The following is a 56027-nucleotide window of genomic DNA, read 5'->3' as shown; positions in this document are numbered from 1 at the left end:
ATGCCGTCGCTCAACGAGGGGACCCTTCTTTACATGCCTACCACGCTGCCGGGAATCTCGGTCACGAAGGCCGCCGAACTGATGCAGATGCAGGATCGGATCATAAAGTCGTTCCCGGAAGTCGCGTCCGTCTACGGCAAGGCGGGAAGGGCGGCCACAGCGACGGACCCGGCGCCGACCGAGATGTTCGAAACGGTCGTGAATCTCAAACCAAAGGAACAGTGGCGGCCCGGGATGACCGTCGACGGCCTGATTGCGGAAATGGACAAGGCATTGCAATTCCCGGGCGTCTCCAACGCCTGGACCATGCCGATCAAGGCGCGCATCGACATGCTGTCGACAGGCATCCGCACTCCGATCGGAGTCAAGGTGATGGGCACCGACCTGGTCGAGATCGATCGGCTCGCCAAACAGATCGAACGCGTGATCAAAGCCGTGCCCGGCACTTCGTCGGCGTACGCCGAGCGGGGCATCGGCGGTTACTATCTGGAGATCGTTCCGGATCGCGAGGCGCTGGCTCGCTACGGGATCCTGATCCAAGACTTGCAGGACACCATCGCGGCCGCGTTGGGAGGTCAGACCGTCACCACCACGGTGGAGGGCAGGCAGCGCTTCACGGTGAACATGCGCTACCCGCGCGATCTCCGCGACAATCCGAAGGCCATTGCCAATGACATCCTGGTTCCGATGCCGGCGGGCGGCGCCGTGCCGCTGGGCGAAGTCGCCAAAGTCGAACCGGCCCGCGGGCCGACGTCGATCCGGACGGAGAACGGGCAGCTTGCGACCTACATCTACGTGGACATTCGGGATCGCGACATCGGAAGCTACGTGACGGACGCGCAGCGCGCCGTCACCGACAGTATCCAATTCCCAGCCGGCTATTATGTGGTCTGGAGCGGTCAATACGAATACATGCAGCGCGCGGCTGCCCGTTTAAGGATCGTGGTTCCGGTGACGCTCACGATCATCTTCCTGCTGCTATATTTGAACTTCAAGGCATTGACTGAAACCCTGATCGTGATGCTCTCGCTGCCGTTCGCGCTGGTGGGCGGAATCTGGATGATGTGGTGGCTCGGCTTCAATCTCTCCGTCGCCGTCGCCGTCGGGTTCATCGCACTGGCGGGAGTCGCCGCAGAGACGGGCGTGGTGATGCTGATCTATCTGGATCATGCACTGGCCGAGATGAAGGCCAGGCGCAGCGCGGAGGGCCGAGCCTTCAGCCGACGTGATGTCCATGCTGCCATCATGGAGGGGGCGGTCGAGCGCGTCCGCCCCAAGATGATGACCGTAGTGGCAATCATGGCGGGACTACTGCCCATCATGTGGAGCACGGGAACGGGATCGGAGATCATGCAGCGCATTGCCGTGCCGATGATCGGCGGGATGACGTCCTCCACGTTGCTGACGTTGATCGTGATTCCGGCGATCTTCGGCCTGGTGAAGGGACGCGGGCTTCCGGAGGGCGACGCAACGACCGGGCTTGCTACTGACGACCCGCAGGATGTGCCAAGGGCTGCGTGAATCGGGAATTTGGACAGAACGGCATCGCGAGGGCACATGAATGGGCTTGCAACGATCGAGGCGGACGGCGGCGTATGCGTTCGCCCGAGCGCACGATCATGGTCCGAACCGGCTTTGGCAGAAGAGTGGCAAAACAAAACGGAGCGAAACGTGAAAGAACGAACCTCTATTATGACCCGGCGATCGCTTGTGACACTGTTGGCCGCGGCGGCCCTGATCAAGCCCGCCGAGGCGATCGCACAAGGAACCGCAATCACGGTGCACAAGGACCCGAACTGTGGATGCTGTACTTTTTGGGTGCAGCATATGCGCGACGCCGGATTCTCCGTTCGGGTCGAGGAAACCGCGGATATTGCGTCGGTTCGGGCTCGTCTCGGCATTCCGCCGAGGTTGGCTGGGTGTCACACGGCGGAGGTCGGTGGCTATCTCGTTGAGGGCCATGTGCCGGCGGATGCCATTCGGCGCCTCCTCTCGGAGACTCCCGATGCGAAGGGCATCGCCGTGCCGGGCATGCCGGTGGGATCGCCCGGTATGGAAAGTGGACATCCGCCGCAACCCTATACGGTCATACTGTTCGGGGCGGATGGCCAAAAGCCTTTCATGCGCTTCGTCGGCAAGCAGGTGATTGACTGATCGCGAACGAAGCGACGCCCTGGATGAACTCGCCACGACTTCACTTCTATCGCATGCGAAAGCGATGTCAGGTGTACGTTACGAAGACCCAGGATGGCGCCAGTCGGCAAGACCGAGCAGTTGACTCCGCCCGGGGAGGGAAAAATATCGCGCTCTCCTTTACCGAGCCGATCGTCCCCGCCGAGCAACGCGCTCGACGGACTTAGAGATTTGCGTGAGCGAGGTCGTAAAATCGGGGATATCGACCATAGCCAGTAGCAGCCCAGCAATCCAGAACAGGTTCTCGTGGGTGAACATCCCTAAAAGCCCCAGGGTGGCGACAATCTGATATTGCACCTTCTGTTCCGTGTGAGCGATGTGCTCCGGTAGATGGTGCAGACGTAACATCAAGACGCCGAACATGAAGACGAACAGCACCAGGAATATTCCCATGGCGATCATCAACGGATCCCGCTGCTCGGCCCCAGCAACGAACCAAGGCAGATGAACGCCGGGAAATTGCGCTTGTTGCTCCGTCATTGGCGGCCCCTTACTGTCCCGGGACATAGGGACCTGCCCCGATCGATCATTGATCCAAGTCAATTACCGGCTTCGCTGAGCCGCTGTGCCTTCCGCTTGACCTATAGAGATGACCTGACGCGAGTGAATTGCGACCTCTCACAGGTAAGACCCGGAACGCCGAGACCGCACGAAAGCAATTTCGACCAGACTTCCTCCGCTGTTTCCGCGAACTTGAAAAGGTCGCAGTCGGATCTGTCGATCGTGCCGCTTTCGATCAGCGCCTCGAAGTTGACGGCGGACCGCCAGTAGTGCTCGTCGAACAGCACGATGGGAATGGCGGGCGACTTCTCCGTCTGTCTCAGCGTAAGGATCTCGAACAGCTCATCGAGCGTGCCGAAACCGCCGGGGAATGCGACGAGCGCATTGGCGCGCATGGCGAGGTGCATCTTTCTCATCGCGAAGTAGTGAAATCGGAGCGTCAGGGCGGGCGTGGAGTAGGGATTGGGCTGCTGCTCCTTGGGAAGCGTGATGTTGAACCCGATGGAAGGCGCTCCCGCATCCGATGCACCGCGGTTTGCGGCTTCCATGACGCCGGGACCGCCGCCGGTCGCGATCACGTTGTCTCGGATGCCGCCGTTCGAGGTCAAGGCGCCACCACGCTCGGAAGCCAGGCGCGCGAAGGCGCGCGCTTCTCGATACCATCGCGAGTGCGGTTCAGGTCCGTCCTCTCGCACCCGCGCAGAACCAAAGACGACGATGGTGGAGCGCACCCCCCACGACCTCAGGTATTCCTCAGCCTTGGCGTACTCCAGCATGAAACGCATGCCGCGCATGGAATCGCCGAGCAGAAAATCCTGATCGAGCGCAGCCAGCGAATAGGCCGGCGAACGGATCTGCTCCGCGTTGGAAGTCGACGAGTTCTCAGTCGACCTTGTCGGCTTGTCTTCCATCGCTGCACCTATGCCACTGCTCGTTGCCTTCTATTCCGTCCTCCAATCGCAATTCTTGAGTTACGTCAACGAACTCGCGGAATCCGTTCGTATATTCCCGCAAACGCGGTCGTAGGTGTTCGAGCCGCCAAGGCACGAACGAAACTGCGGTCGAGCCCGCGAATGGGCCAAGGGCAAGGAAACGAAGGGGGGACCGAATGACTCTAAGATTGTCTTTCTTGGGTGGGGCAGGGACCGTTACAGGCTCCAAGTATCTTCTGGACTCCGGATCGCATCGCATTCTTGTCGATTGCGGCCTCTTTCAAGGAAAGCGGACTCTCCGGGAAATGAATTGGACAAGCTTCCCCGTCCACCCAGCGAGCATTTCGGCCGTCGTCCTTACTCATGCCCACCTGGATCATTCGGGCGCACTGCCGCTGCTGGTGAAGCAGGGCTTCGCGGGTCCTATCGTCTGTTCGGAGGCGACCGCCGCACTCTGCGAGGTACTGCTGCGCGATTCGGGCCACATCCAGGAGCAGGACGCACTGTTTGCCAACAAGCATGGGTTCTCGAGACACAAGCCGGCCCTTCCTCTCTACGGCGTGAAGGATGCCGAAGCTGCGCTGCGGCTACTGAGGCCGATCTCGTTTCGCCGCGAACATGCCCTGCCTGGCGGAGGACACACAGTGCTCCGACACGCTGGGCACATCCTTGGTGCAGCATCGGTCGAGCTGGAGTGGAATCTAACGTCGATCGTCTTCTCGGGGGATCTGGGGCGGCAAGACGATCCTATCATGTTGCGGCCGGAAGCCCCTACGCAGTCCGACTACCTTATCGTCGAATCGACATACGGAGACCGCTCTCATCCGACCATCGATCCGCAGCGCGAACTTGAGGAAATCGTCGCAACGACGACCAAACGAGGCGGCACGGTGGTCATTCCGGCCTTCGCGGTCGGTCGGGTCCAGGTGCTCCTCCACTACTTCGAACGCATCAAATCGGCCGGAGGGCTTACCAACGTGCCGATCTTCCTGGATAGTCCGATGGCGGTCGACGCCAGCGATATCTTCTGCAGGTTCAAATCGGATCACAAGCTCACGCATGAGGAATGCCGCAGGACATGCGCCGTCGCGACCTATATCCGCTCGGTCGAGGATTCGAAGCGTCTTGGCGGCAGCCCGATTCCCAAGGTCATCATTTCCGCGAGCGGAATGGCTACCGGCGGCCGGGTGCTTCATCACTTGAAGCGTTTCGCGCCGTATCAGAAAAATACGATCCTCTTCGTAGGCTACCAGGCCGAGGGCACTCGGGGGGCCGCGATGACGTCGGGAGCGAAGTCAGTCCGTATTCATGGCGAGGATGTACCTGTCGCTGCGGAGGTCCGGAACATAGAAGCTCTGTCAGCGCACGCCGACGCCAATGAGATCCTGACGTGGCTAAAGAGCATCGGAGGCGCTCCAAAGACGACGTTCATCACTCACGGTGAGCTGCGAGCCTCGAAGGCGCTACAGGCGCGAGTTTCGGCCGAACTCGGTTGGACCAGTCTCGTTCCGGAGCAGGGTCAGGAAGCTCTGTTGGCTTGAACCAATCCCGACCGACGGCAGTGATCCGACGCGTTCGGACCGAAGGATCACTGCCCTGCGATCACTGATCCTTCTTGGGGCCCATGTGATGCGGCACATCCGTCTTGGGACCTCCGCCGTAGTGATGGCTGCCGCCCGATCCGCTCTTCGACCCCGTGCTTTTCTTCTTGCCCATGTGATGCGATTCCGTCTTCGGCCCGCCCGAATAGTGGTGACCACCATCGTTCGATGGAGTCGTTTGTGCCATGGCGGGGGCGATGGCGAAGGACAAAACGGTGGTGGCCACGAGCAACTTGCGCGCGTTCATATGATTCTCCTGTTCGGTCTTGATGATGATCGCAAGCGATCAAACCAGATGTCTGAAGCGGAGACAATGCAGCGCGAACATCGGTCGGAGTAGTTGAGCGAGATCAATAATCGTCGTGTGGATGATGTAGTCGATGCACAAATTGAAGGCGCGGAGACGCGACGCAAGAGACGATGTATTCTTACAGAGTTCGTTCAAATTCTTTTTCACTCAGCTCAGCATCGTTTGCGACGAACGACGTGTCGATTCATTACGCCGATCTGAGCAAAAAGTTTTTCTTGGCGATTGGCTGCGCATCTGAGAGTGGTCAAGACCGTTCACAAAGCGGTCTGTCGGCATTGCGATCGGCCATCGATATTTCGAGGATAGGAAAGGCGCAATGGCCGCAACGCTGAATTGGATCATCGTACGCCCGCAGCGTGACGACGATCCGGACCGCTGCACTCGCTCGCCCGGCAGCTCAAGATAAGCCCCGGACTGTCGGGCATACTCTGTCGTCGCAGCGGGGATAACACTCGCGCGACGACAGAGTTCGAGCATTAAGATGGTGCATGATGTGGCTAGTCGAAAATTGATCCATATTGGGCGCTGCCGAATCAACATCGTCGGTTCGCGTCACCAGCTCACGTTCCGGCAGCCGAGACATCCTGGATCCGTATGAGCCTCTCATCGACCATCTACTCCCGCGCCGATAGCACGCGCCGTATAGCGGAGGCGAGGGCGGGAATCGCTTCCAAACGTCCTGAGCGAATCCGCTTCGCAAAGGTTCGCTCACCGGAGGGAAGATGATCGTTCACGCGACGACGCATAAGGTTGTCGCTATGGTGCTCGCCCGAGCCGAGCGCAGGTCGTTCGTTCCGTTGGTCGGGCTGACGGCATTTATCTCCGCGTTGTCGATGAGCGTGCCCGTGGAGTGGCTGGTCGTCGCTGCTTCATTGGCCAACCGACGCAGATGGATGTTGATCGCTTCGATTGCCGCGATGGGAAGCGCGATCGCTTCGCTCGGCCTGTATCTCGCGTTTCACCACTTCGGCTGGAATCTCTTGCTCGCCCGTTTTCCGGACCTCGCAGGCTCGCAAGCCTGGCTACAAGCTACCGATTGGCTATCAAAATACGGTCTAATGGCGATATTCGGACTGATGGCTTTGCCGTTGCCTTTCCCCAAGTTGCCCATGCTTGCGGTAGCGGGGATCTATCGGCTGCCGATCGCGGACGTCTTCGTCGCTATCCTTGTCGGCAAGGTTATCAAATATTTGGTCTACGCGTATTTGGCTACGCGGTTCCCATTGGCGCTGCGCTTTTTCACCGAACACCGCTGGATCGCTGCCAGCCTGACGGCGAGCCGCGAAGGGAGAACGCCGATCGTCTCTCCGTCGGTGCGCGGGGCCGGCAGCGAAAGAAGTGAGGAAGCTAGGATTGGCTGACGAAAAGACTGGAGGCTGGACGCTACAGATTGCCATCTTCATACAGGAGCGCTTCCGGGAGGCGACGACCCTAAGGTTCGGGCTGCCGAAACCGCAGAGAGATCTCCGACTGGACCTGTTTCGGGGTCTCGCGAATTGGTTGATCTTCCTGGGCCACATTCCCGATTCGGTCCTGGCGTGGTTTACGACGCGAAACTACGGCTTCAGCGACGGCGCCGATTTGTTCGTGCTGATCTCCGGCTACACCGCGACGTTCGTGTTCGGGAGGATCATGATGGAGCATGGCTTCGTGATAGGTGCGACCAGGCTCCTTCGTCGGGTGTGGCAGCTCTACGTCGCTCATCTCCTGCTGTTCTTCGTGTATCTGACGTCAGTGCACTATTTCGCGCACAAGTTCGATACGCCGCACTTGATGGACCAGTTCAATGTCAAACTGCTGATGGATTTCCCGGTCGAAACCCTCACGCAAGGCTTTATGCTGAAATTCAAGCCGCTCAACCTGGACGTCTTGCCACTCTATATCGTGCTGATGGCGGCATTCCCGATTGTGCTGTGGTTCATGCTCAGATGGCGCAACGCTGTTATGATCGGTTCGATCGCGCTGTACCTCGCTGCGCGTCACTACGACTGGAATTTTGCGTCTTATCCCTCGGGGGTCTGGTACTTCAACCCGCTCACATGGCAGTTGCTTTTCGTCGCCGGTGCGTGGCTTGCTCTTGGAGGAGCCGCCGCGTGCAGTGCCCTACTTCGGTCGCCCTTCATCCTGGCTCTGAGCGTCGCGTTTCTTCTGTTTGCCCTGATGGTCTCGCTGGCCGAGCGAATCCCGGAACTGCAACGTTACATTCCCGAGGTCGCCGCCGGAATGTTCATTCCAAACGACAAGACCAATCTTGCTCCCTACCGAGTCGCGCATTTGGCCAGCCTGGTATTCACCGGCATATCGCTGATTCCCGTCGATTGGCCCGGCCTTCAATGGCCCATCCTTCAGCCGCTGATCAGGTGCGGGCAGCAATCTCTGCCCGTGTTCTGCGTAGGGCTGTTCCTGTCCTTCATCGCCCATTTCGTTCTGGACTTCGGTTCGGAAGGCTTGTTGGCCCAGCTCCTGGTCGGAGGCGTGGGCCTGTGGATCCTGACGATGATTGCGTACTATCGAACCTGGTCAAAGCAGGTCGACAAGAGCTTGTCGTCCGGCCAAAGATCGAATTCATCGGGCGGCAATGTCGAATCGTGACGTTCGGTTTGCTTTGAGGTCGGCATGATAACTTCCGAGCGAATCTTCGCCGACCAGACGCAGGGCGCGATCCTGCACGGCCTTCATTGGACCGCATCCGCAATCGAACTGCTTGGAGTGCTGGTAATCGTGGGCGGCGTCGTGACTGCGACGGCGTTTGCGCTTCGCGAAATGGGGCAGGGAGCATTTGTCGATGCATTTCGGTCGTACCGGGCGAACCTTGGTCGAGGCATTTTGCTCGGGTTGGAGTTCCTGATCGCCGCAGATATCATCGGAATGGTCGCGATCGTACCGTCGTTCGATCGACTCGGAATTCTCGCGGTAATCATCGCGATCCGTACGTTCTTAAGCTTCTCCCTTCAGATCGAGATCGAAGGTCGGCTGCCTTGGCAGCGGCGCAAGCCAGCCGCCGATGAGGCGGATGGGGCGGAGCTCTAGGGCGACGATCCGGTGTCGCGGGAGGTTGGTATCCCATACAGGACCTGGAACATGCGCTCCAAAGAGGCGTCCCGATTCGATCGGGCCGTCTGGATCAGCGTGGTGACGAGATCGAAGAGGGTGCGCTCGCTCTTGAGGTAGGGATTGTCGTCTGAAAGGGGCGAGCGGTCGTCACGGATCGCCTTCGCAAGGCTTGGCAGGCCGTAAAGCCAAGGCGAAAAGGACGCCGAAAAGACATATCGACTCATCCGCATCGGGTGAAGCCATTTGGCGGTTTCCGCCAAGAAGGGATTGGAGCTCGCCCGAACGAGAGGGCTGAAGAAGGCGCTATAGATGCTTTCAGTCATCGCGGAGAAGTCCGCGATGCGCGCGAAGGCGGGATCCGGACGAGGAAACTTGAGATCTTCGACCTTCCGGGATTCGAACCGCACTGCAAAAGGTAGATTCGACAGGCTGTCCGAGGGGGCGCGATCCTCGATCTTCATTTCATACAGACCGGGCGCCAGGCCTTCGATGTCCGGAAGGCTGGCGAGAATGGCGCGATGTTCGCGTTGGGCCACTTTGCCGGAGACGAAGATCCCAAGATGACCCACGTGCGGATTCGTCAAATAGACGATACGTTGGCCGGCCTCGATCAAATCCCCAGTCGTCGGGTACACGATGGGAATCCAGCCGAGCGCCTGATGCGGCGGCGTGATGTTGTCGCCGTAGGACGCGAACACGATCAGCGGGTTCCGTATACGGCGCAGATCGGCAACGCAATGCTCGCAGATGCGGAAGCGGCCGCCCTCGAGCTGGTTGCCTATGAAGAGGTTTTCGACGATCGCCAGAATCTCTTCCTTGCTCAGGAAGAAGAAGCTTCCCCACCAGCGTTCGAATTCGAGAAAGCGTTCGCTTTCTCGATCGATATGCGTGAACAGTTGGACGTATTTCTCCCACTGCGCCTCGGGCTTCAGGCTCTCGAAGTTCTGGGCAAGCCACGCGCCGTCGAACCTTCCATCGCTGAGATCGGCAACGAGGTGTGCGAGCCAGGCTCCGCCGTTGAATCCCGCTGCGAGCCGAATCGGATTCACGCCGGCTTCGCCCGACCAATATGAGAGCGGGGAGCCGTTGAGTACCGCGGGGCCGACGAGACCGCTGCAGTCCGCGGAAAGCAGGGTCACCGCCCAACCGGCCTGGCAATTTCCGTACAGTATTGGTGGTTGCCCCGGATGCCGGGTGCTCACCGCCTCGACGAAGCGCCGAAGTGCGTGCAAGACGTCGGCGAGAGTCTGGCCGCGACACGGCTGAGGGAAGAAGGATACGAAATAGACCGGATGGCCCTCCGCCAGCGCGATGCCGACCTCGGAGTCCTGTTTGAATCCGCCGATGCCGGGTCCATGTCCTGCCCTCGGATCCAAGACCACCACAGGCGGTTTCGCCTCCGATCCGGTGTCCACATTCTCATCGAGGATGCGAAGCAGCACGTAGTTGACGGGGCGTTCGAACTGGCGAGCGTCAACGATCGTCTCGAAGCGGAAGTCGAGCAGGGGCGGAGATCCTTGCCGTTCGTGTTCGATCAGGTTGTCCGCTCGTTGCCGAAGCGTGTCCCAGAACAGGATCGAGCGCTCTAGCAGATCTCGAGCGTATGCTTGCAGCGCATCGCCGCCTTCCGGCGAGCGGGCTGGGCGCGTTGGATCGTCGCCGAGCAAGTCTTTGGGTGTTGCGAGCTGCGAGTTGGTGGCGGCGTGCATCGACTGTTCCTGAAATCAGATCGCTTCGAAGGTTCGATGCTAATAGCGAAGTCGCTGTCGCGAGACGAGTGTAATTTTTTGACGGGTCGCGCGTCTATATTAGACAGTGCAGCGTAACACGCGAAGCTATCAACCGCGTTGTTGATCTACCTCAAGATTAGTCGCACTCGAGTTGGTTAGGGAGGCGGTCGACATTTGTCTGACTGAAAGTTGGAGGAGATTATGGTGACTGCGAAAAGGTTCATGGGGACTGCGGCGACGATCATCGTCATGAGTCTTGTTTCGGTTGGGCTGGCGTCGGCCGAAGTCGCTGCGAATGGACGTGAGCGGCTCGCGATGATGGACGACATGAAGATGAAGTCCGATTCGTCGAACCCTTCGAGCATGGGAAACATGTCCCAACCCGGCGCTGCGAGCGGCGGGTCGGCAGACGACAAGATGAAGATGCAGGGGCCAGGTCAGATGCCGGGCCAGCAGCAGGACTCCGGCATGATGCAGATGATGCAGATGATGGAGCGAATGCACAATCGGATGTTGCCGTCCGGCAGCGGCATGGGAGCGGGTGTCTCGGCGAGCGGTCCCATGGACGTCACCGAGCGGCTGGAAGGTCGTATCTCTTTCCTCAAAACCGAGTTGCAGATCAACGACAAGCAATTGGCCGACTGGAATCTGTTGGCCGATGCGTTGCGTTCGAGTCGGCAACACCTGCTGGAGGCGCGAAAGCAGCTTGTCATGGACGACAACATGACGGGGCCCAACCGCATCGTTCGGTATGAGCAGCACCTGAACGAGCGTTTGGAGGCGATCAAATCGGCTCGCACCGCCTTCAGTCGGCTCTACGGATCGCTCAGTGACGGGCAAAAGCAGACGGCGGATTCCATCCTGCTGCCTTTGATCGCGACGTTCTGACGAAGGCATGCTTGAAAAACGACGATCGTATCGATGCCCAAATTTGCCTCCCGACGTAGCGCTGCTTTGCGAGCGGTGATCCTTTGCGCTTCGCTTCTTGCGACGGCCGGGCTGGCGGCGTCGCCCTCACTCCCCGGGTTGGTCCCGGGGGATGCACGCCAACATGGCGAGCCTGCCGAGACACGTTCGGCATGGCGCTTGGCGGAAGGCGGGGATGGTCACTCCGCGCACCACCCGAATAGCTCCGATACGGGAAGCGCCGGTGCGCCTATGGCAAGCCCACCGTCGGGAGGCTCGGCGCCCGCAGCGGTGCCGAGCGAGTCGAATTCTGGCATGATGGGTATGATGGGCGAGATGATGGGACGCCCGCGTAAGGAATTCTATCCGTCGTTGATGGAAATGCCCGCTCTTTCCGCCGAGCGCCGGCGCGAGCTCGAATCTCAGGCTCGCGCGCGGATCGGCGCCGAAATCGATGGCATGGCCAACGCGGAAATGGCGCTGCGGCACGCCCTCGCGTCAGGCAAGGCCATCGAAGCGGATCTTGCTTCGCGCCAAATTCGGGAGGCACTCAACCAGGTGCAGAGCGGCGTGATCGTGTTGCGCTCGCTCGAGGAAGGAAAGTCTCCGCAGCAGATCGCGCAGAACTGGTTCAAGAGCCAGATGAATCTTTCGCAATCGGAGCGCCCTTCCTCCGACGGAGTGCTGGGCGTTTCGTGGTTCCACGTCATCACGATGGGCCTGCTCGCGATCGTCTCGTTCGGCATGCTGGCCGTCTATGCCGTGCGCATGCGTCGGGCCAACGCGCTTGTCGATCGGCTGACTCGGTCGCCGGTCGCCGCATCCGGATCGATGCCGGCACCCGTGATTCCGACGGCTGATGCGCCGAGAGCAAAGGCCACGGTCGCTGCAGCCCCCGCAGCAGGCGCCGCCGCCCGGATCCAGGAGACCATTGCGCCGGCCGCGGCGACTTCAGCCGGCGGCGAGCCAACGAAGGGGAGAGGGCTCTGGAAAGGCAAATTGAAGGTCTGCGCCATCTTCAACGAGACGCCGAGTTCTAGGACCTTTCGGCTCCAGAATCCGCAAGGCGGCGCCATTCCCTTCGAATTCCTGCCGGGCCAGTTTCTGACCTACTCCGCACAGATCGACGCGAAGACCGTCAGACGATCCTACACGATCGCGTCCTCTGCGGCTCAGACGGCCTACGTGGAGACGACAATCAAGCGCGAAGATGGAGGCGTGTTCTCCGAGTACATGCACGACGAAATCAAGGAAGGCGATCTGTTGGACGTGATGGCGCCTTCCGGGGCCTTCACTTTCACCGGCAAGGAGGCAGACAGTGTCGTGCTTATCGGTGGAGGGGTCGGTATTACCCCATTGATGGCAGCGATTAGATATCTCTTCGATATTTCCTGGCCCGGGGAGGTCTATCTGGTCTACGGCGCGCAGACGACCGAGCAGTTCATCTTTCGTGACGAACTGGAGTATCTGCAACGCAGGATGAACAACCTCCACGTTGCCGCCACCATGGCGCGGGCGGCAGGTACGACCTGGATGGGGAGCGAGGGCCAGATCACGGCCGAGTTTCTTGCGCGCTCGGTCCCCGATCTGTCCAAGCGGCGCGTCCATCTATGCGGCCCTCCTGGAATGATGCAGGCACTCAAGAAGACGCTCGTCGAACTTGGCGTACCGCCGGAGCAAGTCAAGTCGGAGGCGTTCGGACCCGCGCTCGGCGCCGTGCCGCCTCCGGGACGGACGGTTATCGAAAGTGGGGAGTCCGAGATCAAGGGCGGGACGCCTTCGATCGGCCCGGCGACGGCCTCCATCCGGTTTGCCAAGTCCGGCAAGGCAGCTCCGTTGCCTCCGGACAAGAGCGTGCTTGAAGTCGCCGAGTCCATCGGCGTCTCGATCGACTATTCCTGCCGTGCGGGCACCTGCGGTATCTGCAAGACCCACCTCATCGAAGGCAGCGTCACGATGGAAGTCCAGGACGCCCTTACCGAGGAGGACAAGGCGGGGGGGATGATACTGGCCTGCCAGGCGAAGTCGGTTGGGAATCTGGTCGTCGAGGCTTGAGATGGGCGGCAGGGAGCGATTGATCGTCGATATCGTCTTCGCGAGCCTCTTGCTGCTGGCTCCGGCGTTTCTTCTCCACTCCGATCCGAGATTTGCGGGAAGCCTGGCCGGCTTCGCTTTGGGAGCATCAGCAGCCGGCTTGATGGTGCTCCTTCTCATCTACCCCCTTGCGAAGTACGTGCGCGGCTTCAAGCCTCTTCTCGGCCGTATCGTCTCCATGCGCACGCTGTTGGAATTTCACGTCTACGCCGGGATAGTCGCGGCCTTCCTCGCGCTCCTCCATACGGGACACAAGTTTCAAAGCCCGCTGGGAATCGCGCTCATCGTCAGCATGCTCGTCGTGGTCGTGACCGGCTTCGTGGGGCGGTACTACCTGCCGCAGACTGCCGCCGAGATCCGCGAACAACAATCCCGCCTCGCTACGCTACGGGCCACCTACGATCGGACCGCGCTTGCCCTTGCGGAGAGTGAGATCGGTGATCCCGGCGTTGCGCCTCCGGCAAGCGCATCGGCTGTGCAGGAGGTCCCGATACTGCAGGTCGTCGAGGGCATTTCGGACATCGAATATTCGATCGGATCCCAGGAGGCCATCAAGAAGGTCTTCATGCAGTGGATCGGTGTTCACGTAATCGCTGCGATCGCGATGTACGCGATGCTGGCGCTGCATATTGCCGGAGAGGTCTACTACGGACTTCGGTGGCTCGCGTGAGCTTCAGAGCTATCGTCTACAGCGTGTGCATCACGCTCGCCGTCGCCGGCGTGGCAGCGGTATCCGCGGCGCTGTACAAAGGCGGGTCGTCGTCCGTTGTGGGGTGGAGGGATGCAGTAGTTCCCGGACCTCTCTCGGAAAAACACGCGTTCCTGGCCGACAAATGCGAAACTTGTCACACGCCGGTGAGGGGCGTCGAGACTTCCGCCTGCATCGCCTGCCATACGACGGCCGCTGCGGACCTGGGAAAGCAGGCGACGGCGTTCCACGCGACGAGCAAAGAGTGCCGAGGGTGTCATCTCGAACATGCGGGTGGCGCCCGTCCGACCAAGATGGATCACGCAATGCTCCTGCGGATCGGCGGCTTTTCCCGAGAGCGCGGCGCTTCGGCGAACTCGATCACCGGTCAGATGATCTCGGACCTTAAGGATTTCCTGAAAGTCCCGAAGTCTGACGAAGCGGAAAAGACCGATCTCGATTGTGCGAGTTGCCATAGCAACCGAGACCCACACCGCGGATTGCTTGGACGCGAATGCGGCGGCTGCCACGCGCTGGCTTCGTGGAGTATTCCGCAGTTTCTCCATCCGTCTCCTACCTCCAAGGAATGTGCGCAATGCCATCAGGCTCCGCCAAGCCATTACATGCATCACTTCGTCATGATGGACCGATCGATCACGGGACAGGAACATGCCAGCGTCGAGCAATGCTTCCTTTGCCACCGCACCGACTCGTTCAACGACATCAAAGGTGTTGGATGGTTCAAGCACCATTGATTCAAGTTGCCCGACGCCTTTCAAGCCGATTCTTGATCTGGATCAACTTTGTGCGGCGTATGTGCCGCTATCATAAAGTTGAGATCATGGCTCCGAGCGCCAGTGTGCCCGACGCCAATGAAGCGATGCCGATTGGGCAGGGGCGACTTTGGTGTCTTTCGTTGCTGCTGATCGTGTCCATGGCTGCGGTCGATGCTCACGCCGGTGTGACCATCTCGGACCGACGCTACTGGCCCAGCGAGGCGCGGACCAGCCCGGGACGATTGATCGACATTCTTCCTCAGCCCTATGTCTACCCTGAAGCCGGTGTCGCAGCGGGGTCCCGGATCACGCCCCGTAAGAAACCGAGGAGGAACCGGTGACTGCGGAACATCACGCTTGGCCGATCGCCGGCAATGACGTTCCGCTATTGGCGCGGTGCGTAATAGGAGCTATATTTCGCGCGTTCGACCGACGGAAATGGGATGATTAGACTAACGAGGCCAGCGCGCAGGTGGTGGGGGTGGTTTGTCGCCATCACGTATCTGCTTGGCTCGCTGACCCCCTCTCTGGCGGTCCCGCTTCCCGCCGATCTCGCCCAACTGTTGGTTCAGCGATCTCAGGTCGCCGATCACGCGCACGATCATCAGCATGGCCATAGCCACCAGCACGGTCATGATCACCAGCATGCCCTCAGCGACCATCAGCATGGTGCGTCCGGACAGCAGCGCAGCCATGGTGGTGATAAGGTAGCCAGCCATTCACACCAGGAGGTTGCGCCGGCGTCCGATCCCGTCGATCGCGATTCTGACGACCAGCATGGCAATTGCTGCGGCTCCGTATTGTGTCTTAGCGCGGTCTCTCCTAAATCGCCTTCACTCCTCCAGTTCGCGCCTCTGCAATCCCGGTGCGAACTCAAGCCGGACTCCGTTTGCGCCGGCGAAGCGCTCGGTCCGCTTTATCGGCCGCCAATAGCCTGAAAGCACGCAATTGATGGGCAGTCGCGCTCCTTTTCGGGGCGCGAGTAGTCGTACGTCCGTGCTTATCAGGGGAAATCTATGTTGGCGCAAATGGTGGCGAATGACGCCGCCGCATCGAATGCATTCTCGCGAATGAAATCTAGGCGCGCGATCGCAAAGCGCGCGATTCTGATCGGTCTGCTCTGCCCGCTTCTCGCCGGCTGTGCAGTCACGACGCCCGTCAAAAATCCGGATCCAGCAGACCCGACGGCCAAGGTGGCCCGCGTCGGATATGCACCCACGACCAGGCCCTACGTCAGTCTCCGGCCAGCGGCGCCGGTCGGATGGCGGGAGCAGAACCAGCGCGTGGCACCTGCGCCGAAGAACGAAAAGTAGGGGAAGGCATGCAGCTTGCCACTTCAAACCGTACCTCGCTCATTTCCACATCGAGGCCAGGAATCGTTGCGCTGTCGTTCGCGCTGCTGCTTTCGGGCTGCGCCGCATTCTCTCCGGATGCGGGCATGTCCGGCGTCGCCGACGTCGTGTCCAATACGATCAGGAAGGATGTGATTGCCGTTCGATCCGTCGAAGACGGCGAACGAGCCGATGCCCTGGTGACGCAGCTCCTACGCCGGACCTTGTCGGTGGAGTCCGCGGTCCAGATCGCGTTGCTGAACAATCGGGGCCTCCAGGCCGCCTACAACGAGCTCGCCCTGGCCGAAGCCGACGCGATCGAGCAAAGCCTGCCGCCTAATCCCACCTTTTCCCTTTCCCGCATATCGGGGGACGGCGGATTCGAGTTCGAGCGTCAAGTCGTCGGGGACATCCTCGCGTTGGCGACGCTGCCGTTCCGCTCGGAAATCGCCCGACGACGATTCCATGAAGCGCAACTGCGTGCAGCGTTGGAGACACTGCGTCTGGCTGCCGACGTGAGACGGGCATACTACCAGGCAGCCGGGTCCAGCGAGCTGGCAGCTCTCCTGTCCGACACGAAGACGACGGCCGAGACCATCGCCCAGCTCGCGGAGAAGCTCGGGCAAACCGGTGGTCTGAACAAGTTGGATCAGGCTCGCGAACAGGTCTTCTACGCGGAAATCACCGCCGATCTCGCTACCGCCCGGCAACAAGCCACGTCCGCACGGGAACGGCTGGCACGACTGCTCGGCGTCTGGGGCGGGCAGGTCGATTTCAAGCTCCCCAAGGCTTTGCCTGCACTACCACGTAGCCCGAAGTCGCTCCCGAACATCGAAGTAGAGGCTGTAGGACGTCGCGTCGACCTTCAGATGGCTCGCATCGAACTCGATCTTCTGGCGAAGGCGCTCAATCTGACGGAGGCGACGCGCTTCGTCACGTTGCTCGATCTCGCCGGCATCAGCCGGAAGACCAAGGAGCCCGAAGGAGCGCCGTTCCGACAACGCGGCTTCGATCTTCAGTTGCAGATCCCGATCTTCGATGGCGGCGAGGTGCGCGTCCGCCAGGCCGCCGAAAGTTACAACATCGCCCTCAATCGGCTGACCGAGAAGGCAGTGAACGTGCGTTCCGAAGCGCGAGACGCATACCGGGTCTACCGCTCCACCTACGATATTGCCGGCCACTACCAGCGAGAGGTGGTGCCGTTGCGAAACATCATCTCGGATGAGGCGCAACTGCGTTACGGCAGCATGCAGATCGACGTCTTTGCGTTGCTGGCGGAAGCCAAGCTGCGGATCGCCGCGCAGCGAGCTTCCATAGATGCCCGACGCGACTTCTGGCTGGCCCACTCCGACCTGCAGAGCGTGGTCGACGGCGGAGGCCGTTCCGAAAATCAACCAGAGAGCCGTCCATCGACCAATTCGTTGGCGAGCGGAGGATGAGGAGATGAGCATGATATCGAGACGAAACTTTCTCGGCACCGCAACGGCGCTTGCGAGCGCGAGCATGGTCTCCGGACGCGTGCAGGCGGCGAGCATTCCCGAGGCGCCCACGACAGACAAGGTGACGAGCCAACCGCCACTGTATCCGACGAGCGGACGAGAGTACCGACCCGTCGTGACCCTCAATGGCTGGTCGCTGCCTTGGCGGATGAACGGGGATTGGAAGGAGTTCCACCTGGTCGCCGAGCCTGTCGTTCGTGAATTCGCACCCGGCATGAAGGCTCACCTCTGGGGCTACAACGGCCAGACGCCGGGGCCGACGATCGAGGCCGTCGAAGGCGACAAGGTCCGCATCTTCGTCACGAACAAGCTGCCGGAATACACGACCGTGCATTGGCACGGCATGATCCTGCCGTGCGGCATGGACGGCGTCGGCGGTCTGACACAGCCCCACATCAATCCGGGCAAGACGTTCGTCTACGAGTTCGAGCTCAAGCACAGCGGCACCTTCATGTACCACCCGCACGCGGACGAAATGGTCCAGATGGCGATGGGCATGATGGGAATGTTCGTGGTCCACCCCAAGGACCCACGCTTCCGGCCGGTCGACCGCGACTTCGTCTTCGTCATGAGCAGCTACGACATGGACCCGGGGACCTACGTGCCGAAGGTCACCGAGATGACGAATTTCAACATGTGGTCGTGGAATGCGCGCGTCTTTCCCGGAATCGATCCCTTGCCCGTGAGGCTCGGCGATCGCGTGCGCGTTCGGATCGGCAATCTCACGATGACCAACCATCCGATCCACCTTCACGGGCACAGCTTTTCGGTAAGCGGCACGGACGGGGGCTGGGTTTCGGAGAACGCGCAGTGGCCCGAGACCACGATTGATGTCCCGGTGGGATCGATCCGGGCTTTCGAAGTTCTGGCCGACAACCCCGGCGACTGGGCGTTCCACTGTCACAAGTCGCATCACACGATGAATGCGATGGGGCACGATCTCAGAACTCTCATCGGCGTCTCGAAGAAAGATATCGCGAAAGCGGTGAAGAGGCTCGCCCCGGATTCGATGGCGATGGGGTCGACCGGCATGGCCATGGGCGAAATGGAGATGCCGCTTCCCGACAACACGCTGCCCATGATGACGGGGTCCGGACAGTTCGGCCCGATCGAAATGGGCGGCATGTTCACGGTCGTAAAGATCCGTGAAGGCATGGCGCGCGACGACTACAGCGATCCGGGTCCGTACAAGTTTCCTCAAGGAACGGTTGCCTACGAAATCGAGACGCCGGCTACGGCGCCATCGCGGCAAGACGGCCGACCGGACGGCGGCCATCGGATGCCGATGAAGGGAATGAAGGGATGAGACGCCTGAAGACACCGAGCATGAAACCCCAGCAAGGAAGACAAGCGATGAAGAACTACACCAATGTGATCGCCGCAGTCGCGATGACGATGTCCCTTTCGACCGCAACGTTGGCCGGCCCCGGTCATCACGATGGGCATCAACACGATGAACAATCGTATTCCGCAGGCGAACCTGGCGACCCCAAAAAGCCGGCCCGTATCGTGCCGATCACGATGGGCGAGCCCGGCGGCAAGATGGCTTTCGTGCCGAACAGGGTCGAGGTGAAGAAGGGCGAACAAGTGAAGTTCATGCTGCGGAACAGCGGAGAACTCGACCACGAATTCGTACTCGCGACCCCCGCGGAGAATCTCAAGCACGCCGAAGCGATGAGGAAAAATCCGGACATGGAGCATGACGACCCGAACGCGAAGCGGCTCGCGCCGAAGCTGGTCTGGAAATTCAGCAAGGACGGCGAGTTCGAATTCGCCTGTCTCATTCCGGGTCACCGCGAGGGCAACATGATCGGAAAGATCGTCGTGAAGTAAGTCGGCCATAGCAAGAAGAAGAGGAAGAGTAGGATGTTGAAGTTATCCGTGAGATCCGCACTGTTTGCCGTCGCCATCGCGGTCGCTCCCGTCGCCGCGTTCGCGCAAGCGAACCTCGTCACCGGAGAAGTGAAAAAGGTCGACGAGGGCGCCGGCAAGATCACCCTGAAGCATGGCCCGATAAAGAGCCTGAATATGGACGACGAGGAGATGACCATGGTCTTCCGGGTCTCCGATCCGTCGATGCTCAAGCAGGTCAAGGCCGGCGATAAGGTCCAGTTCGAGGTCGAACGACAGACCGGTGGCATCACGATCACCAAGCTTCAGAAGGCGAAATGACCGCGGCCGTTGGGGCGGATCGGTGAATCGGCCCCGACGGCAACCGCGGTGTGATCAGGCCTGGAGATATCGGCCGGGGACCTGCAACGAAGTTCTCCCCGATGGTGTGGACCATGGGACTGCATGAATTCAGAATTGGGACGGAACGCTCCGAAGGCGAACTTGTACCACGCGTGCCAACGACGCTTGACTGTTGGGCGGCCGAAATCGGTCTCGGCCAGACCGAGGAGTTATCATCCGCGGGACATCTCGCGTCGCGAGGCCTGGCTTCCGTCGTCTTCGACCTTTCGGCTGCAGCCGCCGTGATCGGGATTCCGCTCGCGCTATCTCTTGCGCAAGAGGCGTCTCGTCCATGCGGCGATCACAACGCGGTCGCAGGTGTCGCACCCGGGCGATCGAGATGAAATCGGCGCGCGATAACTTATTGGTCGCTGCGAACCCGCATGGGGTACGGACGCCGGCAACCGCGCGCACTGCGGTTCGGACGGCGATCGTGGACAGCTACGATCGTCTGCGGAATTATCTTCAGAGGCGCTTCAACTCGGTCGCGGATGCGGAGGAGGTGCTGCAGGTGTTCGTCTTGAAGGCGCTCGAGCGGTCCGCCGACGTCAGAGATGCGGAGTCGGTGCGCGGTTGGCTCAGCAAGGTCTTGGCGACAACCATCGCCGATTTTCACCGGCAGACATCGCGACACAAGATCAGAGAGACACCACTCTCCACCGAACTAAGCGATCGACTTGCGGCAGTTACCGAAGTCGAACTGGCGTGCGAATGCCTCTACGCGCACTTGCTATCGCTGAAGTCGGAACATGCCGAGGTCATCCGACGAGTGGATCTTGGCGGCGAGTCGAGGGAGGCGGTGGCGGCCGATCTCGGAATAACGGTGAACAATCTTACGGTGCGCCTTTATCGTGCTCGTCAGGCGTTGAAGGAGCGCCTCGAAAGCAGATGCGTGATCTGCCGTGAAGAAAGCTTTTGGGCGTGTCGCTGCGACCGGCCATAGGTCCCGTGCTGAATCCCGCTCCGCGCCGACCGCAGGACCGCGCTTCGCGCTTTACGTCCATTGCGCGGCGTCCATCGGGAGTTGCTTGCAGGTCGCCCGCGGTGACACGCGGCAGCCCATCACGCTCCTGTCGGAGAGAACGGTGGCATGAGTGCTTCCAAAGGTCTATCGCAAGTGCGGAGCCGTGGTTGACCCGATTCAGGGCCTCCAGCCGCGTTTGCGCCGACGTGAGCCATCCCGCGACGACTGCATGCGTAGAAGTGAAGGTTACAGCACCCGCTGCGCGCCGGGGAGAGCTCGCAAGACTGCCGTCGTGGCCAGGCTGAGCAAAACGGCCAGCACGAACGTGATGAGCGCTTTGGCAATTGCGTCAAGGTCCACGTCGAACAGACCGTACTGAATCCAGAGCACGATCGGGTAGTGCACCAGGAACATGCCATATGCATATGGTCGGATCGAATCCAGCAGAGGCAAGGCGGATCGGTTCAGTCTGAGAAAGTGACCGAGTAAGGCGAACATGATCGCTGCGCTAAAGACGACAAACAGAAAGCCGTAGCTCACCTCATACCAGGCGGGCAGCCACACGGGATTGCCGAGGTGCTCCCGCTTCACGTAAATCAGGACCCACAGCAGGCAATATGTAACGATGGCGGCGAGCGCCCAACTCAAGCGAGATCTCTGGAGCTGCCCATTCGTGCCGAGCAGGCCGCGGTCCAAATTGGCCGCGCCGACGGCGGCACCGAGGAAGAAGTAGCTCGGATAGAGCAAGACGCGACTCGCCTGTACGGAAAGCGGGCCGAACTCAAACCAATGACCGGCGCCGAAGTAGACGCGCAACGGGATATAGGCCGCTCCAGTGATGACCACCAGGATTGCAAAGAACTCATGCGGCCGATCGTAACTGCGTACCGATAGCAGGTTCACCGGGTCCAACAAACGGGGCGCCACTCGGCTGAGGGCGCACGCCACGACATCGCACGCCAATAGCACCCAGAGGAACCAGACCGGTCCGCTTGGCCACGGCCCAACAGTGATCGTTTTTAACCAGAATTCGCCAAAGCTGATATCCGGAGTCTGCCGCAGTTCGAGAGCATAGTAGGCGAGGGGAATGATGGTGAAGACGGCGATTACGAAGGGTAGCCCGAGCCTGACCAAGCGTTGAGACAGAAACTCCGGAGCTGCCTTGTGAGCCAGGCCCGGCCACACGAACAGCCCCGAAAGGAAGAAGAACATAGCCATGAAGAAACTGTCGTTGGCCAGCACGATCGTATCGAAGCCGATCCACTTCTCAGCGTCGGTCCCTCCAAAGTAGGTGTAGGGAATGACGGCGTGATGCAGGAGCACCAGTAGCATCAATAACGCACGGACGCGATCGATCGCAGCGTTGTGCACTGTGACCTGCCGAATGGCACGATTGTTCTCGGGTTCGGCGTGCGACCGCGGGGCTCGGAGAAGCAGGGCGATATCCATCGTGAGGGACGGGCGACGATGACGTGCGTCGACCGGAAACAAATGAGCGCGATAGATAGACGCCGTGCGAGGAAATTTCTTACAGCATTCGACTTCCGTGCGGCCAGTTACTCCGCGGTCGTTGTGCGGATGAGCCGCAGCGCGGCCGAATTCAGGAAACGAGCTTCCTGAGAGCCTCGTCGTTCAGGACTTGGATCCGGCGTCGGCTCAGCGACTTGATCAGGCCTGCGCTTTCCAATTGTCTCATCGTTCGTGAGACCGTCTCGATCGTGAGACCCAGGTGCTCGGCGACGTCCTTGCGTGGCATCGGCAGCGTGATGAATTTCTGTGTCTCGCTGCGGGCCGTCATTCGAACGAGAAACCAGGCGATGCGTTCTTCAGCCGTCTTGTTGAGCAGAAGGGTCTGATCCTGAAGACGGACGAGTTCGTCGTCCTTCACCTGAAGGAGCTGGTGCGTGACGTCCTTTCGACGGCCAGTCAATTTGGCGATCGTGTGTACATTGATGACCCTTATTTGCGTATCGCCGATCGCGTAGGCGGACAGCGAGTGCGCGCTTCCCATCTCAAGGCCGAAATAATCACCTGGCAGGTAGAAGTCTCGAATTTGCCGTCGGCCGCCGTTGGATATCCACACGGTCCTGACGGCGCCGGTCAGCACGCGATAAAGGTAGAGAGCGGGCTGGCCCTGGCCGAATATCTCGGCCCCCCGCTTGTACTGAACGATCTTCCCCATATGCGCGATCGGTTCGTCGCCGGCCGATTTTCTGCTCTTCGAGGAGGAGGGGAGAGAGCAGTCGTCGAAGCAGTGGACGGAACACCGCTCGTCGGCAATCAGGGCTGGCATGAACGTTCTCGCTGAAGAGAGTTTACGGGACGTGCAGGGTCGCGGCGACGAGAGGCGGATCCCGCCAAACTGAGCCTTCATCGCCACATCGAATAGCCACGACTTCGACGGAGCAGGGGACGCCAGCCTACCGGCGGCCCGCTGCTCGGAAGAATCTACAAGGCGAGCTCCTTCCGGGCAGGCAATTGGATGCGGTAGTGAAGCCGAGTTGTCGCGCTAGCTAGTTCTTCTTTGGTCCGATGTGATGCGGCGTCGGAGAGTTCGGGCCACCCGTATAGTGGTGGCTTCCTCCATCGGAAGCGGCCTTCGGGCCCGTGTCCTCTTTGGCCCCCATGTGATGCGGAACCTCGGTCTTGGGTCCACCGGAGTAGTGGTGGCCGTTCTTTTCGTCCGAGGTCGTTGTTTGTGCGACCGCGGGCAGCGTGGCGAAGCCAAGGGCGATGGTGGCGGCGAGTAGTTGACGACGGATCATGAGTCCTTCTCCCGTGTACTTTCAAGTGAAGTGAGATGAAGCTCTTAGACCGCAGATCTCGCGTGAGAATCTTGATTCACATCAAGAAAGAGGATCGATTGTTTGCCTTCGCGCGACGCAAATTTTATCGTGTCCTCAAGCCTTCCGGCGCGGTGAGGCCCTCAGGAAAACGCGTACGGATATGTCGCGACAACGCCCACCGGCGAGACCACGACGTGAAGTTGATGTGGGTCAAGAAGCACAGAACACATCTGACGTATGTTCTCAGATCGTCAGGGGAACAGGCAGATGCTTTCGAGAGACTACGCCGGACATGAACAGCGCGCGCGAGAAGGGATGTCGGTCAAGGCGCGAGCCGGCATAGTGCTGTTCGGATTCCTGATCGTCGCCGGAGCCCTTCTGTTCACCGAGCACCGGGCTCACGTGCTCGGCGTGTTGATCTGGCTGCCACTTCTTGCTTGCCCGTTGATGCATTTTTTCATGCATGGCGGTCATCACCACGATCGACACGGCGCCAATGATGGACCGAGGTCGTCATGAGCGAAGCGACGCCCGCCTACGGCCTATGGAGCCTGGTCATCGTCAACTCGGCGATCTTCATCCTGTTCGCATACACCTTCTTCAAACCACAGACGCCGCAGGACTGGAGTTCGTTCGGCGCCTTCAGCGCGTTCTTGATCGCGCTGTTCGTGGAGATGTACGGCTTTCCGCTTACCATATACTTCCTGTCGGGATGGCTGCAGTCTCGCTTCCCCGACGTGGATTGGTTCTCGCACGACGCCGGCCATCTTCTCGAGATGATGTTCGGCTGGAAAGCCCACCCGCATGCAGGACCATTCCATATCCTGAGTTTTCTCCTGATCGGCGCCGGCTTCCTGCTGATCTCCTCTGCCTGGAAAGTGCTCTACGAAGCGCAGCGGGTCCGTGGCATGGCCACGACCGGCCCCTATGGCTTCGTAAGACACCCGCAATACGTCGGGTTCATTCTTGTGATGCTCGGCTTTCTCGTCCAGTGGCCCACCATTCTCACGCTTGCGATGTTTCCGGTGCTGGCCGCCATGTACGTGAAACTGGCCCGCAGCGAGGAGCGTGCGGTTAGGGCGCAGTTCGGGGAAGGCTACGACAAGTACGCGGCCGAGGTGCCCGGATTCATCCCGCGTATAGGTCGTGTCATCGGGCGGAACTCTTCTGACGGCTACCGACACGGGGGAGTTTGATGGACGCACTGAAGGAAGGGCGCATTCTTGCGCTCGAATGCATCATACGCAGCCAGCTCGTCGATCGCGCGTTGGAAAACAGCAGTCCCGTGACTTGGCTCCACAGGGTCCGGGATTCCATGCGGGGGCCACTTCAAGCCGCGCAAAGCGACCGTATCCCCTCGAACCAAGCGGTAGCGGAAGGAGGCAAGGCGCTGGACGAACTCTTCCGGCAGGCCGAGATAGAGGTAAACGCAAGCCTCGAGAGAACTCCCCGCGAATTTCCCTGCGATTGAAACCCTCCGGCAGAGAGGGGTGACCAGATCCAACGCCGGAACCTGTCGCGGGCGGGGCATAGCGGGGTTTTAAGCGATCGGCGTTCGCGGTCACCTCGGGGCGACGCCGTACAGGTGGGCGACGACACCACCGACACCACCATGATGATGCTCGCCCTTCGTTGCCGCAGCGGCGCGCGGAGGACGCGTCGGGGCTTCTCAACAAAAGGTGATCTGCAAGCAGATTAGAGCAACTCCAATTGAGCGGCCGGTACCCGGACGGTACCAACTTATCCCCATTGATTCATTAGGCATCGTTGTGAAAGCCGGACCGTTGCGTTTCGCATTCTTCGCCGTGGTCGCTTTCGTGCTCTTGGGTGCGGCCAGGGCCGAAACCGGCGACGTCGAGACGACCTGGCGTCTGCTCGACTACATCGCGGTCGACTATGCAGGCGCGGTGGCGCACGGACAGGTGTCCAGCCCTTCGGAATATGCGGAGCAGAAAGAGTTTGCCGCTACAGTTGCCGAAAAGCTGCAGGCGCTCCCGCCGAAGCCCGAGAAGGAGACGCTCCTCGGCGAAGCCGATAGACTGAAGCGCGCGATCGCCGAAAAGGCCGAGCCCGAACAGGTTGCCGAGATCGCGCACCGCTTGGCGGCCGCGCTCCTTGCGGCCTATCCCGTGCCGCTTGCGCCGGCAAAAGCTCCTGATCTCGCGCGCGCTGCGACGCTGTACGTCCAGAACTGTGCAGCCTGCCACGGAGAGGCCGGCGACGGTCACGGCCCGGAGGCCGCCAAGCTGGATACCCCTCCCGTCGACTTCACGGATGCCGACCGTGCCCGTCAGCGCAGCGTGTTCGGACTCTATCAGGTCATTACGCAAGGGCTGGACGGAACGGCGATGGCGAGCTTCGAAGGACTGCCGGTCGATGAGCGCTGGGCGCTGGCGTTCTACGTCGGCCAGTTTGCCTTTCCGGACGCCCCCGCGGTGGAAGGCGAACGCCTCTGGAAGAGGGATGCGTCACTTCATCGGCTTCTTCCTGACCTGAAGACGCTGATCGGAACGATGCCCGCGGCGCTCGCCGCCAAGATCGGGCAGGACAAAGCCGACGCCCTCATCGCGTACCTGCGCCGCCATCCGGCGGCCGTCGCGCAGCAGGATGGGGCGCTATCGCTTGTCCGGACACGCTTGACGGAGAGCGTCGAGGCTGTCCGGGCGGGGGATCGCAAACGCGCTGGCGAGCTCGCATTATCCGCCTATCTGGACGGCTTCGAGCCGATCGAGCCGGCGCTGACCGCAAGCGACCGCACGCTGATGGAGCGGATCGAAGGACTGATGGGGGAGTATCGCGCGGCCGTGCAGAGTGAGACCGCAGACCTGCTCTCGGATCGCGTTCGGGTTCTGGACGGTCTCCTCGACGACGCGCAGGCGGCGTTGTCTCCGGATGCGACGAGCTCGTTGTCGACCTTCCTCGGGGCCGCGACGATCCTGCTGCGCGAGGGTCTCGAAGCGCTCCTCATCGTGGTCGCCATGATCGCCTTTCTCCGCAAAGCCGAACGGATGGAAGTCATGCCGTACGTGCACGCGGGCTGGATCGGCGCGCTCGTCGCAGGCTTCCTCACCTGGGTCGTCGCGACCTGGGTGATCGGGATCAGCGGCGCGAGCCGCGAATTGACCGAAGGGTTCGGGTCGATCTTCGCGGCGGTGGTGCTGCTGTCGGTCGGCATCTGGATGCACGGCAAGGCGCAGGCGGATCAGTGGCAGCGGTATATCCGCGAAAGGATGTCGAAGGCGCTGTCCGGCGGCTCGGCCTGGTTTCTGTTAGTCCTCGCGTTCGTCGTCGTCTATCGGGAGGTGTTCGAGACCATCCTGTTCTACGCCGCGCTCTGGCATCAGGGGAACGGCGGTGCGATCCTCGCTGGCGCGCTCAGCGCCTGCATCGCGCTGATGGTCATCGCATGGGCGATGCTGCGCTACAGCAGGCGGCTCCCGATCAGCAAGTTCTTCACCTACAGCTCCTGGCTCATGGCGGTTCTCACGGTCGTGCTCGCCGGCAAGGGTGTATCCGCGCTGCAGGAGGCCGGCATCATCGGCATCGCGCCGCTGCGCGCAGTACCCCGTCTGTCGATGGTAGGTCTTTTTCCCACCGCGCAGACCGTTGCGGCCCAGATCGCGATGATAGCCGCCCTAGCTGCCGGCTTCGCACTCAACCGCCGCAGGACCTAGGTTGGCTCGAAAATGGGAGCCGGGGAGGCGGATGCCGCTCTGCCGGTGCACCCGTCTGCCACAGCGGACTTCTAGCGATTTGTGGCCGGAGATACCCGAGGCACTGCCCGATGCCCCTGTCGTCGGCGGAAACGGGGGTCCTAGGGTCGGCGGCCATGGGATGGGCCTCTCGGGTTACCGCCTGACCTATTGGCCTGCTCACGACCGGAAACCGCGACGCGTCTTTGAAGAGCTCCTGGGGAACGCAAGACGTCCAGCGTCTTCGTCGATATGCCGAACCGCTGGTAGGAGACCGCGAGATCGCCCTTGAATACGCGCCCGCCGCGCAGCGCCGCGTACAGCTTGCGCTCCACGCGGGACTCGAGATCCGCCCTGGCGGTCAGGACCGGCAGAGTTCCTAATAAAGAAAAGTAGCTTTCTTTTATTTAGTGCTAGAAGCTAGTTAAGATTGCTTTATTAGGGCCTTAGCGATGGCCTTAAAGTAGCAGATCCGCCGCTACTCCCCGGACTAATTAGAGAACTCCGAGGATAGGATTCAGAAAACTGGATCCGATCGAAATTAGGTATTTTAATACCTCCTCCAAACGGCGCTGACTCCGGATGCGACGAGCTCGTTGTAGACCTTCCTCGGGGCAGCCGCGACGATCCTGCTGCGCGAGAGCCGGGGGGCGGATGCCGCCCTGCCGGTCCACCCGTCTGCCCCAGCGGGCTTATAGCGATTTGTGGCTGGAGATACCGAGGCGCTGCCCGATGCCCCTGTCGTCGGCGGAAACGGGGGTCCCAGGGGCGGCAGCCATGGGATGGGCCTCTCGGGTCACCCCCCTAACCTATTGGCCTGCTCACGACCGGACATCCGCGACGCGTCTTTGAAGAGCCCATGGGGAACGCAAGACGGCTTAGCTTCACATAGCTCCGGAAGGGCCGACCGGATGTCAAATCCAGCCGACGCGAGTGTTGCGTCCGTCGGCGTTGCGTCGAGTCGCGGTCTTGCCGCCGCTTGCCAATTGTAAAGGCCTTATCCGGCAGTCCCGAGGCTTGGTCGGCTCGCTGCCCCTGCGGCGAGTGACACGTCCAAGCGACTCGCCGACCCCACGCTGTCAACGCATCTTTAGATGCCTACGACGATCTTTTGCGCCATTTTCATCCGCGTTTGAAATCTCCAACTAGGGGGAGGGACGGCCGTGTCCCCAGTAGCATGCAGACGTACGACAAACGGCAGGCCTTCAAGAAAGAGCTCTCGCAATGTTAGCAATAGTCGTTTGCGTATGGCATCCCGCAACCGATGAACTTCTGTTCGAGGGCGCGAGCGCCAGCTTGAGCATCCAAGCGGTCCGCAAAGTCGTTGGCCCAAGCTTCCCGGAGGATCCGGAACCGATGACCGCCTATCCGGTGACCGAGCGGCAGGGGCGCTCGCTGCTGCGCATGATGCGGAAGAAATTCAGCGGCGAAGGCGACTTTCAGGTTTCCCGCGAACCTCTCACCGCCGCCGTTTCCAACGGACGCCATTAGCCGCTGGACGGCGGCGGGTCGTTGTTGGGACGGGGGTCGTCGATCGGGAAAGATGTCTGGGCGCTCAACGGACAGCCGACTTCGGCGCCTTCCAGACCTCTTGATCGCGAATTTGACAGTTCTCGTTGACCTTCGCGGCGCTTCGATCGCCGGGTGAACCCAGCCCTCGTTCATTCGGGCAATCCCGTCACCGTGATCGTTGTGAATCCTGAGTGGTCAGTCGTTTCAGGTTCGCCAGCAGTTGGGCCCGTACCTCTTCCTCCCCGACGCCCCAGAGGCCGGCCAGCGTTGTCTCGGCGGCGGCGGCGTCCCACGGGAAGAGAGGGCGGCCGTCGATCTGGGCAAATGGCCCGTCCGATTCCGTAAGTATGCGTTCGCGAGGCATCAGCGTGGTCATCGCGCGTCCTCTCTCGCCGGCGAGCATCGCGGGCCCCACGCTGAACCAGCATCCCTGATCGATCGCGCGTTGAAGCTCGCGTCGCGATCCGGAGAACCAGTGAAGGACGGCCACGCCGGCGTCGGCCTCGGAAGCTAGGGCGTCGAGAACGGGCGTGGCCGCGCGCCGGCTGTGGATCGTCATAACGCGGCCGCCGGCGACGTGACACATGCGCAGGATCTCGGCGAACACGCTGAGCTGGATGTCCCACGTTGTCTTGAGCTCGGGTCCGCCGTCCAGTCCGATCTCTCCGACGTACCGCGATCGCGGGAGCAGTTCCTCGAAGAGCCCGAGCTCGCCCCGGCGTTCCTGCGCGATCTGAGGATGCAGCCCGATCGCCGTACGGATGCGCGCTGCGTCCTTCGCCAGTGCCGCCGTTCCCGACCAGGCCGAGGGCGTCGTCGTCACCGACAGGACGAACAGGCTGCGCTCGATGCACTCGTTCGTTGTCGCGACCGGATCGGGATAGAGGTCGAGATGGGCGTGCAGGTCGATCACTTGACACCGTATTTTGCATGCAAGGCGCCGAGTTCGCCAAGCCCCCGGCGTAGCATATCCTTCAGCACGTCGCGCTCCTCGATACCCGGCCACGAAAGGGCTCCGCCAAGCCAGTCGTCGAACCCCGCGCCCTTCGCGGCTGCCAGCGCCATGCCGACCGAGCGGACGTCGTCGAAGCCAGCGTGATCCGGATCGTCGCGACCAAGATGTTCATAGACGTAGTCGGTCGGATCCTCTTCGCCCCACGCAAGGAAAGCCGCTCTGCGGACCTGACATGGGACGCACCGCCCGCAATGGTGATAGTTGTAGCGCTGAAAGCGGCCGCAACTCGTCGAGCTCGACGCCAACGCGCGCAGCAGGTCCTGGTCCGCGCACTCCTTCAGCATCTCGCCCTTCGTCTTCTCGGCATACGGAGTGCGGATACTCACGCCCAGTTTCGCGGCGTCGAGAACGTCCTGAAACCTCGCGAGGAAGTAGGGATGTACCGTACGGGTGCTCAAACTGCCGATGCGGCTTCCCGTCAGCGGCGGGTTGATGGCGATGAAGCCGTTTTCGCAGACGTAGAGTGGCAAGCTGCCGCCGGGACGGTATGGCTTGAGCGCAGTTGCGACGAGGACGCCGAAGGCAAGAAAGATGATCGAGCGCGCCCTTTGAGAAGTATCTTCGGTGCCCGGGACGGCCGCGTTGTCGTTCAACTGAAAATGCCGCAAACCACCGCCGATCGACGAAGCGAACCCAAGCTGCTTTTCGGCATCGCCCCGGACAGTCTTGCTGATCGCGACGGGTCGCTCGCCGGACGCTGCAAGGTCGATGGCGCCGCTTAGACTGTCGAGCCCGCCCGACAGGAGTACGACGCAGCCTTCGGGCGGCCGAAATACCTCGGCTGGCGGCTGCGGTGCCGCGCCGCCGGCGATGAAGCGGAATTGCCATCGGTCGGTCGTGAGAAACGACAGCGCGTCGGCGAGGAGGTCCGCCGTCCCGTTCCAGAACGCCGGTTCGGCGACCGCGACTTCCATCTCGAACTCGCGTGTCCAGCCATCCGGACTTAGGCTTCGTCGCCCCGCCGCATCGGCCGCCATGACGGACATCGCGATGGATAGCAGATCCCAGGCCCTGCGGTTCGGGGCCAGACGCGCCCTGCGAATCTCGTTGCGCACGGCGGCACCGGCGCTGCCGCGATCATCGGCCCCCGCCTGGCCGTAGAGAACGACCCTGAGCGTGTCTCTTTCCTTGAGCCGACGGACCTCGGCCGGTGCGCAAAGCAATTTCACTCTTCGTACCCCTCGAAGACCTCGAACGTCTCGCGCAGCGCGGCCTGGACGACGCGCGCGACGCGTCCGGCCGTGAGCGTGCGTCCCTGTTCCTTGAGCTTGCGGAAGGAGGCGGCCACAGTCTCGGCGATGTATGACCGCATTTGTTTCAGTCGAGCCAGCGCGACGGTCGCGGTTGGCGCCCTCTCGAGCAACGTCTTGCCGACATCCAGCTCGAAGCGTCGCGCCACGTCGATCGCCGTGAACTTCTCGATGACGAACTCGCGTTCGGGGGCGGACAGGTCGAGGAGGTCGGCGTCCGGGTATTGGGTCAGCAATTCGGACATCGCGTCGTGGATCGACGCGCGTTCGGCTTCCGCGTCCTGCGTCCCGTCGATGGGTCTGACCGCTTCGATGATCGCGCTCGCGATCTCCTCGGTGGAGCGCCCGGCGAGCGCAGCCGCATCGACGGGAGCGTCCGCATTGCCCTGCGCGGTGGAATAGAGGGCGTGGCCGAGCGATCCCGCCGTCTGGGCAGTGCCGCCGAACCGCTGCGTTGCGAAATTCGACCCTCCGTAGCCGTTCCGGACGTAATGTCCGAGTCCGCGCCTGAGGTCGCGGCCGTCTCCGGATCGTGCGAAGTTGCCCAGGCTCGTTCGGACGCCGCCGAACCGTCGTTCGGGTGCCAGCGGCGCCGGCTGCAGAACTGGCGGCGGCGCTGCGGGAGGCGCGGGCGGGACGCCATCGGTCGGAGGAATGCCCGGCGGGACGTCCGGAGCTCCGGGCGGGGGCGCGGGAGGTACGGGATCCTGCGGTGCAGCCGGCGTCCAAGGAGGAACCAAGGGCACGCCAGGACCGGGGCCGTCACTAGACTGCGACGTTCCCATGCTCTCTCGTCTTTCTAATCGCCGTCTTCACCGGGCGCGAAACGTCAGGCGATGAATTCCAAGCATCGAGCACGCTTCCCGACCACGGGCGGTCGCCGATCTTCGGAATGATGTTCGGTTGGATCTGCTGCGGAGGGCGGTCCGCGAGAAACGCGGCGAGCCGCGCTCCCTGCGGCGGGTCGGCATCGGCGAGAACGATGCAGGCGTTGAGGATCGGCGGGACGCCCCAATCCTGTTCCTTTCTGGCGCGCTCGAGCAAGCGGTCCATCATCACGGTGATCTCGATGCGCGAGACCCGGGTCAACCTGTCCTTGAGCTGGTGGGCCATGTCGGGATGCTCGAGCAGCGCGGAGAGCAACTCGGCCGCCTCCGAGGACAGGCGGTCTTCGGGCGTGATCAGCGGCGCCTGCTCGCGGCCGACGTAGAGCGCGCCGCGCAGGTCGTGGTCGTGAAGTGGCGGCGATAGCGCCAGCCATTCCTTCACGAAGGGAGCGTTCCACGGAGCCTTCAGATCGAGATCGCGGCCGGCCGTCGCGGCGTCTTCCCATTCCTGAAGGAACGCGGGCTTTCCCTCGCCCGAGGCGCTGACGTGCTTGACCAGTTCCGCATAGGCCGCGGTGTCGCCGATTCGCTCGAACAGCAACAGCTTGGCGAGCACCGCCTCGTCGACGCCGACGCCCTGCGCTTTCGAGATCGTCATGCGGATCGAGAGCGCGTTCAGGAAGCGCTTGATCAGCCGCGGATTTCCCAGAATTCCCGACGCTGTCGTCATGAGCGAGGCGAGCCTTTCGGCCGTGTCGAACTGGCCGACGAGATGCTCGGGCAGCTTCACGCCGAGCGACTGGACGAAGGCCCGATCGACCTTCTTTCCCTGCCACGTCCGCTTAAGCTGATCGATCATGGCGGCACGGATCTTCTCCTTGTCGTCGTCGGACAACTCGCTGTTGTCCACGAACAGCAGCATCATGTAGGCGCGGACCTCCTGGGTGCCGAGCTGCGGCACCCGGATGGGGACCTGGATGAGTTTGTCGAAGTAGTTGGTGACCAGAAGGTCGTCGCTGACGCCGACGAAGTGCTTCCGCACGGCGTGCTTGATCATGTCGTTGTCGGCAGCGATCACAAAGGCGGTGTTCTTGAGGAAGAGAAACAGGCGGATCGCTTCCAGCGTCGAGATCGTGGTTTCCGGCAGGCACCGGTCGAGATCGTCGATCAACACGACCAACGTGATCCCGAGCTCGTCGAGCGTCTGCTCGAACGCGTCGCGCAACGCCTGGATCTCCTTCGGCGGGGACGTTTCCTCCTTCGGCTTCAGCAGTTCGCCGGCTTCCTTCGCCGCGTCCGTCACGGCCTTCTTGGTGGCGTCGCCGGTTTCCTTCCCAACGCCCTCGGCCCAGACCTTCCTGCCGAGCTCGAATATCTCGCCGAAGGCCCCGACCGGAGGCACCCCGAGGTAGATCGAGGCGGCCGAGGTCGCGGCGAGCTTCGCCGCCCGGAGCCATTTCACCCGCTTGGCGAGAGCTGCGACCTTGTCAAGGGCCGTCTGTCGGCTGTCCGCTTCCTTCGCAAGCTTGTCGGCGATCACGTCCATCAACGCGGCGCGCGCATCGTCGTACCCCTGATAGAGCCAGGCGTTGAACTCGACGAAGACGTACTTGTCGGACGCCTTCTTCCCGCTCTCGTTCTCCCTGGCGGCGATGGCGGAGCGGGTCAGCTTGATCATCGAGGACTTACCGATGCCCCAGGCGCCCGACACGCCGATCGAGATCGGGCGGCCCTTGGCCTGGACGATGATCTCGGCCACGGTCTCGGCGACGCCGGAGAAGTTCAGGAAGTCCCGTTCGGTCTCGTTGTCGGGCCACATCGGCAATCTCGCGTGTGCTTAAAGGGGTGAAATCGAATAATCGGCGCTGCGAGCAACGGCAGCGTTGTTAGGTATCGTTTTCGGAATCGGTAAATGCAACCGAGACCTTTTACTTACGTCCTATAGTTGTTGTGTTTCAAGTTTCCATCGCCGCGGTCCTCTCTCCGGAAGAGGCCGGCAGAACGCCGCGAAGAAGCAGGAGGAGGGCGCGGCGGCCAACGTCAGGATCATCATCAGCTTGAAGTCGTCGAAGTAGCCGATGATCGCGGCCTGATTCCGGATGACGCCGTCGACATCTCGCCATTTCGGCCGTCCGGCGAGTGCTATTCCTATACGGAGCTGCGGCTCCGACGTCTTGACTACCGACCGGATGCGCGAAGAAGACGCCCGCGAGGGAAGAATCTATTTGATGCCGTGCGGCGGAATCGGCGTCCGAGGCGGATCGGCACGGTGAGCCGGTGCGTTCCTCGCATCGAGGTCGACACCAAAATGCTCTGCGGTCTTCTGGAGTATAAGTCCGATCTGATTCAACGTTGGTTCGAGCCTAGAATGCGGTGGTTCATCGACCATCGTGCCCTTAGTTCGCGGGTACCGATAGGCCGTCGCGTAGGCTTCTAGCCAAGAGAGCTCGATGACATCGGATCGCAACGCGTTGTCTTCAGGAAGCGCGCGGGCCATCGTATCTAGTTGGTGCTGCTGACTCCGCGGATAGTGGATGTTTTCGGATATGGCGATGGCTGAGATGATATGTTCCAGCGCTTGTTCCGCATGGTAGGCCGCATTGCGGTTCGAGCCTTCCAACAACAGCTTAAAGGCGTCCAGGTTGGCCTTCGCCAGGCGCAGGCTGGTGGCTATCACAAGCTCAGTCGACAAGGCGCACACCTTCCCGAGAAAGATCGTACCCGATCGTATTCGGTATCCCCCAGATCGCCTCTAAGTCGCGAACTTTCGTTGCGAGCAGCGTCACCGGTAGGCAGGTGCTGCGCGCGATCCGCCAAGTCTCTACAGGGTCGGTCAGTTCGTCCGGCGCGTTGTCCGGCAGGACGACGAGAAGATCCCAGTCGCTATCGGGACGGGAGTCCCCTCTCGCTCGACTTCCGAACAACCATATTTCGGCGGGTTTAAATGTCGCACGAACCGCGCTCACCAGGGGGGCAAGCTGAATTGGCGTTAGTCTGACTGGACGGTCGAGCGGCCGCTTCATGGTCTGACAACGATTTTAAGGACAACCACCAAAGCAACTATGCCTCGGTCAGGCGAGAGTCAACGCCGGCTCGCTTGCGTTAAAAATTGATGAAAACGCGCCCGCTAGGGTTGTGTTTGCTCCCCACCTCGCTAATCTTCGTTGGTTCCGGCATTACATTTGCTTTGCCGAGGAGGTTATCCGAAGGCGGATCATCGTCCATGCCGATGGCTGTTTTTGGGATAGAACCTTTTGATTTTGGATTTCGGGGACGCGGTGGGCGCATTTTGAGACGGGGTATTGAGGAGCCGATCGGCCGGACTGGGCAGGGATTGTTCGATCCTCGCTCCGATATTCGGGTCTACTCCGGACGGCTGGGCATATAGCACCGGGCCTTCGAATCCGAGGAGGATGGCCGCAGCGGCCATCGGTAACGGCGACCAATACCGACGCGCAAGATATCCCACCCAAAACAGCGTGAGGGGCGCCATGCGTGCGAGAGCGGGTCGTTTTCTGGTCATCGGCATATTGTCGTTTGCGGGCTCCCCGGCATTCGGGCAAGCCGTCGACCCCAACATCCAGGTTCGCATCGAAACTGCGCTTCCTCAACCCGTAATCAAGCCTCATCTGCCGGAGACGGAGCGGATTACGGTTCAGCGGACGGAGACTTTCACGACGATGGTCGAACGTCCGTACACGTGCGGCGAGCTCAGAAGTCCTTCGCCGGAGTGTCAATCGGCTCCCAAATTTGACCCTTCATCGGCGTCCAATTTTGGCTCTGACTCACTTTTGATGCAGTTTGGAGGATGTCTGGCGCTTTGATTGGAGGAGAATCAGCGCCATGCAGCAGGCACTCCACCGCTCCAGTTTGGTGCCGCGTGGGTTTGTTGTAGAGAGTGCTTACTACGAGGGTAATAAGGCGATCGTTGTGGTTCGGGCGTCCGGCAGCGTCGGCCTGTGTCCATCGTGCGGAACGGTTTCGCGGCGTGTCCATAGCCGCTACCGGCGCCGCGTGACCGATCTGCCGCTCTCGGGTCGGATCGTCCAGCTCCTGGTAATCGCCCGCCGTTTTCGCTGCGACGCGGTTCTGTGCGGGCGTCAGATCTTCACTGAGCGCTTCGGCGAAGGCGTACTGGCGCCTTCGGCGCGCCGCACCGCGAGGCTGGAGTCCATCGTTCACCACCTTGGCTTGGCGCTTGGGGGTAGACCGGCAGCAGTCTTCGCAAAGCGGCTGATGCTGCCGGTGAGCAAAGATACCCTTCTTCGGGTGGTTCGGCACCGTAGCCGTCCCCCAGCTGACCCGCTCAGGGTCATCGGCATTGATGACTGGGCCTGGCGGCGCAATCACCGATACGCCAGCATCGTCTGCAACCTGGAAAGGCGCAGGGTCGTCACTTTGTTGCCGGATCGTGAGCCGGCGACGGCCCAAGCCTGGCTCGCTGCTCATCCCTCGATCGCAATCGTCGCCCGTGACCGCGGCGGCGGATATGGCGAAGCCGCGGCCAAGGCCCTGCCGCACGCAGTACAGGTCGCCGACCGTTGGCATCTGATGGAGAACGCCAGTCGCGCCTTCCTCGATGCCGTCCGCAAATCGATGCGCCAGATACGCACCGTCCTCGGTGCGACCACGATCGATCCCAAGCTACTCACCGCCGCTGAGCGCCTCCAGTATGAGGGCTATCTGCGCCGCGAGGAGACCAACGCGGTCATCCTGGCTCTGTCGAAGAATGGCATACCTATCAAGCAGATCGTGCGTCAGACCGGCCACAGCAGGAAGCTGGTGCGACAGGTGGTCCGCGGCGAACGTCACGACGTGTTCCGAACCCGACAAAGTTCGTTGGATGTGCACTTGCCATGGCTGGACGAGCAGTGGGCGTCTGGCTGCCGCAACGGTGCTGAACTTTGGCGCCGTTTGAAAGGGCGTGGCTTCCGAGGCTCGCTCCGTGTCATCAGCGAGTGGGCAACCCGCAGACGACGAGCGGAAAGGACCGACACACAAAACCTTCAGAGGATTCCGTCGGCCAGAACGATCGCTCGCCTCATGACAATCGGACGGGACCTGCTCACCAAAGCGGAGACCGTCACGGTCGCGGCGATCGAAGCTGGCGTGCCAACTCTGGTCGAGGCACGCGAGATCATCGCCGAATTCCACCTGATGATCCGCCGTAAGACCGAGGCGGGCCTCGCTCCTTGGATCGAGCGTGCCCGCGCCAGTCTCGTCGCCTCGTTCGCGAGCGGCGTCGGGAGAGACCAAGCGGCAGTCCGAGCCGCAATCACGTCGCCCTGGTCGAACGGACAAACCGAAGGACAGATTACGCGCCTCAAGCTCGTCAGGCGCCAAATGTATGGCCGCGGGAAGATCGATCTGCTCCAAGCCCGGTTAGTCGGCGCAGAATGAAAGGAGCTGCACCAAGATTGCGTCAGAGCCAAAATTGGACGCCGATGAAGGGTCAAATTTGGGAGCCGATTGACAGGTCCGAGCCTTGCCGCTATCGCACGGTAGCTGACCGCGCGATAGCGACCAACAAGGCCGAGCGCCGTCGGCGACGCACAGCTGCAGAGGCGTCTCTGCTAGGCCCGAGGGATCGGTTAGACAGCCCAGCCGCGTGCCAAATTTCAGTCTCGTTTTGAGATAGTGTCCAGGCCAACAGGGAAGACAGCGAATCCCAAAAGCTCTGTCTAATCAATCGAACCCCGTGCCAAACTCGAAACACGGCCGTGCCAAAATCACGTGTGTACGACATCGATGATGAACATGTAATTGAAAATATTAATGAATTCGTATTCGCATAACATAGATTATGGAATATATTCCTATTTTCCGAACGCCGAAATTCGCCACTTAGCTGGGTTTGTTACGACGCAGCCGCTTGTCTTCGCCGGATAGCGTCGCGTCGGCTTCGTTTCCGCATGCGTCGAACTGGAGCGATCGAAAGCATCGGTGACAGTGTCGTGGCTGGCGTCGGCTCCTCGACCGCGCGGACATCAGGCAGCTCCGTTGCTTGTTGGGCCAGTGCGGGCCGAGCCTCCATGATCTCGAGAACCGCGCGTCCCTTATCAGTGATACGCCAGCCGCCGTTCAACCGATCGATGAGACCTTGGGAGAAGATGTCCAGGTCAGGCACGCGGGCTGCCAATCGCTTCGTCCGTTCGGCCCAGTCCCGTCCGCTGGTCGCCAGAATCGCCATATCGCGCTTGATGTCCTCCATGACGGCGAACCCGTCTGGATAGCTGACCAGCACCTTGAGAACCGTCACCTGGAAGTTCACTGCCCCACCCGTACCCGGCTTCCGCGAACTTACTTCCCCTACATCTTAGGGGCATTCGATAACTCCGTCGACTCACGACATTCACCGAACTCACTAGCAACGCTATTCTGACGTGGGCCGATCAGAGCCGCGTCGCGTGGCACTACATCGCGCCGGGCAAGGTCACCGCAACGCTCCGCCTCGTGACCTTGCGCCAATACATCGGCCCGCTGACGCGTTCCGAATTATTTGTGAGTCGGCACGGCCGGGATGCGTGGTATACGGCGCCGATGACCAAACGGCATGTCGGCAAAACCTGCGCCTACTGTGGCACCGCGCCTGCGGAGACGATGGATCATGTCTTCGCGCGGGAATTTCTGCCGGTAAACCGCCGGGCGAACTTGCCCAAGGTCCCAGCCTGCAGGGCATGCAATAACGTCAAGAGCGGCCACGAGCACTATTTGACATCTGTGCTGCCGTTCGCCAGCAACCATCAGGACGCGCTCGTGGTGCTGTCTCATATGGTGGAGCCGCGCCTGAACAGAAATGCGAAGCTCAAGAGCCAGCTCACCGCCGGTCACCGCCAGGAGCTGACGCTCCAGAACGGCATCCTCGTGCCGGCGATGACCCTGCCCTTCGACAGTGACCGGGTTGGCAAGCTGTTCAAATTCATCACCCAGGGGCTGCTCCATCACCATTTCGGGGTGACGCTCGACCGGCAGAAGCACGGCGTCTGGGCAGGCCTCCTCAACCGGCAAGGCGAGGTGGTTCATCGGCAGCTGCTCGCCGGCAATGCCCGCGCCCGCATCAAAGGCGATATCGGCGCTGGCGCTCTTGTTTATGAAGGCGCGCAAGGCGTGGATTTTCCGGAGATGTCGATCTGGGAATTTCAGCTTTTCGGCGGTCTCCGTACGAGTGGTGATCCTCACGAGCCGGAGGCGGCGATCCGGCTGGTCGGCGGCGTGACTGCCTCGCACAGGGTGCTCCAGCTGCTTGATGGCGGCCAAGGCTCCGCATCACCCGCCGTGGTCCAGTCCGCTTCGCGCCAACGATCGTCGAGCGATTAAAAAATGTGCGGCGCCTGGAGGCCGAGTCCTTGCGACGTCGGCACCGCATGCGTATATCAGCGAATCCCCCGCTCGCTCGGGGCATTATTTTTCCAAATCGTTATTTTGATCATTTTTTCACGATCCTCATTGGAGAAGAGCCCGCATGACCACCTATACTTATGTCGACAATTCCAACCTCTACATCGAAGGCTCCCGCGTATCGGCCGTCAAAAAGGGCAAGGCGAAGAACATCGCCGAAGCCATGAGAAACGGCATTGTGGATCACGGTTGGGTGCTCGACTACGGAAAGCTGTACAAATACGTCAGCGGGGAGGACACCGTCGCCAAACTGTGGGGCTCGCCGCCTCCGGGCGACTCATTCTGGAAGATGGTCGACAAGGCCGGCTTCAGGACCCACGTCTACAACAAGAACGCCGGCAACAAGGAGAAGAAAGTCGACGTGGCGATCGCCACGGCCATGATGGATGACGCGTTCAACATCATCGACAAGGACAACGACGATATCCTGCTGGTTGCCGGGGACTCGGATTATGTGCCGGTTGTCGCAAAACTCATCGAGCGCGGCTTCAAGGTCGAGGTGGCCTTTTGGGGCCAAGCCGCAAAGGAGCTCCGCGACACTGCGGCGAACTTCTTCGAACTGGACGGCAAGCTTGATGAATTCACCCGGGCCGCACCGTCCGCGGCTGCGTAGCACCCGCCTGACCGGCCCTCTAAAGTTCAGGCAAAACGGCGACGGTTTGCCACACGCTGGTAGGCACCGGTGACGTTGAGCCGCATCCGGACCAGCGGCTCACTTACGCCGTACATGTCTGAGGCCTTGGCGATCGTCAGCCCAAGCGCCGCAATATGCATGGCGGCTTCATCCGAGACGAGAAGCGCGGGTCCGAGCCAGTTGGCTTCCTCTTCCATTGCCCTGTCGTAATTGCGCATGCCCGACGGGTCGAGGATTCTCATTGGCGGATGCAACAGCAGACCGTGCGCCAGCTCATGGCTGATGTCGGCGGCCTGGCGCTTTTCATCATGGGCGTCGTTGTGGACAATGAAGCGCTCCTGCCCCGCGGCCAAAGTCACCGCTGAAAAGTCCTTCTGGCCGTTCACTGTTCGCAGGTAGGCAACGGCTTCGGGCGCGATCTTGGCGTAGTCACTCAGCGGGAAGACAGGGAATTCGAGATGCTCGGCCAATTGCCAGGGGCAAAGCGGAAGGTGGGGTGCGATGTCCAGCTCCTTGCGGAGGCTGCTCGCATACCAATTTGCTTCGGCTTTGAACCCCCGACGTAAGGCCATTTCCCAGCTATTGCCTTTTCCTGAACTGCTGGTACGCGGCCTTGATGAGCGCCTCCAGTGCCTTGGCGCCCTCTTTCGATAGATTGGGATCGGCGCGCAAATGCGCCGTCAGCTCCGCCAGGGGCTCCCGCGCCTCTTTCGGCTTCTGGACGCCACGGGTGAACTGCTCGGCCTTAAGCCCGGACCAAGCGCAAAGTGCGGCCAGGCTATCCACATCCGGACGGCGCCCTTGCGACATGCGCGTTAGGCTCGATGCCGGCACGCCCGATTGTTCAGCCACCTTCTTCCAAGTGAGATCGCGCGTGATTCGCACGCTGTCGATTGCAGCAAAGAACGCCTCCCCGTCAAATTTTCCTGAAGCCATTAGCCCTGGATCCGCCTGCCTTGATCTCGGGCCCGAATCGGGCCAAAATTGCAATCTAGCAATTGATGCCGTTCTGGCAATTGCCGATTTGGAGATATCAAGCATGTCGAAATCTTCTAAGGGGGGCGGCTCCTACCGCAGCGCAACGACCGGGCAGTATGTGACTCCCAAGTATGGTCGCAGCCACCCGAGCACAACTGTCCACGAGGCCCCCGGCAAGCACGGGTCGAGCGGGCCGCATTACCGCAGCGCGATCAGCGGCCGCTATGTCACGACAAAGCACGGCCAGTCGCACCCAAACACGACCGTTAAGGACAAGTAGCCATGAACTTCATTCACAACGATTTGGGCCATCTCAACGGCGGTGAAGTGGTCGAGGTCAGCCTCGATCACGCCGCCAACGTGCGACTGATGGACGCCAGCAATTTCCAGAGTTACCGCCAGGGCGGGCAGCACCGCTACTTCGGTGGTGAAGCGCGCCAGTCCCCGATCAGACTCCGCGTCCCGCAGTCGGGTCACTGGCACGTTGCGATCGACCTGGGCGGTCGCGCCGGCACCATTCGGGCCGGCGTCCGGGTGTTCTCATAGGCACGGTGTCGTCGATGAACGCGCTCGATTTGTATGGCCTGGCTAATCCTCAAGGCTGGCGCATGATGTCCGAACAGGATTACCTGAATTCCATCTTAGCGCGCGAGCTGGTTGGCACCGGGTTGGCGTCCCCGGCCCTGCTCGTGCCCGGAACGATGGAGCCGGTGCTGCGCCAATGGGCGGGCCGCTTCTTGCTCGACGTCTCGCCCAGCGGCTCCTATGCGAAGGGTACGGCAAACCGCAGCGGCACTGACCTCGACCTCTTCATCTCACTGTCCCCGGACACGCCGGAATCCTTGGCCGACGTCCACAAGACGCTGGTGGTGGCGCTGAAGGCGGCCGGATATCAGCCGCGGCTACAGAACGTCTCGATCGGCATCAGCGTTTTCGGCCATTCCGTCGATCTGGTCCCGGGCAAGCGCCAGAACTGGCTGTAAACGACCACAGCCTCTACAAGCGGCGCGGCGACACCTGGACGAAAACCGATGTCAGCCAGCACATCGAGAAGGTCAAGAACTCGGGGCGCCAGGCCGAGATCAGGCTGATCAAGCTCTGGCGGACCCAGAAGGGGCTGGAGTTTCCGTCGTTCTATCTGGAGCTGGCGGTCATCAAGGCGCTGGAGCTGAAGTTCCTGACCCCGCTCGCCGATAACATGCGGACGATCTTCGCCTACCTGCGCGACAACATCCTGACAGCGCGGTTCGTCGATCCGGCAAACACCAACAACATCATTTCCGACGACCTGACCGTGGCGGAGAAGCAGGCGATCAAGTCCGCAGCCGCCGCAGCGCTGGCGGCGCCATACTGGCGGGACATCGTCGTATGAGCGGCTGGTCGCTCGAGAAACTCCTGGCCGGCCTGCATGGTGAGATCGAGATGCGGCTCCAGCGCAGCCGGGAGGTCATCGGCCACGCCGTCGCCAAAGGCGACGCCTCAGAGGGCATCTGGATCGAACTGCTGACGAATTACCTGCCCCAACGCTACCGCGTGGCCAAGGCTTTCGTCATTGATAGTACCGACACCACCAGCCAGCAACTCGACATCGTCATCTACGACCGGCAATACACGCCGCTGATCTTCAACCAGGACGGCACGTTGGTGATCCCGGCCGAAAGCGTCTACGCGGTGTTTGAAGCAAAGCAATCGATCGATGCCGGCCAAGTCGATTATGCGGCAAAGAAGATTGCCAGCGTCCGCGCCCTGCATCGCACCATGCGGATTCCGATCGATGTCGCCCAGGATTCCGAGATGATCTCGCCCACCATTCCGATTTGAAGTCGCCCACCCGTTCCGAGATGATGTCGCCCACGATTCCGGGATGATGTCGCCCGGGTATCGCAAGAGCGAACCCGGGGTGACGAGACCTCTTCTGGCTCCCATAGGGTCAACCTTTCGGCTTTGCGAAGGGGGACCCTGGATGCCGACGGAGAGGCTTGCGATGCGCCGTGTGCGCGATGTGATCAGGATGAAGGCGGCTGGGCTGCCGAGCCGCGAGATTGCTCGGCGGATGGGCGCGGCGCCCTCGACAGTGCGGCTGACCATCCGGCGGTTCGAGGCCGCAGGCCTGAGCTGGCCGTTGCCCGACGAACTCACGGACGCGGCCCTGGAGGCCCGCCTGTTCGCCAAGACCGGCAACGGTAACCGGCAGGGTCATCGCCGCATCGCCGAGCCCGATTGGGCGGCGGTGCACCGCGAGCTCAAGCGCAAGCACGTGACGCTGTCGATCCTGTGGGAGGAGTACATCGGCGCCGAGCCCGGCGGATACCGGTACTCGCGCTTCTGCGAGCTTTACCGCGCCTGGGAGGGACGCCTGTCGGTGACGATGCGCCAGGCGCACGCGGCCGGTGACAAGCTGTTCGTCGACTACGCGGGCGACGGCGTGCCGGTGGTGGTCGACCGCCTCACCGGCGAGCGGAGGACGGCGCAGATCTTCGTCGCCGTGCTCGGCGCCTCGAGCTTCACCTACGCGCAGGCGACGTGGACGCAGGGGCTCGCCGACTGGATCAGCGCCCATGTTGGCGCCTTCGCGGCGATCGGCGGCGTCCCGGCGCTCCTGGTGCCTGACAACACCAAAGTCGCAGTCATCAAGGCGAGCCTCTACGACCCGCAGATCAATCGCACCTATGCGGAGATGGCCGCGCATTACGGCACGGCCGTCTTGCCGGCGCGACCTCGCAAGCCGCGCGACAAGGCCAAGGTCGAGCAGGCCGTCCTCATCATCGAGCGCTGGCTGCTCGGTCGCCTGCGCCACCGCGTCTTCTACAGCCTCGCCGAGGTCAACGCAGCGATCGGCGAGTTGCTCACCAGGCTCAACGAGGAGCGGCCGATCCGGCGGCTCGGCGTGACGCGCCGCCGGCTGCTCGAGGAGATCGACCGGCCGGCGCTCAAGCCGTTGCCGGCGAGCCCCTACGTGCTCGCCGAGTGGCGGATCCGCCGCGTCAGCCTCGACTACCACGTCGAGGTGGAGAAGCATTATTACAGCGTTCCGCATCGCTTCGCGCGTGCCGAGGTCGAGGTGCGGTTCACCGCCCGCACCGTCGAGATCTTCCACAAGGGCGAGCGGATTGCCGCGCATCAGCGCATGAGTGGCAATCACAAGCACTCCACCGTGCCGGAGCACATGGCCTCCAGCCATCGGCGCTACGCCGGCTGGACTATCGGGCGTATCCGTCAGGACGCCGCCGCGATCGGGCCGGCAACCAGCGCATTGTGCGACCTCATTCTCGACGAGCGCTCGCACCCCGAACAAGGCTTCCGCGCCTGCCTCGGCATCCTCAGGCTCGCCGCCTCCTATGGGCGCGAACGGCTGGACGCGGCGGCTGCGCGGGCGATCGACATCGGCGCGCGCACCTATGGCTCGGTCAAGTCGATCCTCGCCAACAATCTCGATCGGCGTCCCGCTCACCAGCGCTCCGCGGACGATGCGCCGATCCTGCATGCCAACATCCGCGGACCGCGCTACTACAATTAGGAGACCGTCCCTTGCTCACCCATCCGACCCTCGACCGCCTCAACGCCCTCGGCCTCCACGGCATGGCCAAGGCCTTCGCCGACATCGAAGCCGCCGGTGAGGCTGGCAGCCTCGGTCACGCCGAATGGCTTGCTCTGTTGCTCGAACGTGAAGCCTCGCTGCGGCACGACAAACGGCTCGCCACTCGCCTGCGCTACGCCAAGCTGCGCCAGCAGGCATGCGTCGAGGACATCGACTATCGCACCCCGCGCGGTCTCGACCGCCCGCTGTTCGCCAAGCTTGTCGAGGGCCGTTGGATCGACGACCACGTCAATCTCCTGATCTGCGGCCCGGCAGGCGTCGGCAAGAGTTGGCTCGCCTCGGCGCTCGGCCACAAGGCCTGTCGCGACAATCGCTCCGTGCTCTATCAGCGCGTCCCGCGCCTGTTCGACGATCTGGCGCTCGCCCGCGGCGACGGTCGTCACCCACGCCTGTTGCGTGGCCTTGGCCGTGTCGATCTGCTGATCCTCGATGATTGGGGGCTCGAGCCGCTCGATGCCGGCGCCCGTCACGATCTCCTGGAAATCCTCGAAGATCGCTACGGTCATCGCTCCACCATCGTCACCAGCCAGCTCCCCGTGGACCAGTGGCATCTGCTCATTGGAGATCCCACCTATGCCGACGCCGTGCTCGATCGCCTCGTCCACAATGCCCATCGGCTCGACCTCACCGGTGAGAGCCTGCGCCGAACTCGGCAATCCGCCCGAAAGACCTGAGCGCTGTGGACATGCCGCTGCGCTTGGACAACGCAATCGCGTTGTCCACATGCCCACAGCAACCGCAGAAGAAGAAAAATGGTTTGAGTTGGGGTTTCCGGTTGACCGCGCGGCTTGACCGGTGCCAGAGAACCAGCCGGCCAGAACGCCTCGCCGCTGGGCGAGATCAAATCGGAAAGGTGGGCGACATCGTCTCGGAATCCACGGGCGACTTCATATCGGTACGCCTGGGCGACTTCGTCGGAATCCGCACACCAGCCTGCCAATTCCCTCCGCTGGCGGCCTACAGCCGGCCAAGACGCCGGGGCATATCATCGGCGGCCTGCTGACGTTCGAAAGCGCATGGTCGCCGCCCATGGGCGATCCGCTGAAGAGCGCACTCCAAGCGGCGGCAGCCATTGCGCCGCTGGATATGGGCTGCGTTGCGGCCCACGGCAACTTCTACCGAAAGGATGGCGAAACGGCGATTGAGCCCAGCACCAGGGCAGCAACGGCATTCCTGCTCGAACTGATTGCGCACCTGCAGGCCGAGGCAACGGTACCGATGATCGACATCCGCGCCTACGCGAAGTTCTTGAAAGGCTGATTGTAGCGCAGGACCCGCGTGAGACGGGTCTTTTGCTGAACGGAGGAGTGATGGCCGACGTGGAGACCACGAAGCAGCTGTCAGCATTGCGGCAAACCAAGGCCGCGATCGAGCACCTACATAAGGGCCAGCTTGAATGCGCCATGACGCTGGCAGCCGCGGCCGAAGGCCAACTGCCCGAAGCAACCGTCGAATATTTGTTTCGGCTGCTGCAGCGGCTGAAACCCCAGGAAAACTTCAACCTGTTCATCAACTGGCTGAAGCATCCCACCGGCCCGGACAAGGCGACCATCTCCGAATTTGAAACGGTGCTCGTCATCGCGCGCGCGATTCAGAAGTTCGTGGCGGTCTACGAAGCCTCGTGCAGGGAATTCAACGATTTCAGCGATTGGGCGGTCGCGCAGGGGCACCTGCCAAAACCAATCGTCGAGCCGAAGTATCCAACAGCAAAGAAACCTACCACTGCCAGATAGCAGGGCTCAGTTTGCGGGCCGGTTGACGTACATGATGTACAGCTGGGGTGCGGCCCAGCCTTTGATCTTGCCATCCGTGATGGCCATCTGGCCGGCAACGAAATCAATCGGCTTGAGGTTAGGTGACGACACGAACGGGCAGCCATTCTTCTGCGCGATGTTGTGCGCAATATCCATATTGAGCTTCACGCCAGCGCCGGCAACCTGGTTGAGGTCGGTCCAGAAGTCGTTGGCCACGACCGGAGAGCGGCACAGGAACATGCCGGCGCCATCCGCAAAGCTCGGTGCTGTTCCGCAACAAAGCCAGAGCAGGGGCAGCCAGATCCGCAGCTTCATGTCCGCACCAGAGCTGTCAGCTGACGGTCAATCAAGAACGTCGGCCGCCATCGGCCCCTCTTCATAGGCTTGGCCTTCTTTTTCCAGCGTTTTCCGCCGGGTGTTCGCCGCAGTGACATACGAGCTGAGCTTATCGAAGTCTGCCTTGATATCCGCGAACTTGGGAGGACCAGGCGGTATGCCCGCCGCTTGGTCATGGCCGGAATATTTCGAGCATCGCGTCATGCCGGCATAGATCGCCTCGTAGTCGGACTTGTCGACGTGGGCGGCCCTCAGCCTCATCGTCGCGACATTGGGCCGGAAGCGGCCGACAACGCCGGCGAACAGGATTTCCTCGATCGCGTGCTCCCAGGTCTCGCGCATTTTGGTGTAGACATCCGTCACAAACGAACGATTGGCTTCGTCGGTTTCCGAATACGTTGCCTTCTTCTTTTGGAGCAGGTCGTCGATGATCGACAGCCGCTTGGTCACTCCCATGGAAATCCATGGCTGCTGGTTGTTGTCGATGATCCCGAACCGCCCATCACCGTGCTTGGCGATCCATTCCTCCCGCACGCGCACCTTCAGCTCGTGGGCCGCCTCAAGGACGGCGTAGTGGAAGAACAGGTTGTGCGTGAAGATGATCACCTGCCTGCCGGCAGCGGCCTCCTTCACCAGTCGCCTTGCGACGGCCTCCATGCGAGCGTGGTCTAGCGACGATACCGGGTCATCGACGACGATCCCGTGCCGGGCGCCGACTTCCTTCAGCTCCGCGAGAAAGCCCGCGAGCGCCAGCGCCCGCTTCTCTCCTTCGCTCAGGATGTCGCTGTTCTTGCCGACCTTCTGCTGGGCCTCCAGCCCGATATGAACCTTGCTCTTGCCCACCTCGCCACGGTCGGCGAGCTTGAGCGGCAGATGCTGCAGATCAAGTGCAACGATCTCATCCTGAAGGCTGGTTTGCAGCGACGTGGTCAAAACCTTGCGCCTGATGCGCGTGATGTGGGATGTGACGCTGGCGACGGCACAGGCCGCCGTGCACGCTTTGGTCTTCACGAGCAAATCAAGCGAGTTGCGCCGGGCCACGAACGTCCCGATGTCGGCGGAGAACTTCTTCCGCGCCTCCAGTTCATCCAGCTCCTGCTGGCGCCGCTGACGCTTGGCGGTGTCATCTGCCGAAGGCTTCAATGCCTCGATTTCCTTGGCGAGGACAGCCACTTCGCCCAGCAGCTCGTCAATCGCTGACCGGTCGAGATCTGCGAGACCGCCAAGACGCGCGTAGTCGACGGCCCTGACGGCTGCACAGACCAAGGTGTGACGCTCCTGGCTGGCCGCATAAAACCGCTCCATCCTGTCGGCCAGGGCCTGACGCGGCTTCGAGCCCTCAACGAAATTGACGAGCCTGTCCTTGATGTCCTGACCGCCGGAGATCTTCAGATCGAGGATCGCTTTGGCGATTCCCGCGAACTCGTTCCTCGCGGTCTCGGCATCCGCGTTGGCCCGGCCCTGGACATACTCGTCAAACGCGGCCAAGCGTGCCTTGGCCGGGCCGTCGAGCGGCTGATGGCAGAGGACGCAGGTGCCGGCCGTCGCCAGCTGCGGCGGTTCGGCGGCCGGGTATGCTTCGGCCGCGAAATCGCGCGCGTACATCAGCATCTGACGCCAGGTGTCACTACCCAACTGCGGAACAGCTGATTCTGCCGCCAGGGCGGCAGCGGCGGTCTTGGCGGCCTCGCGTGTCGACGCCGCCTTTTGCTGCGCCTGCTTCAGTCTCGCCAGGCCCGCGTTGCCGATCGCATCGAAGATCGCATCGGCATTGGCTACCAACTCTTGGACTGCCGACTTGCTGGCCTCCTTCACCCGCGTCAGGAGGACCGGGTCACGGCCGAGCTCTTGCTTGATCGCCTGAAGGTCGGCCTCGTCCTTGTCACTCCAGGTCGCCAAAGCCCGCATAGCCTCTTCGCTGGGCAGATGCTGATCCGGCTTTAGGTTCGCCAACAGCGCCGCGATTTTGGTGCGCTTGTCATATCCGAGCGGCAGGGGCGCCTGGTGCGCCTTGGTCAGGCGCGCTTCTTCGGCCTTGAAGCGGCTGTCCAGGGTACGCAGCACCTCAGCGAGATTGGTCAGCAGGGCCAGCTCGAATGGCAGAAACTCGATATTGCGCTCGGCGTCGACATACAGGCCGGCAGCATCGCTGTCGAAGACGGAGATTCTGCCGAGTTCCGGCGGCGGCGCGCTACGATCATCCCAAACCACGGTGCGCTTTTTATCGCCATCGACGCGGAAGGTCAGGGTCACCTCACGGGGATCGGCCGATTCCGGCTCGAATACATTGCCCCGCAACGTCACGTCATGCAGGCAATGGCAGATTTTCTTGGCAATGCGGCAATAGCCGCTCTTGCCCGAACCATTGGGCCCGTAAATGAGCGTCACGCCGTTGATCGCGAACTTCAGCGGCGGCTGCTCGGCGGCCAACCGGTCGATGTTGCGTAGCGGACCAATGGAGCCCAGAACAGTGACCGGCGCGAACCGGTTACCCGCCTTCAGGTGGGTCTTGGTCAATGCGGGCCACGCTGGCGGCTTTTCATTGGAAAGCCCAGCTGCGGTTCGAACGGCCTGCTCAAGCTGGTTGAGTTCATCGGCGTCCAGCGACGGTCTTGCGCTCAGGAGACGGATGGCTTCCTGTTGCCAGAGCGGGCGTGCAGCGCACCAGTCAAACAGATCGTCGTCACCGGCCATGGGGGCTCCGGGAAAAATTGTATGAGGGGCAATGCAAAATCATTGATTGTGGCAATGGAGGGTGGCTCGTTTCTGTTGTCAAGCGCCCTCTCCCCTCACCTTCGTTGGATCGTTGACAGCGGCTTATAGGTATATTACTATAATCCCGTGAATGATCTACTGCGCACGGTCAAGCCCACGGTTTTCGTGGGTTCGAGCAAGAAGGACCTGCGGGCTTTTCCCGCGGCTGTCCGAAGCGAGATCGGCCAGTCACTTTTCGAAGCGCAGCTCGGTGAACACCCGCGCAACGCCAAGCCCCTTAAAGGCTTGAGCGGGGTTCTGGAGATTCGCGACAACTTTGACGGCGATACCTATCGAACCGTCTACACAACGCGGCTGGAGGGCGTCCTGTACGTCCTGCACGCGTTTCAGAAAAAGTCCACCAGCGGCATTGCGACACCGCAGCGGCACATTGACCTGGTGCGCCAGCGTCTGCGGGACGCCGAAGCGATCCATAAGGCAACAAAGGGAGACCGATGATGAGCATGAAGAAAAAGCTGCCTGCCCATAGCCGGGGCACCGGCAACATTTTCGCTGACCTCGGCCTGCCAAACGCCGAGGAGCACCAGCTCAAGGCTGCCCTAGTCGTTCAGTTGAAACGGCTGATGGAAGAGCGGGAGATTACGCAAACCGATGCCGCCAAGCTGGTCGAGATGAAGCAACCGGACCTGTCCAAGCTGCTCCGGGGCCATTTCAAGCTGGTTTCGGTGGAAAAGCTGATGCGAATGCTGACAGCGTTCGATCAGGATGTCGAAATAACGGTAAAGCCGCACAGAAAGCGTGGAGAGGCTGGCCGGATCACGTTTATTCCAGCTTAAGGCGACGGAACGGGAGGGTTCATGACATTCAAGGCAACCGTGGCTGGGGCCGCGCATGAACCCATCATTCACTGCCCCAATTGCAACCACGAGATCATCTCGACTACACCATTCAGCTACAGGAGTGGTTGAAGCGCGAATGGCTGACCTATCCCGCGATGCTGATGGAAGGAGAACTCCCAAACTACTTCACGATCAACGGGAAGGCGTATCCTAATGGCTGGTGCATTGCCATATCCCGCATCACACGGCCAACAACAACGTCGAGCAGAATGGCGGGGGCGGCTTGATGCTTGTCTTGAACGTCCGGCTTACGGAATCCCTCGCCGCCCCCCTTCTGGCGGAGACTCGCCAGCGTTTTCAGGAGCAGCTTGCCAGCAAGGACGCGGAGGTTGCGCGCAAGTCTGATGAACTGCGCCAGCAGCGCGAGCAACTGCAGAAGGAGCGCGAGACACTCGATGACCAGGTCAAGCAACGCCTCGCGGCAGAACGCAGCGAGCTGGTCGCCATCGAGGCCAAGAAGGCGCGCGAGGCGGCCTCAGCTGAGCTTGCGACAAAGGCCAGCGAGAACGCTGAGCTTCGCCAGATGCTCGATGCCAACAATGCCAAGCTGGCGGAAGCGCAACAGGCCCACGCTGAAGTGATGCGCAAGCAGCGGGCGCTCGATGACGAGAAGCGCGAGCTAGACCTCACGGTCGAAAAGCGCGTGCAGGCCTCCATCGAGCAAATTCATGTCAAGGCCCGGCAGGAAGCCGATGAAGCCGCGCGGCTGCGGGTCGCGGAGAAAGACCAGACCATCGAGTCGATGACGCGGACCATCGAGGAGCTGAAACGCAAGGCCGAGCAAGGATCACAGCAGTCCCAGGGTGAGGTCCTCGAACTTGAGTTGGAGGAGCTTCTGCGCGGACGTTTTCCGACGGACACCATCGAACCGGTCGGCAAGGGCGAGCTTGGCGCCGACGTTGTCCAGCAGGTGAATGGCCAGATCGGCCAGCCTGCCGGCATGATCCTTTGGGAAACCAAGCGCACGAAGGCCTGGAGCGATGGCTGGCTGGCCAAGTTGCGTGACGATCAGCGCCGTTCCGGCGCTGACATCGCCCTCATCATTTCCCACGCCCTGCCGAAGCATATCGAGCAGTTTGACCTGGTTGACGGCGTATGGGTGGCTCATCCGCGCTGCGCACTGCCGGTTGCTGTGGCGCTGCGCCAAGGCCTGATCGACGTGAGCAGCTCGCGCCTGGTCCAGCAAGGGCAGCAAACGAAGATGGAGCAGGTCTATAACTACCTGACAGGGACCAAATTCAGGCAGCGCGTGGAGGCTGTGGTCGAGAAGTTCAATGACATGCGCGACGATCTCGACAAAGAACGAAAGTTCATGGGCCGCCAGTGGGCCAAGCGGGAGACGCAGATACTGGCCGTTATCGACACCACGGTTGGAATGGTCGGAGACCTTCAGGCCATCGCGGGCAAGGCCATGCCTGAAATTCCGAGCCTCGACCTTCCGCTACTGGAAGATAGCATCGTCACCGAGCGGGAGGCCGGATGAGGGAGCGCGAACAGCTCGCGCTCACAGGTAATGGGCTCACCTCAACCCGGTCACGAGATGCAAATATCGACCTTCGGAGATTACGCCGGTTTCTGAAGTCCTGAACCAACAGGCCTTTTTCCTGGCCGATTATATACGCTTTGGCGAACGCCTCGCCGTCTCACTACGGGAATACCGGTCCTGAGGGCTAGAATATTTGTAAGCTTCGTGCTACATATTTGGCAAATCTGTAGCATGAAGGTACCAAATGCCGACCCCACACAATCCTCCCGCCGCCGTTCGACGGGCCCTGCGGAAGCTCGGCGCCGACATCCACGATGCCCGGCGGCGCCGGCGGCTGCCGATGGCGGTCGTCGCCGAGCGCGCCTTCACGTCCCGCTCGACGCTGCAAAGAGTCGAGGCCGGCGACACCAACGTCAGTATCGGCATCTATGCCGGCGTTCTTCAGGCGCTCGGCCTGCTCGACGGCCTGATCAAGGTCGCGGACATCAGCAACGACAGTGTCGGCCAGGCGCTCGCCAGCGCCGAGCTGCCAAAGCATATCCACCTCAAGCGCAAGACCGGAGCCTCAAGCAATGGCTGACTTCGAGGTGCATATCGATCTCGGCGGCCGCACGCGCCGCATCGGACTGGCAAGGAGCAATCGTGCCCGAGGCTCAGAGACCATCCTCTTCGAATACGATGGCGCGTGGCTTGACGATCCGGACCGGTTCTCACTGGAACCCGCCCTCGCCCTGACGCGCGGCGCCTTTGCTCCTCCTGCCGGACTGGCAACGTTCGGCTCCATCGGCGACTCCGCGCCTGACACCTGGGGCCGCCGTCTCATGCAGCGCGCCGAACGCCGCCTCGCCGACCGCGAAGGCCGCGCGGTTCGCACGCTTGCAGAAAGTGACTATCTGCTCGGTGTTGCCGACGAAACGCGACTTGGCGCACTCCGCTTCCGCTGGGTCGGCGAAGAGACCTTCCAGGCGCCGACCCGCGCTGGTGTGCCCGCCCTGATCGAACTCGGCCGACTGCTCCAGATCACCGAGCGCATTCTCCGCGACGAGGAAACGGACGAAGATCTCCAGCTCATCTTCGCGCCCGGCTCTTCCCTCGGCGGTGCCCGGCCGAAGGCCTCGGTCGTCGACCAGCACGGCAATCTCTCGATCGCCAAGTTTCCGAAGGAGACCGACGACTACAGCATGGAGACCTGGGAGGGGATTGCACTGCGGCTCGCCAGCAAGGCCGGCATCGCCACTCCGCAACACGAACTGATCGAGGTGGCCGGCAAGGCCGTCATGCTGTCACGCCGTTTCGATCGCAATGACGCCGTCCGCATCCCGTTCCTGTCGGCCATGGCGATGATGGGCGCCAAAGACGGCGAGCGCGGAAGCTATCCGGAGATTGTCGACGCTCTCGCGCAACATGGTGCGCAAGGAAAGACGGACGCTCACGCCCTCTACCGGCGTGTCGTCTTCAACGTGCTGATCTCCAATGTCGATGATCATCTGCGCAACCATGGTTTCCTCTGGCTGGGAAAGACGGGATGGTCGCTCTCGCCGGCTTACGACCTCAATCCCGTCCCCGCCGACGTGAAGGCGCGGGTGCTGACGACGAACATCGACCTCGATGAAGGCACCTGCTCGCTCGATCTGCTCGAAGCCGCGTCGGAATATTTTGGGCTTACGCTGCCGCAGGCCCGCGCGATCATCAAGGACGTCGCGACCGCGACCGCGACCTGGCGCGACACGGCCAAAGCCGTCGGCGCCCGCGCGGCCGAAATCAACCGCATGGCCAGCGCGTTCGAGCACGACGATCTCAAACGAGCGCTAGCGCTTTGACACGGACATTTCTTCATAGCTTCGACCCTGCAGCCGCGAGCCCCGTGGCCGGCCCGACCGTCGATCTTGAAATCTCCGATATCGAGGATGCCGGAATTAGGGAGGTGCTGCAGACACCCGGTGCCGCCTATGGCGCGTGGTCCATTCTCGACGCGCTGCTGGCGCCGACCGGTGCGGGAACGCCCTTTGTCTTCAAGGAGCCCCTAGGACAGGCGCGCGAAGTCAAGGTCGCGCTCTCGGGTCTGTTTGGACGCTTCGTCGCCCGCGCCTATCTCGAACAACACCTCAATCTTTCGATCTTTGCACATCTCGGCAGCCGAACCATCGACTTGGACCGCCGCAGACAGGTCAGGGTCAAGCGCCTGTTTCGCGGCGACCTGCCCGATTGGATCGCCTGCGCCTCTGACCTTTCCTCCCTAACGGTGGCCGAGGCAAAAGGCTGCCATGATGTCGGAGGACCCGCGAAGGCGCTGGATCGAGCGTGGACGCAGGCTGGGCGGATCGACGTCACCGCCCAAGGTCGCAAAGTCACGGTGAAGCGCATCGCAATCGCAACGCGCTGGGGAATGGCTGAAGCTGGTCCAGCTGATGTCCATCTCTCGGTCCGCGATCCCGTCGATGAAGGCGAGCCAATCGCTCCCGAAGAGAAAAACGCGCTGTTCATCGGCCTTCTTCGGTTGCATATCGCCAACTTGATCAAGCCACTCGGTCATGCCGAATTGGCGGGCGCCCTCCATCGTCTCACGTATCAACCATTTGCCCGAAGGCTCCGGGACGATCTCGTACACGCGCGAGCGCTGCTCGATGCCGCTCCGATAAGGGACGTGGAGAAGGTAAGCGCCATTGGAGGCCTTGTCGGCGGCATCGTTACCCGCGCGGGACCAGTCACCGACGCCGATCTCGCACCCGCCGACCAGGAAGTGCTCGCTCGTCTCAACCTCCGACCGGTCCTTGTCGGGATCGAGCGCGATCTCATTCGCGCAGCCATCGACGCAGAGCCGGACACTGTGCGCAATCGCTTGGCGACGGCCGTGCATGCTGATGAATTAGCCCGGTATGACTGCGCAGGCGGCTGGATCGTACCGCTCGGCGAGGAGGGACGCATCAGCGGCGAAACCTGAAGCCCAGCCGCGGAACCAAATTATAGAAATCACCTGTATTGGCTTTTGATCCGATGACGACACTTCCCGGGCGGCGTGGTGGCGATCTCGCGCGACATGACCGAACAGAGGGACCTGCAGGACAAGCTCGCCGCGCTCGGCACCTCCGACGGTTTGACCGGCATCGCAAACCGGCGCCATTTCGACGAGCGACCGAGGAATGGACGTGGGCCAAGCGCGACGGCACGCCTCTCTCGTTGTTGCAGGTGGACGTCGATCACTTCAAGAAGTTCAACGATCAATACGGCCATCAGGCCGGCGACGCATGCCTCCGCGCGGTGGCGCGGATCCTGGCGGCCCAAGTCCGCCGGCCGGCCGTTCGCCCTCATGCTGCAGAGCACGGACGCCGGCGGCTGCGAGCCCGTCGGCGAGAAACGCGCGCCGAGCGTTTCGCGACCTCGGCATGCTGCACGCGCTGAATCTGCCGTCACCGGCTGTTTGCGCACGCTGCATCTAAATCAAGCTCCGTCGAGCCATCGCGGCTTTACCACGAGAGAGATCGCGCCTCACCTCGAAGGCGCCTGTAATGATCGCAGCGGCACGCCCGCCCCCTCAAAGGCTTTTCGGGCTGCATCGAATGTCTCTTGCTCTTTCGAGTCTGGACGGTCGAACCATGAGCCGGGAGCATACGTGGCGATGCGCTTTGCGAAGAACGATTGCGGCTCCCAATCCTGCCCTTCGCATTTCTCGAAAATGACGATTCCATCGCGGGTGAAATAACGAGGCCCCGGAATGTTGCAATTGACCGAAAGCTGAACTCTCCACAGGTCACCCTTCTCGATCTGCTTCTTACTCACCTTCGGCAGATAGTCCACAGCTACCGGATCGCCGATTGCGCAACGGCCGCGCCGCAGAAGGTCACCCAGCTTGCCTTGTGCGGTCGTCACGAAGTTGTAATTGAGGGGATCGTGCAGAAAGCGAAGGTTCACTTCCTTTTCGTCGTCGGTGACTTCGCTGGCAACGAGTGAGAGTGCAAACGCTTGCCAACCCAGCTCTATCGGCTTTGCATAAGGCGGCCCGATTTTCATCGTGCCATTTGGCGCCACAACCCAAGCAATCGTGTATTCGTCGTCTGTGATCTTCCCCCGATAAAGTGGACGGGTTAAGCGGCTTTTAGCTCCATCTCGATCGGGGGGATATATCCGAGTGCGGAATGGAGCCTTGTCCGGTTATAGAATCCTTCGATGAATCTGAAGATATCGCGCTTGGCCTCAGTTCGGGTCTTGTAGTTGCGATGATGGACGAGCTCGGTCTTCAGGGTATGGAAGAAGCTTTCCATCGGGGCGTTGTCGTAGCAATCGGCCCTGCGGCTCATTGATGCCGTCATGCCGGCCTCCATAAGGGTGCTGCGATAAG

59 protein-coding genes and 2 pseudogenes (1 of these 61 running past the window's edge) are annotated in these 56027 nt (G+C 61.5%); 40 read left to right on the top strand and 21 right to left on the bottom strand.

Annotation, left to right across the window (positions count from 1 at the left end; genetic code table 11):
* Nucleotides 1-1521, top strand: partial view of an efflux RND transporter permease subunit gene (locus K410_RS0100295; protein WP_028133003.1) — the 3' end only. 1650 nt of this gene lie to the left of the window's left edge; 1521 of the gene's 3171 nt are visible here — the last part of the coding sequence; its start codon lies off the left edge, out of view; the stop codon is at nucleotides 1519-1521.
* A 36-nt stretch (nucleotides 1522-1557) separates the two neighbouring features.
* A complete protein-coding gene (locus K410_RS0100290; protein WP_311765986.1) occupies nucleotides 1558-2154 on the top strand; it encodes a DUF411 domain-containing protein in 597 nt (198 codons plus the stop codon).
* A 159-nt stretch (nucleotides 2155-2313) separates the two neighbouring features.
* On the opposite strand, the gene K410_RS36210 is transcribed toward K410_RS0100290, so the two are convergent.
* Nucleotides 2314-2673 (bottom strand): hypothetical protein, encoded by a 360-nt coding sequence (locus K410_RS36210; protein WP_155253157.1) that lies wholly within the window; start codon nucleotides 2671-2673, stop codon nucleotides 2314-2316.
* A 101-nt stretch (nucleotides 2674-2774) separates the two neighbouring features.
* Nucleotides 2775-3605 carry an LOG family protein gene (locus K410_RS36205; protein ID WP_049819833.1) on the bottom strand — a complete coding sequence of 277 codons (831 nt, stop codon included), beginning with the start codon at nucleotides 3603-3605 and terminating at the stop codon, nucleotides 2775-2777.
* A 197-nt stretch (nucleotides 3606-3802) separates the two neighbouring features.
* Between K410_RS36205 and K410_RS0100275 the strand changes: the two genes are divergently transcribed.
* Nucleotides 3803-5167: an MBL fold metallo-hydrolase gene (locus tag K410_RS0100275; RefSeq protein WP_028133001.1), complete on the top strand. Its 1365-nt coding sequence runs from the start codon at nucleotides 3803-3805 to the stop codon at nucleotides 5165-5167.
* Between the two features lie 61 nt (nucleotides 5168-5228).
* Here K410_RS0100275 and K410_RS0100270 read toward each other — a convergent pair whose 3' ends face one another.
* A complete protein-coding gene (locus tag K410_RS0100270; RefSeq protein WP_028133000.1) occupies nucleotides 5229-5474 on the bottom strand; it encodes a hypothetical protein in 246 nt (81 codons plus the stop codon).
* Between the two features lie 785 nt (nucleotides 5475-6259).
* Between K410_RS0100270 and K410_RS36200 the strand changes: the two genes are divergently transcribed.
* The 3 genes from K410_RS36200 to K410_RS0100255 are packed head-to-tail and all read left to right on the top strand — an operon-like array spanning nucleotide 6260 to nucleotide 8567.
* The gene (locus K410_RS36200) at nucleotides 6260-6898 is read left to right on the top strand and encodes a YqaA family protein (RefSeq protein WP_049819832.1); all 639 of its coding nucleotides are present in this window, start codon (nucleotides 6260-6262) and stop codon (nucleotides 6896-6898) included.
* Nucleotides 6891-8129, top strand: a complete 1239-nt coding sequence (locus K410_RS0100260) for an OpgC domain-containing protein (protein ID WP_049819831.1) — start codon at nucleotides 6891-6893, stop codon at nucleotides 8127-8129. Before K410_RS36200 ends, K410_RS0100260 begins: the two co-directional genes overlap by 8 nt.
* A 24-nt stretch (nucleotides 8130-8153) precedes the next feature.
* Nucleotides 8154-8567, top strand: coding sequence for a DUF1622 domain-containing protein (locus K410_RS0100255; RefSeq protein ID WP_028132998.1), 414 nt, complete (start codon nucleotides 8154-8156; stop codon nucleotides 8565-8567).
* Here the strand turns inward: K410_RS0100255 and K410_RS36195 are convergent.
* A complete protein-coding gene (locus K410_RS36195; RefSeq protein WP_049819830.1) occupies nucleotides 8564-10300 on the bottom strand; it encodes a DUF3141 domain-containing protein in 1737 nt (578 codons plus the stop codon). The two genes, K410_RS0100255 and K410_RS36195, sit on opposite strands and share 4 nt — an antisense overlap.
* A 222-nt stretch (nucleotides 10301-10522) precedes the next feature.
* Between K410_RS36195 and K410_RS0100245 the strand changes: the two genes are divergently transcribed.
* From K410_RS0100245 to K410_RS0100225, 5 genes are all read left to right on the top strand, one after another.
* Entirely contained in the window at nucleotides 10523-11209 is a 687-nt protein-coding gene (locus K410_RS0100245) for a Spy/CpxP family protein refolding chaperone (protein WP_028132997.1), read from the top strand.
* 333 nt (nucleotides 11210-11542) lie between these two features.
* Entirely contained in the window at nucleotides 11543-13282 is a 1740-nt protein-coding gene (locus tag K410_RS0100240) for a 2Fe-2S iron-sulfur cluster-binding protein (protein ID WP_245269294.1), read from the top strand.
* 1 nt (nucleotide 13283) lies between these two features.
* Nucleotides 13284-13991: an iron reductase gene (locus K410_RS0100235; RefSeq protein WP_028132995.1), complete on the top strand. Its 708-nt coding sequence runs from the start codon at nucleotides 13284-13286 to the stop codon at nucleotides 13989-13991.
* The gene (locus K410_RS0100230) at nucleotides 13988-14764 is read left to right on the top strand and encodes a cytochrome c3 family protein (protein ID WP_028132994.1); all 777 of its coding nucleotides are present in this window, start codon (nucleotides 13988-13990) and stop codon (nucleotides 14762-14764) included. The genes K410_RS0100235 and K410_RS0100230 overlap by 4 nt, the downstream gene beginning before the upstream one ends.
* A gap of 32 nt (nucleotides 14765-14796) precedes the next feature.
* Nucleotides 14797-15126, top strand: a complete 330-nt coding sequence (locus tag K410_RS0100225; protein WP_028132993.1) for a hypothetical protein — start codon at nucleotides 14797-14799, stop codon at nucleotides 15124-15126.
* Between the two features lie 111 nt (nucleotides 15127-15237).
* On the opposite strand, the gene K410_RS39140 is transcribed toward K410_RS0100225, so the two are convergent.
* Nucleotides 15238-15504, bottom strand: a complete 267-nt coding sequence (locus tag K410_RS39140; RefSeq protein WP_028132992.1) for a hypothetical protein — start codon at nucleotides 15502-15504, stop codon at nucleotides 15238-15240.
* 602 nt (nucleotides 15505-16106) lie between these two features.
* Here K410_RS39140 and K410_RS0100210 point away from each other — a divergent pair.
* From K410_RS0100210 to K410_RS0100190, 5 genes are all read left to right on the top strand, one after another.
* Nucleotides 16107-17555, top strand: coding sequence for a TolC family protein (locus K410_RS0100210; protein WP_028132990.1), 1449 nt, complete (start codon nucleotides 16107-16109; stop codon nucleotides 17553-17555).
* A 10-nt stretch (nucleotides 17556-17565) separates the two neighbouring features.
* Nucleotides 17566-18921 carry a multicopper oxidase family protein gene (locus K410_RS0100205; RefSeq protein ID WP_028132989.1) on the top strand — a complete coding sequence of 452 codons (1356 nt, stop codon included), beginning with the start codon at nucleotides 17566-17568 and terminating at the stop codon, nucleotides 18919-18921.
* A 47-nt stretch (nucleotides 18922-18968) separates the two neighbouring features.
* Nucleotides 18969-19448: a cupredoxin domain-containing protein gene (locus K410_RS0100200; protein WP_028132988.1), complete on the top strand. Its 480-nt coding sequence runs from the start codon at nucleotides 18969-18971 to the stop codon at nucleotides 19446-19448.
* 33 nt (nucleotides 19449-19481) lie between these two features.
* A complete protein-coding gene (locus tag K410_RS0100195; protein ID WP_028132987.1) occupies nucleotides 19482-19787 on the top strand; it encodes a copper-binding protein in 306 nt (101 codons plus the stop codon).
* Between the two features lie 493 nt (nucleotides 19788-20280).
* Nucleotides 20281-20790, top strand: a complete 510-nt coding sequence (locus K410_RS0100190) for an RNA polymerase sigma factor (protein WP_245269293.1) — start codon at nucleotides 20281-20283, stop codon at nucleotides 20788-20790.
* A 267-nt stretch (nucleotides 20791-21057) separates the two neighbouring features.
* On the opposite strand, the gene K410_RS0100185 is transcribed toward K410_RS0100190, so the two are convergent.
* From K410_RS0100185 to K410_RS38150, 3 genes are all read right to left on the bottom strand, one after another.
* Nucleotides 21058-22260, bottom strand: a complete 1203-nt coding sequence (locus K410_RS0100185) for an acyltransferase family protein (RefSeq protein ID WP_080672071.1) — start codon at nucleotides 22258-22260, stop codon at nucleotides 21058-21060.
* A 151-nt stretch (nucleotides 22261-22411) separates the two neighbouring features.
* Nucleotides 22412-23104, bottom strand: a complete 693-nt coding sequence (locus K410_RS0100180; protein WP_028132984.1) for a helix-turn-helix domain-containing protein — start codon at nucleotides 23102-23104, stop codon at nucleotides 22412-22414.
* A 220-nt stretch (nucleotides 23105-23324) separates the two neighbouring features.
* Nucleotides 23325-23576 carry a hypothetical protein gene (locus K410_RS38150; RefSeq protein WP_080672070.1) on the bottom strand — a complete coding sequence of 84 codons (252 nt, stop codon included), beginning with the start codon at nucleotides 23574-23576 and terminating at the stop codon, nucleotides 23325-23327.
* Between the two features lie 258 nt (nucleotides 23577-23834).
* Between K410_RS38150 and K410_RS38145 the strand changes: the two genes are divergently transcribed.
* The 5 genes from K410_RS38145 to K410_RS41235 all read left to right on the top strand — a co-directional run bounded on the left by K410_RS38145 (nucleotide 23835) and on the right by K410_RS41235 (nucleotide 28780).
* Entirely contained in the window at nucleotides 23835-24116 is a 282-nt protein-coding gene (locus tag K410_RS38145; RefSeq protein WP_409880751.1) for a DUF2933 domain-containing protein, read from the top strand.
* Nucleotides 24113-24793 (top strand): methyltransferase family protein, encoded by a 681-nt coding sequence (locus K410_RS0100170; RefSeq protein WP_028132982.1) that lies wholly within the window; start codon nucleotides 24113-24115, stop codon nucleotides 24791-24793. Before K410_RS38145 ends, K410_RS0100170 begins: the two co-directional genes overlap by 4 nt.
* Nucleotides 24793-25068, top strand: coding sequence for a hypothetical protein (locus K410_RS0100165; RefSeq protein ID WP_028132981.1), 276 nt, complete (start codon nucleotides 24793-24795; stop codon nucleotides 25066-25068). Before K410_RS0100170 ends, K410_RS0100165 begins: the two co-directional genes overlap by 1 nt.
* Before the next feature lie 298 nt (nucleotides 25069-25366).
* Complete coding sequence (locus K410_RS0100160) at nucleotides 25367-27271, top strand: FTR1 family protein (protein ID WP_409898719.1); 1905 nt, start codon at nucleotides 25367-25369, stop codon at nucleotides 27269-27271.
* A 1374-nt stretch (nucleotides 27272-28645) separates the two neighbouring features.
* Nucleotides 28646-28780, top strand: coding sequence for a hypothetical protein (locus K410_RS41235; RefSeq protein WP_283805916.1), 135 nt, complete (start codon nucleotides 28646-28648; stop codon nucleotides 28778-28780).
* Nucleotides 28781-28967: 187 nt separating this feature from the next.
* Here the strand turns inward: K410_RS41235 and qatD are convergent, their stop codons facing one another.
* The 6 genes from qatD to K410_RS36190 all read right to left on the bottom strand — a co-directional run bounded on the left by qatD (nucleotide 28968) and on the right by K410_RS36190 (nucleotide 34916).
* Nucleotides 28968-29714 (bottom strand): Qat anti-phage system TatD family nuclease QatD, encoded by a 747-nt coding sequence (gene qatD / locus K410_RS0100150; protein WP_028132979.1) that lies wholly within the window; start codon nucleotides 29712-29714, stop codon nucleotides 28968-28970.
* Nucleotides 29711-30985: a Qat anti-phage system QueC-like protein QatC gene (gene qatC / locus K410_RS0100145; protein ID WP_028132978.1), complete on the bottom strand. Its 1275-nt coding sequence runs from the start codon at nucleotides 30983-30985 to the stop codon at nucleotides 29711-29713. Before qatC ends, qatD begins: the two co-directional genes overlap by 4 nt.
* Nucleotides 30982-31812 (bottom strand): Qat anti-phage system associated protein QatB, encoded by an 831-nt coding sequence (gene qatB, locus K410_RS0100140; RefSeq protein ID WP_245269310.1) that lies wholly within the window; start codon nucleotides 31810-31812, stop codon nucleotides 30982-30984. The genes qatC and qatB overlap by 4 nt, the downstream gene beginning before the upstream one ends.
* A 19-nt stretch (nucleotides 31813-31831) precedes the next feature.
* Nucleotides 31832-33712, bottom strand: a complete 1881-nt coding sequence (locus K410_RS0100135; RefSeq protein ID WP_028132976.1) for a KAP family P-loop NTPase fold protein — start codon at nucleotides 33710-33712, stop codon at nucleotides 31832-31834.
* A 402-nt stretch (nucleotides 33713-34114) separates the two neighbouring features.
* Nucleotides 34115-34585, bottom strand: coding sequence for a HEPN domain-containing protein (locus tag K410_RS0100130; RefSeq protein ID WP_028132975.1), 471 nt, complete (start codon nucleotides 34583-34585; stop codon nucleotides 34115-34117).
* On the bottom strand, nucleotides 34575-34916 hold the full coding sequence (locus K410_RS36190) for a nucleotidyltransferase domain-containing protein (protein ID WP_049819828.1): 342 nt from the start codon (nucleotides 34914-34916) through the stop codon (nucleotides 34575-34577). Before K410_RS36190 ends, K410_RS0100130 begins: the two co-directional genes overlap by 11 nt.
* Before the next feature lie 820 nt (nucleotides 34917-35736).
* Between K410_RS36190 and K410_RS0100120 the strand changes: the two genes are divergently transcribed.
* Entirely contained in the window at nucleotides 35737-37293 is a 1557-nt protein-coding gene (locus K410_RS0100120; RefSeq protein WP_028132974.1) for an ISL3 family transposase, read from the top strand.
* A gap of 457 nt (nucleotides 37294-37750) precedes the next feature.
* Here K410_RS0100120 and K410_RS40200 read toward each other — a convergent pair whose 3' ends face one another.
* Nucleotides 37751-38164 (bottom strand): hypothetical protein, encoded by a 414-nt coding sequence (locus K410_RS40200; RefSeq protein ID WP_028132973.1) that lies wholly within the window; start codon nucleotides 38162-38164, stop codon nucleotides 37751-37753.
* Nucleotides 38165-38433: 269 nt separating this feature from the next.
* On the opposite strand from K410_RS40200, the gene K410_RS0100110 reads away from it, so the two are divergent.
* Both K410_RS0100110 and K410_RS36185 read left to right on the top strand, forming a co-directional pair.
* Complete coding sequence (locus K410_RS0100110; RefSeq protein ID WP_028132972.1) at nucleotides 38434-39210, top strand: HNH endonuclease; 777 nt, start codon at nucleotides 38434-38436, stop codon at nucleotides 39208-39210.
* 145 nt (nucleotides 39211-39355) lie between these two features.
* Entirely contained in the window at nucleotides 39356-39904 is a 549-nt protein-coding gene (locus tag K410_RS36185; protein ID WP_049819827.1) for an NYN domain-containing protein, read from the top strand.
* A gap of 26 nt (nucleotides 39905-39930) precedes the next feature.
* On the opposite strand, the gene K410_RS0100100 is transcribed toward K410_RS36185, so the two are convergent.
* Both K410_RS0100100 and K410_RS0100095 read right to left on the bottom strand, forming a co-directional pair.
* Nucleotides 39931-40497 (bottom strand): ImmA/IrrE family metallo-endopeptidase, encoded by a 567-nt coding sequence (locus K410_RS0100100; RefSeq protein WP_028132971.1) that lies wholly within the window; start codon nucleotides 40495-40497, stop codon nucleotides 39931-39933.
* A 7-nt stretch (nucleotides 40498-40504) separates the two neighbouring features.
* Entirely contained in the window at nucleotides 40505-40966 is a 462-nt protein-coding gene (locus K410_RS0100095) for a hypothetical protein (protein WP_245269292.1), read from the bottom strand.
* Nucleotides 40967-41185: 219 nt separating this feature from the next.
* On the opposite strand from K410_RS0100095, the gene K410_RS0100090 reads away from it, so the two are divergent.
* From K410_RS0100090 to K410_RS0100060, 8 genes are all read left to right on the top strand, one after another.
* Nucleotides 41186-41449, top strand: coding sequence for a DUF1883 domain-containing protein (locus K410_RS0100090; protein WP_028132969.1), 264 nt, complete (start codon nucleotides 41186-41188; stop codon nucleotides 41447-41449).
* A gap of 14 nt (nucleotides 41450-41463) precedes the next feature.
* Nucleotides 41464-41886, top strand: a complete 423-nt coding sequence (locus K410_RS40785) for a nucleotidyltransferase domain-containing protein (protein ID WP_210164223.1) — start codon at nucleotides 41464-41466, stop codon at nucleotides 41884-41886.
* A gap of 215 nt (nucleotides 41887-42101) precedes the next feature.
* Complete coding sequence (locus tag K410_RS40780; protein ID WP_210164222.1) at nucleotides 42102-42275, top strand: hypothetical protein; 174 nt, start codon at nucleotides 42102-42104, stop codon at nucleotides 42273-42275.
* Nucleotides 42272-42724 carry a DUF6602 domain-containing protein gene (locus tag K410_RS36180; RefSeq protein ID WP_049819826.1) on the top strand — a complete coding sequence of 151 codons (453 nt, stop codon included), beginning with the start codon at nucleotides 42272-42274 and terminating at the stop codon, nucleotides 42722-42724. The genes K410_RS40780 and K410_RS36180 overlap by 4 nt, the downstream gene beginning before the upstream one ends.
* Nucleotides 42725-42887: 163 nt before the next feature.
* A complete protein-coding gene (istA, locus tag K410_RS0100075; protein ID WP_080672096.1) occupies nucleotides 42888-44420 on the top strand; it encodes an IS21 family transposase in 1533 nt (510 codons plus the stop codon).
* An 11-nt stretch (nucleotides 44421-44431) separates the two neighbouring features.
* Nucleotides 44432-45175: an IS21-like element helper ATPase IstB gene (gene istB, locus K410_RS0100070; RefSeq protein ID WP_012041725.1), complete on the top strand. Its 744-nt coding sequence runs from the start codon at nucleotides 44432-44434 to the stop codon at nucleotides 45173-45175.
* A gap of 355 nt (nucleotides 45176-45530) precedes the next feature.
* Entirely contained in the window at nucleotides 45531-45761 is a 231-nt protein-coding gene (locus K410_RS36175; protein ID WP_049819825.1) for a hypothetical protein, read from the top strand.
* A 50-nt stretch (nucleotides 45762-45811) separates the two neighbouring features.
* Complete coding sequence (locus K410_RS0100060; RefSeq protein ID WP_028132967.1) at nucleotides 45812-46234, top strand: hypothetical protein; 423 nt, start codon at nucleotides 45812-45814, stop codon at nucleotides 46232-46234.
* Nucleotides 46235-46240: 6 nt separating this feature from the next.
* On the opposite strand, the gene K410_RS0100055 is transcribed toward K410_RS0100060, so the two are convergent.
* Together K410_RS0100055 and K410_RS0100050 are read right to left on the bottom strand one after the other, a co-directional pair.
* The gene (locus K410_RS0100055) at nucleotides 46241-46570 is read right to left on the bottom strand and encodes a hypothetical protein (RefSeq protein WP_028132966.1); all 330 of its coding nucleotides are present in this window, start codon (nucleotides 46568-46570) and stop codon (nucleotides 46241-46243) included.
* 27 nt (nucleotides 46571-46597) lie between these two features.
* Nucleotides 46598-49285, bottom strand: coding sequence for an AAA family ATPase (locus K410_RS0100050; RefSeq protein WP_028132965.1), 2688 nt, complete (start codon nucleotides 49283-49285; stop codon nucleotides 46598-46600).
* 147 nt (nucleotides 49286-49432) lie between these two features.
* Between K410_RS0100050 and K410_RS0100045 the strand changes: the two genes are divergently transcribed.
* The 8 genes and pseudogenes from K410_RS0100045 to K410_RS41230 all read left to right on the top strand — a co-directional run.
* A complete protein-coding gene (locus K410_RS0100045; protein WP_028132964.1) occupies nucleotides 49433-49804 on the top strand; it encodes a type II toxin-antitoxin system RelE/ParE family toxin in 372 nt (123 codons plus the stop codon).
* Nucleotides 49801-50142, top strand: coding sequence for a helix-turn-helix domain-containing protein (locus tag K410_RS0100040; RefSeq protein WP_049819824.1), 342 nt, complete (start codon nucleotides 49801-49803; stop codon nucleotides 50140-50142). Before K410_RS0100045 ends, K410_RS0100040 begins: the two co-directional genes overlap by 4 nt.
* A 74-nt stretch (nucleotides 50143-50216) precedes the next feature.
* A pseudogene (locus K410_RS40195) lies at nucleotides 50217-50452 on the top strand (cupredoxin domain-containing protein); the annotation flags it as partial.
* Entirely contained in the window at nucleotides 50432-51688 is a 1257-nt protein-coding gene (locus K410_RS0100035; RefSeq protein WP_049819879.1) for a DUF2130 domain-containing protein, read from the top strand. The pseudogene K410_RS40195 and the gene K410_RS0100035, both read left to right, overlap by 21 nt.
* Nucleotides 51689-51935: 247 nt before the next feature.
* Nucleotides 51936-52271 carry a helix-turn-helix domain-containing protein gene (locus K410_RS0100030; protein ID WP_028132961.1) on the top strand — a complete coding sequence of 112 codons (336 nt, stop codon included), beginning with the start codon at nucleotides 51936-51938 and terminating at the stop codon, nucleotides 52269-52271.
* The gene (locus K410_RS0100025) at nucleotides 52264-53511 is read left to right on the top strand and encodes a type II toxin-antitoxin system HipA family toxin (protein WP_028132960.1); all 1248 of its coding nucleotides are present in this window, start codon (nucleotides 52264-52266) and stop codon (nucleotides 53509-53511) included. The genes K410_RS0100030 and K410_RS0100025 overlap by 8 nt, the downstream gene beginning before the upstream one ends.
* Before the next feature lie 44 nt (nucleotides 53512-53555).
* On the top strand, nucleotides 53556-54632 hold the full coding sequence (locus tag K410_RS0100020; protein WP_245269291.1) for a hypothetical protein: 1077 nt from the start codon (nucleotides 53556-53558) through the stop codon (nucleotides 54630-54632).
* A gap of 72 nt (nucleotides 54633-54704) precedes the next feature.
* Nucleotides 54705-55110: pseudogene (locus K410_RS41230) on the top strand (GGDEF domain-containing protein); the annotation flags it as partial.
* 67 nt (nucleotides 55111-55177) lie between these two features.
* Here K410_RS41230 and K410_RS36170 read toward each other — a convergent pair.
* Both K410_RS36170 and K410_RS0100005 read right to left on the bottom strand, forming a co-directional pair.
* Nucleotides 55178-55699 (bottom strand): hypothetical protein, encoded by a 522-nt coding sequence (locus K410_RS36170; protein ID WP_049819823.1) that lies wholly within the window; start codon nucleotides 55697-55699, stop codon nucleotides 55178-55180.
* A gap of 74 nt (nucleotides 55700-55773) precedes the next feature.
* The coding region (locus K410_RS0100005) for an integrase core domain-containing protein (protein ID WP_028132957.1) at nucleotides 55774-56027 on the bottom strand (254 nt) is incomplete at its 5' end.

The organism is Bradyrhizobium sp. 22 (assembly GCF_000482425.1).
Classification (GTDB): Bacteria; Pseudomonadota; Alphaproteobacteria; order Rhizobiales; family Xanthobacteraceae; genus Bradyrhizobium; species Bradyrhizobium japonicum_B.
The sequence above is the reverse complement of the archived record's forward strand: the minus strand, read 5'-3'. Positions and strand labels throughout refer to the sequence as shown.

Excerpts from the sequence above, each read along its gene's own strand:
- K410_RS0100180 (WP_028132984.1), bottom strand. The coding sequence starts at position 23,104 with ATGCCAGCCCTGATTGCCGACGAGCGGTGTTCCGTCCACTGCTTCGAC.
- K410_RS0100240 (WP_245269294.1), top strand. The coding sequence starts at position 11,543 with ATGATGGGTATGATGGGCGAGATGATGGGACGCCCGCGTAAGGAATTC.
- K410_RS41235 (WP_283805916.1), top strand. The coding sequence starts at position 28,646 with ATGACCGCCTATCCGGTGACCGAGCGGCAGGGGCGCTCGCTGCTGCGC.
- K410_RS0100060 (WP_028132967.1), top strand. The coding sequence starts at position 45,812 with ATGGCCGACGTGGAGACCACGAAGCAGCTGTCAGCATTGCGGCAAACC.
- K410_RS0100245 (WP_028132997.1), top strand. The coding sequence starts at position 10,523 with ATGGTGACTGCGAAAAGGTTCATGGGGACTGCGGCGACGATCATCGTC.
- K410_RS36185 (WP_049819827.1), top strand. The coding sequence starts at position 39,356 with ATGACCACCTATACTTATGTCGACAATTCCAACCTCTACATCGAAGGC.
- K410_RS38145 (WP_409880751.1), top strand. The coding sequence starts at position 23,835 with ATGTTCTCAGATCGTCAGGGGAACAGGCAGATGCTTTCGAGAGACTAC.
- K410_RS40780 (WP_210164222.1), top strand. The coding sequence starts at position 42,102 with ATGCGGACGATCTTCGCCTACCTGCGCGACAACATCCTGACAGCGCGG.
- K410_RS36175 (WP_049819825.1), top strand. The coding sequence starts at position 45,531 with ATGGGCGATCCGCTGAAGAGCGCACTCCAAGCGGCGGCAGCCATTGCG.
- K410_RS39140 (WP_028132992.1), bottom strand. The coding sequence starts at position 15,504 with ATGGCTGGCTACCTTATCACCACCATGGCTGCGCTGCTGTCCGGACGC.
- K410_RS0100185 (WP_080672071.1), bottom strand. The coding sequence starts at position 22,260 with ATGGATATCGCCCTGCTTCTCCGAGCCCCGCGGTCGCACGCCGAACCC.
- K410_RS0100270 (WP_028133000.1), bottom strand. The coding sequence starts at position 5,474 with ATGAACGCGCGCAAGTTGCTCGTGGCCACCACCGTTTTGTCCTTCGCC.
- K410_RS0100195 (WP_028132987.1), top strand. The coding sequence starts at position 19,482 with ATGTTGAAGTTATCCGTGAGATCCGCACTGTTTGCCGTCGCCATCGCG.
- K410_RS0100135 (WP_028132976.1), bottom strand. The coding sequence starts at position 33,712 with ATGTGGCCCGACAACGAGACCGAACGGGACTTCCTGAACTTCTCCGGC.
- K410_RS0100035 (WP_049819879.1), top strand. The coding sequence starts at position 50,432 with ATGCTTGTCTTGAACGTCCGGCTTACGGAATCCCTCGCCGCCCCCCTT.
- K410_RS0100235 (WP_028132995.1), top strand. The coding sequence starts at position 13,284 with ATGGGCGGCAGGGAGCGATTGATCGTCGATATCGTCTTCGCGAGCCTC.
- K410_RS0100120 (WP_028132974.1), top strand. The coding sequence starts at position 35,737 with ATGCAGCAGGCACTCCACCGCTCCAGTTTGGTGCCGCGTGGGTTTGTT.
- K410_RS0100210 (WP_028132990.1), top strand. The coding sequence starts at position 16,107 with ATGCAGCTTGCCACTTCAAACCGTACCTCGCTCATTTCCACATCGAGG.
- K410_RS0100100 (WP_028132971.1), bottom strand. The coding sequence starts at position 40,497 with ATGGCCTTACGTCGGGGGTTCAAAGCCGAAGCAAATTGGTATGCGAGC.
- K410_RS0100110 (WP_028132972.1), top strand. The coding sequence starts at position 38,434 with ATGACCAAACGGCATGTCGGCAAAACCTGCGCCTACTGTGGCACCGCG.
- K410_RS0100200 (WP_028132988.1), top strand. The coding sequence starts at position 18,969 with ATGAAGAACTACACCAATGTGATCGCCGCAGTCGCGATGACGATGTCC.
- K410_RS36200 (WP_049819832.1), top strand. The coding sequence starts at position 6,260 with ATGATCGTTCACGCGACGACGCATAAGGTTGTCGCTATGGTGCTCGCC.
- K410_RS36210 (WP_155253157.1), bottom strand. The coding sequence starts at position 2,673 with ATGACGGAGCAACAAGCGCAATTTCCCGGCGTTCATCTGCCTTGGTTC.
- K410_RS0100030 (WP_028132961.1), top strand. The coding sequence starts at position 51,936 with ATGCCGACCCCACACAATCCTCCCGCCGCCGTTCGACGGGCCCTGCGG.
- K410_RS0100275 (WP_028133001.1), top strand. The coding sequence starts at position 3,803 with ATGACTCTAAGATTGTCTTTCTTGGGTGGGGCAGGGACCGTTACAGGC.
- K410_RS36205 (WP_049819833.1), bottom strand. The coding sequence starts at position 3,605 with ATGGAAGACAAGCCGACAAGGTCGACTGAGAACTCGTCGACTTCCAAC.
- K410_RS0100055 (WP_028132966.1), bottom strand. The coding sequence starts at position 46,570 with ATGAAGCTGCGGATCTGGCTGCCCCTGCTCTGGCTTTGTTGCGGAACA.
- K410_RS36195 (WP_049819830.1), bottom strand. The coding sequence starts at position 10,300 with ATGCACGCCGCCACCAACTCGCAGCTCGCAACACCCAAAGACTTGCTC.
- K410_RS0100165 (WP_028132981.1), top strand. The coding sequence starts at position 24,793 with ATGGACGCACTGAAGGAAGGGCGCATTCTTGCGCTCGAATGCATCATA.
- K410_RS0100290 (WP_311765986.1), top strand. The coding sequence starts at position 1,558 with ATGAATGGGCTTGCAACGATCGAGGCGGACGGCGGCGTATGCGTTCGC.
- istA (WP_080672096.1), top strand. The coding sequence starts at position 42,888 with ATGCGCCGTGTGCGCGATGTGATCAGGATGAAGGCGGCTGGGCTGCCG.
- K410_RS36180 (WP_049819826.1), top strand. The coding sequence starts at position 42,272 with ATGAGCGGCTGGTCGCTCGAGAAACTCCTGGCCGGCCTGCATGGTGAG.
- K410_RS0100025 (WP_028132960.1), top strand. The coding sequence starts at position 52,264 with ATGGCTGACTTCGAGGTGCATATCGATCTCGGCGGCCGCACGCGCCGC.
- K410_RS0100090 (WP_028132969.1), top strand. The coding sequence starts at position 41,186 with ATGAACTTCATTCACAACGATTTGGGCCATCTCAACGGCGGTGAAGTG.
- K410_RS0100095 (WP_245269292.1), bottom strand. The coding sequence starts at position 40,966 with ATGCTTGATATCTCCAAATCGGCAATTGCCAGAACGGCATCAATTGCT.
- K410_RS38150 (WP_080672070.1), bottom strand. The coding sequence starts at position 23,576 with ATGATCCGTCGTCAACTACTCGCCGCCACCATCGCCCTTGGCTTCGCC.
- K410_RS0100255 (WP_028132998.1), top strand. The coding sequence starts at position 8,154 with ATGATAACTTCCGAGCGAATCTTCGCCGACCAGACGCAGGGCGCGATC.
- K410_RS0100050 (WP_028132965.1), bottom strand. The coding sequence starts at position 49,285 with ATGGCCGGTGACGACGATCTGTTTGACTGGTGCGCTGCACGCCCGCTC.
- K410_RS40785 (WP_210164223.1), top strand. The coding sequence starts at position 41,464 with ATGAACGCGCTCGATTTGTATGGCCTGGCTAATCCTCAAGGCTGGCGC.
- K410_RS36190 (WP_049819828.1), bottom strand. The coding sequence starts at position 34,916 with ATGAAGCGGCCGCTCGACCGTCCAGTCAGACTAACGCCAATTCAGCTT.
- K410_RS36170 (WP_049819823.1), bottom strand. The coding sequence starts at position 55,699 with ATGAAAATCGGGCCGCCTTATGCAAAGCCGATAGAGCTGGGTTGGCAA.
- K410_RS0100170 (WP_028132982.1), top strand. The coding sequence starts at position 24,113 with ATGAGCGAAGCGACGCCCGCCTACGGCCTATGGAGCCTGGTCATCGTC.
- K410_RS0100040 (WP_049819824.1), top strand. The coding sequence starts at position 49,801 with ATGATGAGCATGAAGAAAAAGCTGCCTGCCCATAGCCGGGGCACCGGC.
- K410_RS0100205 (WP_028132989.1), top strand. The coding sequence starts at position 17,566 with ATGATATCGAGACGAAACTTTCTCGGCACCGCAACGGCGCTTGCGAGC.